49 protein-coding genes and 1 tRNA gene (2 of these 50 cut by a window edge) are annotated in these 57,671 nt (G+C 70.4%); 29 read left to right on the top strand and 21 right to left on the bottom strand.

Going from position 1 to position 57,671, the window contains the following annotated elements; translation table 11 throughout:
* Positions 1 to 532, bottom strand: partial view of an alpha/beta hydrolase gene (locus AB0D34_RS31875; protein WP_362667761.1) — the 5' portion only. The gene continues 56 nt to the left of window position 1, outside the view; only the first 532 of its 588 coding nucleotides appear in the window; its start codon is at positions 530 to 532; the stop codon falls past the left edge of the window.
* A gap of 51 nt (positions 533 to 583) precedes the next feature.
* Between AB0D34_RS31875 and AB0D34_RS31870 the strand changes: the two genes are divergently transcribed.
* Positions 584 to 1,540 (top strand): LysR substrate-binding domain-containing protein, encoded by a 957-nt coding sequence (locus tag AB0D34_RS31870; protein ID WP_362667759.1) that lies wholly within the window; start codon positions 584 to 586, stop codon positions 1,538 to 1,540.
* 245 nt (positions 1,541 to 1,785) lie between these two features.
* Here the strand turns inward: AB0D34_RS31870 and AB0D34_RS31865 are convergent, their stop codons facing one another.
* The 3 genes from AB0D34_RS31865 to AB0D34_RS31855 form a co-directional block, all read right to left on the bottom strand.
* Positions 1,786 to 2,418, bottom strand: a complete 633-nt coding sequence (locus AB0D34_RS31865; RefSeq protein WP_362667758.1) for a GNAT family protein — start codon at positions 2,416 to 2,418, stop codon at positions 1,786 to 1,788.
* Between the two features lie 7 nt (positions 2,419 to 2,425).
* Positions 2,426 to 3,685, bottom strand: a complete 1,260-nt coding sequence (aroA, locus tag AB0D34_RS31860; RefSeq protein ID WP_362667755.1) for a 3-phosphoshikimate 1-carboxyvinyltransferase — start codon at positions 3,683 to 3,685, stop codon at positions 2,426 to 2,428.
* 580 nt (positions 3,686 to 4,265) lie between these two features.
* Positions 4,266 to 4,523: a hypothetical protein gene (locus AB0D34_RS31855; protein WP_362667753.1), complete on the bottom strand. Its 258-nt coding sequence runs from the start codon at positions 4,521 to 4,523 to the stop codon at positions 4,266 to 4,268.
* Between the two features lie 356 nt (positions 4,524 to 4,879).
* Between AB0D34_RS31855 and AB0D34_RS31850 the strand changes: the two genes are divergently transcribed.
* Entirely contained in the window at positions 4,880 to 6,664 is a 1,785-nt protein-coding gene (locus AB0D34_RS31850) for a glycoside hydrolase family 3 protein (protein ID WP_362667751.1), read from the top strand.
* A gap of 133 nt (positions 6,665 to 6,797) precedes the next feature.
* The gene (locus tag AB0D34_RS31845) at positions 6,798 to 7,445 is read left to right on the top strand and encodes a hypothetical protein (protein ID WP_362667748.1); all 648 of its coding nucleotides are present in this window, start codon (positions 6,798 to 6,800) and stop codon (positions 7,443 to 7,445) included.
* Between the two features lie 25 nt (positions 7,446 to 7,470).
* Here AB0D34_RS31845 and AB0D34_RS31840 read toward each other — a convergent pair whose 3' ends face one another.
* The 6 genes from AB0D34_RS31840 to AB0D34_RS31815 form a co-directional block, all read right to left on the bottom strand.
* Entirely contained in the window at positions 7,471 to 8,892 is a 1,422-nt protein-coding gene (locus AB0D34_RS31840; RefSeq protein WP_362667746.1) for a S28 family serine protease, read from the bottom strand.
* 110 nt (positions 8,893 to 9,002) lie between these two features.
* Complete coding sequence (locus tag AB0D34_RS31835; protein WP_362667744.1) at positions 9,003 to 9,392, bottom strand: hypothetical protein; 390 nt, start codon at positions 9,390 to 9,392, stop codon at positions 9,003 to 9,005.
* A gap of 287 nt (positions 9,393 to 9,679) precedes the next feature.
* Positions 9,680 to 13,393: an ABC transporter ATP-binding protein gene (locus AB0D34_RS31830; protein ID WP_362667741.1), complete on the bottom strand. Its 3,714-nt coding sequence runs from the start codon at positions 13,391 to 13,393 to the stop codon at positions 9,680 to 9,682.
* A 124-nt stretch (positions 13,394 to 13,517) separates the two neighbouring features.
* Positions 13,518 to 14,126 (bottom strand): hypothetical protein, encoded by a 609-nt coding sequence (locus tag AB0D34_RS31825; protein ID WP_362667739.1) that lies wholly within the window; start codon positions 14,124 to 14,126, stop codon positions 13,518 to 13,520.
* A 66-nt stretch (positions 14,127 to 14,192) separates the two neighbouring features.
* A complete protein-coding gene (locus AB0D34_RS31820; protein WP_362667738.1) occupies positions 14,193 to 15,218 on the bottom strand; it encodes an esterase-like activity of phytase family protein in 1,026 nt (341 codons plus the stop codon).
* Between the two features lie 167 nt (positions 15,219 to 15,385).
* Positions 15,386 to 16,228, bottom strand: coding sequence for a serine hydrolase (locus AB0D34_RS31815; protein WP_362667736.1), 843 nt, complete (start codon positions 16,226 to 16,228; stop codon positions 15,386 to 15,388).
* A 143-nt stretch (positions 16,229 to 16,371) separates the two neighbouring features.
* Between AB0D34_RS31815 and AB0D34_RS31810 the strand changes: the two genes are divergently transcribed.
* The 4 genes from AB0D34_RS31810 to AB0D34_RS31795 all read left to right on the top strand — a co-directional run bounded on the left by AB0D34_RS31810 (position 16,372) and on the right by AB0D34_RS31795 (position 23,321).
* On the top strand, positions 16,372 to 18,621 hold the full coding sequence (locus AB0D34_RS31810; RefSeq protein WP_362667734.1) for a glycosyltransferase family 39 protein: 2,250 nt from the start codon (positions 16,372 to 16,374) through the stop codon (positions 18,619 to 18,621).
* A 189-nt stretch (positions 18,622 to 18,810) separates the two neighbouring features.
* Positions 18,811 to 19,617 (top strand): endonuclease, encoded by an 807-nt coding sequence (locus AB0D34_RS31805; protein WP_362667732.1) that lies wholly within the window; start codon positions 18,811 to 18,813, stop codon positions 19,615 to 19,617.
* Between the two features lie 200 nt (positions 19,618 to 19,817).
* Entirely contained in the window at positions 19,818 to 22,646 is a 2,829-nt protein-coding gene (locus AB0D34_RS31800) for a CHAT domain-containing tetratricopeptide repeat protein (protein WP_362667730.1), read from the top strand.
* A gap of 3 nt (positions 22,647 to 22,649) precedes the next feature.
* Positions 22,650 to 23,321 carry a hypothetical protein gene (locus AB0D34_RS31795; protein ID WP_362667728.1) on the top strand — a complete coding sequence of 224 codons (672 nt, stop codon included), beginning with the start codon at positions 22,650 to 22,652 and terminating at the stop codon, positions 23,319 to 23,321.
* A 13-nt stretch (positions 23,322 to 23,334) separates the two neighbouring features.
* On the opposite strand, the gene AB0D34_RS31790 is transcribed toward AB0D34_RS31795, so the two are convergent.
* On the bottom strand, positions 23,335 to 23,451 hold the full coding sequence (locus AB0D34_RS31790) for a hypothetical protein (protein ID WP_362667726.1): 117 nt from the start codon (positions 23,449 to 23,451) through the stop codon (positions 23,335 to 23,337).
* An 88-nt stretch (positions 23,452 to 23,539) separates the two neighbouring features.
* Between AB0D34_RS31790 and AB0D34_RS31785 the strand changes: the two genes are divergently transcribed.
* The 3 genes from AB0D34_RS31785 to AB0D34_RS31775 are packed head-to-tail and all read left to right on the top strand — an operon-like array spanning position 23,540 to position 24,620.
* The gene (locus tag AB0D34_RS31785; RefSeq protein ID WP_362667723.1) at positions 23,540 to 23,800 is read left to right on the top strand and encodes an ATP-binding protein; all 261 of its coding nucleotides are present in this window, start codon (positions 23,540 to 23,542) and stop codon (positions 23,798 to 23,800) included.
* On the top strand, positions 23,797 to 24,171 hold the full coding sequence (locus AB0D34_RS31780; RefSeq protein ID WP_362667721.1) for a hypothetical protein: 375 nt from the start codon (positions 23,797 to 23,799) through the stop codon (positions 24,169 to 24,171). The genes AB0D34_RS31785 and AB0D34_RS31780 overlap by 4 nt, the downstream gene beginning before the upstream one ends.
* Positions 24,168 to 24,620 carry a PIN domain-containing protein gene (locus tag AB0D34_RS31775; RefSeq protein WP_362667718.1) on the top strand — a complete coding sequence of 151 codons (453 nt, stop codon included), beginning with the start codon at positions 24,168 to 24,170 and terminating at the stop codon, positions 24,618 to 24,620. The genes AB0D34_RS31780 and AB0D34_RS31775 overlap by 4 nt, the downstream gene beginning before the upstream one ends.
* Before the next feature lie 6 nt (positions 24,621 to 24,626).
* Here AB0D34_RS31775 and AB0D34_RS31770 read toward each other — a convergent pair whose 3' ends face one another.
* The 3 genes from AB0D34_RS31770 to AB0D34_RS31760 are packed head-to-tail and all read right to left on the bottom strand — an operon-like array spanning position 24,627 to position 28,770.
* Entirely contained in the window at positions 24,627 to 26,312 is a 1,686-nt protein-coding gene (locus tag AB0D34_RS31770) for a thiamine pyrophosphate-binding protein (RefSeq protein ID WP_362667716.1), read from the bottom strand.
* On the bottom strand, positions 26,309 to 27,277 hold the full coding sequence (gene speB / locus AB0D34_RS31765) for an agmatinase (protein WP_362667713.1): 969 nt from the start codon (positions 27,275 to 27,277) through the stop codon (positions 26,309 to 26,311). The genes AB0D34_RS31770 and speB overlap by 4 nt, the downstream gene beginning before the upstream one ends.
* A gap of 44 nt (positions 27,278 to 27,321) precedes the next feature.
* Entirely contained in the window at positions 27,322 to 28,770 is a 1,449-nt protein-coding gene (locus AB0D34_RS31760) for a sodium:solute symporter (protein WP_362667711.1), read from the bottom strand.
* Between the two features lie 120 nt (positions 28,771 to 28,890).
* On the opposite strand from AB0D34_RS31760, the gene AB0D34_RS31755 reads away from it, so the two are divergent.
* Together AB0D34_RS31755 and AB0D34_RS31750 are read left to right on the top strand one after the other, a co-directional pair.
* Positions 28,891 to 30,813, top strand: a complete 1,923-nt coding sequence (locus AB0D34_RS31755) for a helix-turn-helix domain-containing protein (protein WP_362667708.1) — start codon at positions 28,891 to 28,893, stop codon at positions 30,811 to 30,813.
* A 70-nt stretch (positions 30,814 to 30,883) separates the two neighbouring features.
* Positions 30,884 to 31,672, top strand: a complete 789-nt coding sequence (locus tag AB0D34_RS31750) for a phosphatase (RefSeq protein WP_362667705.1) — start codon at positions 30,884 to 30,886, stop codon at positions 31,670 to 31,672.
* A gap of 234 nt (positions 31,673 to 31,906) precedes the next feature.
* On the opposite strand, the gene AB0D34_RS31745 is transcribed toward AB0D34_RS31750, so the two are convergent.
* The 4 genes from AB0D34_RS31745 to AB0D34_RS31730 all read right to left on the bottom strand — a co-directional run bounded on the left by AB0D34_RS31745 (position 31,907) and on the right by AB0D34_RS31730 (position 35,452).
* Positions 31,907 to 32,779 (bottom strand): acyl-CoA thioesterase II, encoded by an 873-nt coding sequence (locus tag AB0D34_RS31745; protein ID WP_362667702.1) that lies wholly within the window; start codon positions 32,777 to 32,779, stop codon positions 31,907 to 31,909.
* 34 nt (positions 32,780 to 32,813) lie between these two features.
* Positions 32,814 to 33,971, bottom strand: coding sequence for an acyl-CoA dehydrogenase family protein (locus AB0D34_RS31740; protein ID WP_362667700.1), 1,158 nt, complete (start codon positions 33,969 to 33,971; stop codon positions 32,814 to 32,816).
* A gap of 43 nt (positions 33,972 to 34,014) precedes the next feature.
* Complete coding sequence (locus tag AB0D34_RS31735; protein WP_362667697.1) at positions 34,015 to 34,740, bottom strand: hypothetical protein; 726 nt, start codon at positions 34,738 to 34,740, stop codon at positions 34,015 to 34,017.
* Positions 34,741 to 34,855: 115 nt separating this feature from the next.
* On the bottom strand, positions 34,856 to 35,452 hold the full coding sequence (locus AB0D34_RS31730; RefSeq protein ID WP_362667694.1) for a TetR/AcrR family transcriptional regulator: 597 nt from the start codon (positions 35,450 to 35,452) through the stop codon (positions 34,856 to 34,858).
* Between the two features lie 97 nt (positions 35,453 to 35,549).
* Between AB0D34_RS31730 and AB0D34_RS31725 the strand changes: the two genes are divergently transcribed.
* The 11 genes from AB0D34_RS31725 to AB0D34_RS31675 all read left to right on the top strand — a co-directional run bounded on the left by AB0D34_RS31725 (position 35,550) and on the right by AB0D34_RS31675 (position 49,399).
* The gene (locus tag AB0D34_RS31725; protein WP_362667691.1) at positions 35,550 to 37,166 is read left to right on the top strand and encodes a carboxyl transferase domain-containing protein; all 1,617 of its coding nucleotides are present in this window, start codon (positions 35,550 to 35,552) and stop codon (positions 37,164 to 37,166) included.
* Between the two features lie 6 nt (positions 37,167 to 37,172).
* A complete protein-coding gene (locus tag AB0D34_RS31720; protein WP_362667689.1) occupies positions 37,173 to 39,089 on the top strand; it encodes a biotin carboxylase N-terminal domain-containing protein in 1,917 nt (638 codons plus the stop codon).
* Positions 39,086 to 40,006, top strand: coding sequence for a hydroxymethylglutaryl-CoA lyase (locus AB0D34_RS31715; RefSeq protein WP_362667686.1), 921 nt, complete (start codon positions 39,086 to 39,088; stop codon positions 40,004 to 40,006). Before AB0D34_RS31720 ends, AB0D34_RS31715 begins: the two co-directional genes overlap by 4 nt.
* 7 nt (positions 40,007 to 40,013) lie before the next feature.
* Positions 40,014 to 41,174, top strand: a complete 1,161-nt coding sequence (locus AB0D34_RS31710) for an acyl-CoA dehydrogenase family protein (RefSeq protein WP_362667683.1) — start codon at positions 40,014 to 40,016, stop codon at positions 41,172 to 41,174.
* 131 nt (positions 41,175 to 41,305) lie between these two features.
* Entirely contained in the window at positions 41,306 to 42,352 is a 1,047-nt protein-coding gene (locus AB0D34_RS31705; RefSeq protein ID WP_362667680.1) for an ABC transporter substrate-binding protein, read from the top strand.
* A gap of 102 nt (positions 42,353 to 42,454) precedes the next feature.
* Positions 42,455 to 43,264, top strand: a complete 810-nt coding sequence (locus tag AB0D34_RS31700; RefSeq protein ID WP_362667678.1) for a siderophore-interacting protein — start codon at positions 42,455 to 42,457, stop codon at positions 43,262 to 43,264.
* Positions 43,265 to 43,405: 141 nt separating this feature from the next.
* Positions 43,406 to 44,848, top strand: a complete 1,443-nt coding sequence (desA, locus tag AB0D34_RS31695) for a lysine decarboxylase DesA (RefSeq protein WP_362667675.1) — start codon at positions 43,406 to 43,408, stop codon at positions 44,846 to 44,848.
* On the top strand, positions 44,832 to 46,109 hold the full coding sequence (locus tag AB0D34_RS31690) for a lysine N(6)-hydroxylase/L-ornithine N(5)-oxygenase family protein (RefSeq protein ID WP_362667673.1): 1,278 nt from the start codon (positions 44,832 to 44,834) through the stop codon (positions 46,107 to 46,109). Before desA ends, AB0D34_RS31690 begins: the two co-directional genes overlap by 17 nt.
* Positions 46,106 to 46,642: a GNAT family N-acetyltransferase gene (locus AB0D34_RS31685; protein ID WP_362667671.1), complete on the top strand. Its 537-nt coding sequence runs from the start codon at positions 46,106 to 46,108 to the stop codon at positions 46,640 to 46,642. The genes AB0D34_RS31690 and AB0D34_RS31685 overlap by 4 nt, the downstream gene beginning before the upstream one ends.
* Complete coding sequence (locus AB0D34_RS31680; protein ID WP_362667670.1) at positions 46,639 to 48,411, top strand: IucA/IucC family siderophore biosynthesis protein; 1,773 nt, start codon at positions 46,639 to 46,641, stop codon at positions 48,409 to 48,411. The genes AB0D34_RS31685 and AB0D34_RS31680 overlap by 4 nt, the downstream gene beginning before the upstream one ends.
* 76 nt (positions 48,412 to 48,487) lie before the next feature.
* Complete coding sequence (locus tag AB0D34_RS31675) at positions 48,488 to 49,399, top strand: DUF4429 domain-containing protein (protein WP_362667668.1); 912 nt, start codon at positions 48,488 to 48,490, stop codon at positions 49,397 to 49,399.
* 26 nt (positions 49,400 to 49,425) lie between these two features.
* Here the strand turns inward: AB0D34_RS31675 and AB0D34_RS31670 are convergent, their stop codons facing one another.
* Positions 49,426 to 50,988 carry a metallophosphoesterase family protein gene (locus tag AB0D34_RS31670; RefSeq protein ID WP_362667666.1) on the bottom strand — a complete coding sequence of 521 codons (1,563 nt, stop codon included), beginning with the start codon at positions 50,986 to 50,988 and terminating at the stop codon, positions 49,426 to 49,428.
* A 186-nt stretch (positions 50,989 to 51,174) separates the two neighbouring features.
* Between AB0D34_RS31670 and AB0D34_RS31665 the strand changes: the two genes are divergently transcribed.
* Positions 51,175 to 51,432, top strand: a complete 258-nt coding sequence (locus AB0D34_RS31665) for a hypothetical protein (RefSeq protein WP_362667664.1) — start codon at positions 51,175 to 51,177, stop codon at positions 51,430 to 51,432.
* Positions 51,433 to 51,446: 14 nt separating this feature from the next.
* Positions 51,447 to 53,264: a glutamine--fructose-6-phosphate transaminase (isomerizing) gene (gene glmS, locus AB0D34_RS31660; protein ID WP_362667662.1), complete on the top strand. Its 1,818-nt coding sequence runs from the start codon at positions 51,447 to 51,449 to the stop codon at positions 53,262 to 53,264.
* 219 nt (positions 53,265 to 53,483) lie between these two features.
* On the opposite strand, the gene AB0D34_RS31655 is transcribed toward glmS, so the two are convergent.
* Positions 53,484 to 54,011 (bottom strand): universal stress protein, encoded by a 528-nt coding sequence (locus AB0D34_RS31655; protein ID WP_362667660.1) that lies wholly within the window; start codon positions 54,009 to 54,011, stop codon positions 53,484 to 53,486.
* Positions 54,012 to 54,359: 348 nt separating this feature from the next.
* Between AB0D34_RS31655 and AB0D34_RS31650 the strand changes: the two genes are divergently transcribed.
* From AB0D34_RS31650 to AB0D34_RS31635, 4 genes are all read left to right on the top strand, one after another.
* The gene (locus tag AB0D34_RS31650; RefSeq protein WP_362667658.1) at positions 54,360 to 54,665 is read left to right on the top strand and encodes a hypothetical protein; all 306 of its coding nucleotides are present in this window, start codon (positions 54,360 to 54,362) and stop codon (positions 54,663 to 54,665) included.
* A 386-nt stretch (positions 54,666 to 55,051) separates the two neighbouring features.
* Positions 55,052 to 56,278: a helix-turn-helix domain-containing protein gene (locus tag AB0D34_RS31645; RefSeq protein WP_362667655.1), complete on the top strand. Its 1,227-nt coding sequence runs from the start codon at positions 55,052 to 55,054 to the stop codon at positions 56,276 to 56,278.
* A gap of 105 nt (positions 56,279 to 56,383) precedes the next feature.
* Complete coding sequence (gene orn / locus AB0D34_RS31640; protein WP_362667653.1) at positions 56,384 to 56,986, top strand: oligoribonuclease; 603 nt, start codon at positions 56,384 to 56,386, stop codon at positions 56,984 to 56,986.
* A gap of 76 nt (positions 56,987 to 57,062) precedes the next feature.
* A tRNA-His gene (locus AB0D34_RS31635) sits at positions 57,063 to 57,138 on the top strand.
* A 46-nt stretch (positions 57,139 to 57,184) separates the two neighbouring features.
* Here the strand turns inward: AB0D34_RS31635 and AB0D34_RS31630 are convergent.
* Positions 57,185 to 57,671, bottom strand: the 3' portion of a protein-coding gene (locus AB0D34_RS31630) for a LysR family transcriptional regulator (RefSeq protein WP_362667651.1). The gene runs 389 nt beyond the window's last position; 487 of the gene's 876 nt are visible here — the last part of the coding sequence; its start codon lies off the right edge, out of view; its stop codon occupies positions 57,185 to 57,187.

Here is a 57,671-nt window from a genome sequence, read left to right as displayed (position 1 = left end):
GTACGGCGGGCCAGGAGCCGTAGCCGGCGTCGAGGTCGAGATGGGCGGCGCCGGGGAGGAGGTCGGTGGGGATGCCGAGCGGTTCGCCGAAGGTCTCGCGGGCGCCTTCCGGGCAGTACGGGTCGTCGTCGCCGGCGACCAGGCGGGTGGGGGCGGGGAGGGTGAAGTCGAGGGCGGGCGCGGTGAATTCGGCGACCTCGGGAAAGCGGGCGAGCACCGCGGCGGACGGCGGTGAGACGAGCAGCACCCGGTCGGCCGAGCCGTGCTTGACGAGCCCGCGCGAAACAGCGTGCAGCCACAGCAGGGCGGAGGCGCTGTGGGCGAGGACGACCCGCTCCCCCGTCGCGGGCAGTTCATCGAGGTGCCGGGTGAGTTCGGCGAGCCAGGTGTCGAGGTCGGGGTCGTCCGGGTCGGGCAGCTGGGGGTAGGTGACGTGGTGACCGAGCTCGCCGAGGCGGTCGGCGAGCCAGTGCTGCCAGTGCTGCTCCGGGCGGTGGTTCTGCCAGCCGTGGAGGATGAGGTAGGCGGTCATGGCGTCGATGGTTTCCGATCACCGTCCCGCAGGTCCAGTTAATCTTTTACGGTGGAACAGGTAAGCGAACCCTTTACCGTCGACCTGCGTCGGCTGACCGTGCTGCGGGAGCTGCAGCGCCGGGGCAGTCTGGCGAGGACGGCCGAGGCCCTGCATCTCACCCCGTCCGCCGTCTCGCAGCAGATCGCGACACTGGCCCGCGAGACCGGCGTACCGCTGACGGAGAAGGACGGGCGAGGGGTACGGCTGACCGGTCAGGCCCGGGTGCTGCTGGCCCACGCCGACGCGATCGCGGCCCAACTGGAGCGGGCGCGGGCCGACTTGGCGGCGTACGGGGAGGGCGGGCGGGGGTCGGTGACGATCGGCTGTCTGTCGAGCGGGATCCTCGGTCTGCTGCCGGGGGTGCTGCGGGCGCTCGCCGGCCGCCTGCCGCGGGTCCGGGTGGACGTGGCCGAGTCCGAACCGCCGGATCTGTTCACGGCGTTGGACGGGGGTCAGGTGGATGTGGCGGTGGCGGTTCACTTCGCGGCGGCGCCCGCGCACACGGACGCCCGTTACCGCCGTACCGAGTTGTTCACCGACGTGATGGACATCGCCGTCCCGGCCGGTCACCGTTTCGCCGGGCGCGGAAGCGTCGATTTGCGCGAACTGGCCCGTGAGGCCTGGATCGTGGGTGACGCGCGCAGTTGTGTCGGTGCGGTGGCGCGGTCGGTGTGCGCGGCGGCGGGCTTCACCCCGGACATCCGGCACGCGGTGAACGACTGGGGCGCGTTGGCCGCGCTGGTCGAGGCGGGGCAGGGGGTGGCGCTGGTCCCCCGCATGGTCCGCCCGGCGTACGCCCACCGGGATCTGGCCCTGCTGACGACACGGGACGGGACACCCCCGTCCCGGCATGTCTTCGCGGCGGTGCGGTCGGGGGCGGAGGGGGATCCGGTGCTGGCGACGGTACTGGACCAACTGCGGCTCTCGGGAGCGGAGTTGGCAGGGACCGGCTCAAGTGGTCCATGAGCCTGGCGGTGGGGTGATCGTTGCCGTTGATCAGGTCGATCAGACCCTGAGCCGTGTTGCCCGTCGGGCTCGGGGTCTCGGTGAGCGCGGCCTCGATGTCGCCCGGGTGCGCGGCAGGGGCCTGACGTGCAGGACGCGGGCGAGGGGTCAGGTCACCGACGGGCCACCGACTGCCGCCCCACGGCCACCGGTATCCGGCCGACAGCCGACCTACAGCGGACCGACACCGCGGATCCGCCCACCGATCAACCCCGCCGCGCCACGAACCCCGCCACCCGCTCCTCCAGCCGCTCGCGGCGCTCCGGCCATTCCTCCGCCGTGATGGCGAAGATCGCCGAGTCCCGCAGGCGTCCGTCCTCCCCCGGCGCCCAGGAACGCGACCAGTTCCGCAGCACGCCCTCGAAGCGGGCGCCCACGCTCTCGATCGCTGCCCGGGAGCGGTCATTGCGCGCGTCCGTCTTCAGGTCGACCCGGGAGACGCCCCACCCCTCGAAGGCGTGGCGGAACAGCAGCAGCTTGGCCTCGGCGTTGACACCGGTGCCCTGGGCCGAGGCCCCCAGCCAGGTGAACCCGACCTCGACCGCGTCGAGTTGGTCCTCCGAACGCCAGCACCGGGGCTCCCAGTACGACGTCGCCCCGACCGCCCGCCCGGAGGCCCGCGACACCTGCGCGTACGGCGCGAGCCGTCCCGTCGCCGCCCGCGCGAGCTGCGCGTCGACGTAGTCACGGACCTCTCCGGCCCTGGGCACCCAGGTGAAGGCGTAGGTGCCGCGGTTCTCCTCCGCCGCTACGGCAAGGTCCGCCGTGTGTCTGTGGTCCAGGGGTTCCAGGCGTACCAACTCGCCCTCCAGGACCGGCCCTTCCAGCTGGAAACCCACCGTGCGATCAACCCCCGATGCCCCGTCGCAGCTCCGCGAACGCCTCATGGAAACCGGGGAAAGTCTTCCGTACGCATCCGGGGTCGTCGAACGAAATACCCGGTACCCGCAGGCCGGTGACCGCGAAGGACATCACGATGCGGTGGTCGCCGTACGTCGTCACCTGAGCCCCGGTGGGCGTTCCCGGGTGGATCTCGATCCAGTCCGGTCCCGTCGCCACCCGCACGCCCAGGCGCCGCAGGTTCTCCGCGCAGGCGTCCAGGCGGTCGCACTCCTTCACCCGTGTGTTCGCCACGTCCTCGATGCGGACCGGGCCGGACGCGAAGGGGGCGATCGCCGCCAGGGTCGGCATGGTGTCCGAGATGTCCCGCATGTTGACCGTCAGACCGTGGAGCGACCCCGTGCCCCGGACGGTGGTGGCGTCCGCGCCGAGGGTCACCTCCGCGCCCATCCGCCGCAGTACGTCCACGAAACCGAGGTCACCCTGGAGCGCGCCCCTGCCGAGCCCCGGGACCGTCACCCCGGCGCCCGGGGTGATCGCGGCCGCGGCGAAGAAGTAGCTCGCGGTGGACGCGTCGGGCTCGACCCGGTAGGTCGTGGCGCGATAGCCGCCCGGCGGGACCACGAAGACGTCGTCCTCCCTGGTCACCTCCACCCCGAACGCCCGCATCATCGCGATGGTGATCTCGACGTACGGCACCGAGACCAGGTCCGTGACACGGATGCGCAGGCCCCGGCGGGTGAGGGGGCCGAGCAGCAGGAGCGCGGTGAGGTACTGGGAGGACTGACCAGCGTCCAGCACGACCTCCCCTCCCTCGACGCCCGCCGCCCGCACGGTCAGCGGATGATGCCCCTCCGCCTCCTCGTGCCGCAGGTCCACGCCCAGGTCCCGCAGGGCACGCGAGAGCGGCAGCAGCGGACGTCTGCGCATCTGGGGCGAGGCGTCGAAGCGGTAGGTGCCGTGGCCGGCCGCGGCCAGCGTGGGCAGGAAGCGGGCCGTCGTCGCCCCGTCACGGCAGTACACGTCGGCCTCGGCGACCGCCGGTCCCTGCGGGCGGCCGTCCACCTGCCAGGTGTCCGGGGTACGGCCCACCCGGTAACCGAGCCGTACCAGCCCCTCGGCGAAACCCTCCGTGTCGTCCGAGCGGAGCGGCCGCACGAGGGTGGTCACCCCGTCCGCCGCGGCGGCCAGGAAGAGCGCGCGGGCGGTGATGGACTTCGAGCCGGGGAGCGAGAGGGTCCGCGGGGCGCGGATGTCGACGGGCATGCCCGTCATGATCGCCCGGCACCCCCCTCCGCCGCGAGACCGTCCACGAGATGGACCCGTTCAGCCCCGCCGCCAGGAGTGCGACCCTCCACCCCACCAGCCCCCCAGCGACCGCCACCGACCCGACGCCGTCCACGAAATGGACCCCCTTCAGCCCCGCCGCCCGGAGCGCGACCCCCACCCCACCAGCCACCCACCGACCGCCACCGACCCGACGCCGTCCACGAAATGGACCCCCTTCAGCCCCGCCGCCCGGAGCGCGACCCCCACCCCACCAGGGCCTGTGCGGCGGACCGTTCCGGGATCGCGGGACCGGCACTCTCCGGAGAGGAGCAGCCCCAGTCGCATCCTCGCCCCCTCGCCGACACCCCGTGTCACCCGCCGCGGGAGCGGCCCCGTCGTCCCCGCTCAACTGCCCGACCCGATCCACCGGACAGGTCCTAGCCGCCCGACGACCGCCACCGACCCGAGGCCGTGCACAAGATGGGCCCCCTTCAGCCCCGCCGCCCGGAGCGCGACCCCCACCCCACCAGCCACCCACCGACCGCCACCGACCCAAGGCCTCCCCGGAAGGACCCCTTCACGCCCGCCGCCCAGAACGAGGCCCCCGCCCCCACCGGTCATCCGGCAGCGGCGACTTCCGGTCCGTCTGTAGCTGGATCTCCTGGTACGAGTCCGCCGCCGTCCCGTGGAAGGCCTCGTCGTACGCCGCCAGGGCGCCGCGCAGACCGCCACCGGCCGTGCCCCGTCGGCGGATGCGACGGGCCAGGGCTGCGAAGAGGCCGAGGACGACGGCGAGAGCGCAGAGGACGATCAGGAGCGGCATCAGCTGACCCATGCAACGACCCTACGACGGACAACTGGTCGGCTCACCCGTCCCGTTGGTCCCGGACTCCCCAACTTCGGGAAATCCGGCCGCAGCCGGGAACCCCGCCCCGGTCCCGCTCGTCCAACCCGCAAGCTGCCGGAGAGTCACCGTGGTGCGGCGTCGGCCTCGCTGCTGGCTGCGAACGCTGACCAACCCTCTCCTCCGTACTGCGGCCGGCAGCACGCCGTCATCGGCGCGCCCCCCTCCAACTGCGCCGATGGCGGCCCCTTCCTGGTTACTGTGCACTCCCTTGACTGGCAGAAACTTCCCGGTTATTGGTGACTCCTCGGAAGTTTCCTTCAGCGGATCACCTCCAAGGAGCGCACGTGCCCTCCAGACGTACCGTCCTCGCCACCACAGCAGGTGTCGCCGCCTCACTCGCGATCGGCGGGACCGCATACGCCGACGACCGCCGGCTCCGCTCCCTCATCTCCCGTATGACGCTTGAGGAGAAAGTCGGCCAGCTCTTCGTGATGCGGGTCTACGGCCACTCCGCCACCGCCCCCGACCCGGCCGACGTCGACGCCAACCTCAAGGAGATCGGCGTCCGCAGCGCCGCCGAGATGATCGCCAGGTACCGGGTGGGCGGGATCATCTACTTCACCTGGGCGCACAACACCCGTGACCCGCACCAGATCGCCGACCTCTCCAACGGCATCCAGAAGGCGTCCCTGGAACAGCCCCGCGGGCTGCCCGTCGCCATCTCCACCGACCAGGAGCACGGGATCGTCTGCCGGGTCGGGGAGCCCGCCACCCTCTTCCCGGGCGCCATGGCGATCGGCGCCGGCGGGTCACGGAAAGACGCCCGGTCCCTCGGCCGTGTCGCCGGGCAGGAGCTCCGCGCCATCGGCATCCGGCAGAACTACTCCCCCGTCGCCGACGTCAACGTCAACCCGGCCAACCCGGTCATCGGCGTCCGCTCCTTCGGGGCCGACCCGCAGGCCGTCGCCGGACTCGTCGCCGCCGAGGTCTCCGGGTACCAGGGCGCCAGGGTGGCCGCGACCGCCAAGCACTTCCCGGGGCACGGGGACACCGCCGTCGACAGCCACTACGGCTTCCCGGTCATCACGCACAGCCGGGAACTGTGGGAGAAGCTGGACGCCGTGCCCTTCCGGGCCGCGATCCGCGCCGGCATCGACTCGATCATGACCGCGCACATCCAGTTCCCGGCCCTCGACGACTCCGGCGACCCGGCCACCCTCTCCCACCCGATCCTCACCGGCATCCTGCGCGGCGAACTCGGCTACGACGGGGTCGTGGTCACGGACTCCCTCGGCATGGAGGGCGTCCGCACCAAGTACGGCGACGACCGCGTCCCCGTCCTCGCCCTCAAGGCCGGTGTCGACCAGCTCCTCAACCCGCCCTCCCTGGACGTGGCGTGGAACGCGGTCCTGAAGGCCGTACAGGACGGAGAGCTCACCGAGGCACGGCTCGACGAATCGATCCTGCGGATTCTGCGGCTCAAGGCCCGGCTGGGGCTCTTCGAGCAGCCGTACGTCAGCCAGGGCGGCGTCGACCGGACCGTCGGCACCCCGGCCCACCTCGCCGCCGCCGACCGGATCGCCGAGCGGACGACCACCCTGCTGGTCAACGAGAAGCGGCTGCTGCCCCTGTCCCGGCGCACCCACCGCAAGCTGCTCGTCGTGGGTGCCGACCCGGCCTCCCCGTCCGGTACGACGGGCCCGCCCACCGGGGTCCTCGCGGCCGCCCTCACCGAACTCGGCTTCACCGCCACGGCCCTGTCGACCGGTACGGCACCCTCGACGACCACCATCGAGCAGGCCGTCACCGCCGCTCAGCAAGCGGACGCGGTGGTCGTGGGGACGTACAACATCACGGCCACGCAGAAGACCCTCGTCGAGCGGCTCGTGGCGACCGGGAGGCCGGTGGTGGCGATCGCGATCCGCAATCCGTACGACGTGGCCCAACTACCCACTGTCCCGGCCTACTTGGCGACCTACTCCTGGACCGACGTCGAACTGCGGGCGGCCGCACGGGTGATCGCCGGGCGGGTGTCGCCGCGCGGGAGGCTGCCGGTGCCGGTGCAGCGGGCCGACGATCCGGCGAAGGTGCTGTACCCGGTCGGGTACGGGCTGTCGTACGGCCGATAGCGCGCGGGGCGTAGTCGCCGTACGCCTCGCAACCCGCCCACCACCCCCAAAAGGCGCAAAGCACCCCACACGTCTGGCGTGGCCCCGCCGCGACGGTCACGCTGGACGGCGGGGGTAGTCCGGGGGGATTGCGATGCGCGAGAAGTGTTCCACGGGGGTGGTGTGCGTACTGCTGGCGCTGCTCGCCGCCCTGCTGACGGGGTGTACGCAGGCGGCCGGCAGTGACAGCGGTGACCAGCGGGGGAAGGCCGGCGCCACGGTCCCGGTCCCGCCGTCCGCGACCCGGGCCTCCGGTTTCGGCGCGGTGTTCCTCGCGGTCGACGAGTGCAGTTCCTTCGGCAAGGCGAGCTTCACCGAGGTGCCGTGCACCAGTGAGCGGGCGGCGGCGCGGGTCGTGGCCCGGCACGACGGCACCCCGTCCGGCGGTCCGCCGTGTCCGGCGACCACCGACTTCGTGCTGCACATCAGCGAGCAGAGCCAGATCTCCGACGAGGACGGCGACGGGGCGGTGCCCCAGGGGTACGCCTGCATGCGCAACCTGCAGCCGCCGCATCCCGGCGATCCCGGCGGCGGGGGCGGGCCGCGGACCATCGTCGGCGACTGTGTGTACAGCTCGGGCAGCGGGCAGGTCCGGGAGACCTCGTGCGACGGCACGGGTGGGAAGAAGCCGCAGTACAAGGTGGCGAAGGCCGTCGCGACGCGCACTCAGTGCCCACTGTCGACGGCCCTCTACGTCCAGCTCGGCGGCCCCCGCCCGGTGGGTTGCGCCCGGCCGCTGTGAGCGACGGCCGGGCGCGGTGAGCGGGTTACGGACGCAGGGTGGGCTCGCGCTCCACGTCCTGCACGTCCAGCTTCTTGTCGAACTTCGCGAGCGGCTTCGCCTCGGCGACGGCCGGGGCCGGGACATCCGCCCAGTCGAGGATCCGCGCGGTGGCGAAGGCCTTCTGGTCCTCGACCAGACCGGCCACGTTCGCCCCGTGGTTCATGCCGGGCGCGGTGAAGACGTAACTGTCCTTCGCCCCCTTGTCGACCCGGAACCGCTCCGAGCCCCACGGGTCGTTCTGGCCGTAGACGTAGAGCATGTGCCGGGCGTTGTGCCGCACCCAGTTGTCCACGTCCCGCATCGCGTACGGCTGGAACCTGGTCGGGATCTCCCTCGGGACGAAGTTCCGCGGCGGCTGGTAGCCGTAGCGGATGTACTTCTTCTCGATGTGCGGGAAGTGGATGTTCGGGGCGCCGAGCTGGGTGGCCGCCTGGTAGAAGTACGGCGTGTACGGCGTGAGGCCCTGGTCCGTGTAGAACGAGAACCCGGAGATCGTGTCGATCGAGTTCCAGATCTGGTCGTCGGTCGCGGTCTTGGCGTTCGGCGGGATCAGCTCGTCCTCGGCGCAGTCGGCGGCCTGGCCGTACTGCCAGAAGCCCCAGACGTAGTCGAGTACGACGGCCTCGTAGGCCTTGTCGAGGCTGCCGACGGTGTTGAAGGTGAAGCCCTCCGCCGCCGCGTACTCGGCGTACTTCTTCTCCAGCGGCTCCCGGCGGACCAGGGCCTCGCGCTGCACCGCGTTCAGCCGGTCCCGGCACTCCTTGGTGCCGACCTTCGCGAAGAAGCGGTCGTAGGCCGAGTCCTCGTTGTTGACCACGTCGTTGGGGGCGACGTAGGCGACGACGCCGTCCATGTCACGCGGGTAGAAGCGCTCGAAGTAGGTGGCGGTCATGCCGCCCTTGGAGCCGCCGGTGGCGATCCAGTTCCTGGTGTAGATCTTCTTCAGCGCCTTGAAGATGCGGTGCTGGTCGCTGGCGGCCTGCCAGATGTCCAGCTTGGTCCAGTCGGCCGGGTCGGGCCGGGAGGGCGTGAAGAAGCGGTACTCCATGGAGACCTGGTTGCCGTCCACGATCCGGGTCGGCTCGCTGCGGCCGGGTGTCGTGGAGACGTTGTAGCCGCCGGTGTAGAAGACCGTCGGGCGGCTGACGTCCTTGTGCAGCACGGTGATCCGCTGCTGGAACGTGCCCTTGGACGGGTGCCGGTGGTCGACCGGCTGGGTGTAGTTGAGGACGAAGTAGCGGTACCCGGTGTACGGCTTCTCCTGGACGAGGCTCATGCCCGGTATGGACAGCAGCTGGTCCTTGATGTCCGTCGGCTCCGGCTCGGCGGCGGTCGCCGCACCCGCCGTGCTGACGGTGCCTATGAGCACCACCAGCGTGAGGAGCCATCTGAGCGCCTTGCGCATGCACCCTCCCCTGTGAGTACAGATGTGCGCCGGACGCTAGCGGCGCAAGTCCGGTCAGCACCAGGGGAGATGGCGCCTCGATGGGGAAAACCCTGTGGGAAATCTGTATGTCAGAGCCGGATCCAGCCCTCGGAGTCGTACTTGCCCCGCCCCACGGCTCCCTTGACCCACACCTTGCGCTGCCCGGCGTGCACGGTGACGGGGCCGGCCCGGTACTTGTACTTCCCGGCGTCCTCGACCGGCCTGAGCCCGTACGCCCGCAGGCTCACCAGCATGTGCTGTCGCACCCCCGGACGCTTGGACAGGGTGACCGCGCACACGAAGCCGCGCCGCTTGTACACCTCCACGGTTCCGGTGGAGAACGGGAAGGACCTGACCTTCCGCCCCTCGCACGACGAGGCCGCCGCCTGGGCCTGACCCGGCACGGCGAGGCCCAGCACCCCGGACACGGTCACCACGGCCAGCCCCACCGCCAGCCGCCGTATCGCTCCACTCTTCACTGCCGTCCCTCCCGCAGCTCTTGGGCGTACAGGTGTACGGACGCACAACGTATGTCGGACGGTTGCACGACCGTCAGGGAGACACCTCGACCGGCTCCCCTACGAAGGTCCGCCACAGCCCGGCGTATCTGCCGTCCAGCGCGAGCAGTTCGTCGTGGGTGCCGTCCTCGACCACTCGGCCGTGGGCAGAACCTCCCGATGTCGCCCTCGCACCGCTCGGCCCTGGCGGGCCTCCCGGGCTTCGCACGTCTGGCCGGACTCCGTCCGGCGCCCGATATGGCCACCGGTCAGGCCGGGGCCGGCGCGTCCTCCCCGACGAACGTCCGCCACAGCCCGGCGTATCTGCCGTCCAGCGCGAGCAGTTCGTCGTGGGTGCCGTCCTCGACCACGCGGCCGTGATCCATGACCACGACACGGTCGGCGCGGGCTGCCGTGGTCAGGCGGTGGGCCACGACGAGCGTGGTGCGGCGGCCTGCGAGGCGGTCGGTGGCCTGGTTGACCTGAGCCTCGGTGGCGAGGTCGAGGGCTGCCGTGGCCTCGTCCAGGAGGAGGATGTCGGGGTCGACCAACTCCGCGCGGGCCAGGGCGATCAGCTGGCGCTGGCCCGCCGAGAGGTTGCGGCCGCGTTCGGCGACCTCGTGGAGGTAGCCGCCCTCCAGCGTGGCGATCATCTCGTGGGCGCCGACCGCGCGGGCCGCCGCCTCGACCTCGGCGTCGGTGGCGTCCGGGCGGCCGTAGGCGATGGCGTCCCGGATCGTGCCCTGGAAGAGGTACGCCTCCTGCGGGACCACGCCGAGACGGTGGCGGTAGGAGGTGAGGTCAAGGGAGCGCAGGTCCGTGCCGTCGACCGTGACCTGTCCGCCCGTCGGGTCGTAGAACCGGGCCACCAGCTTGACCAGGGTGGACTTGCCCGCGCCCGTCTCGCCGACGAACGCGACCGTCTGGCCCGCGGGAATGTGCAAGTCGATGCCGCCCAGGGCCTCTTCGTCGTCCGCGTACGCGAAGTGCACGTTCTCGAAGGCCACTTCGCCCCGCAGGGACAGGACCTCCAGCGGCTCCTCCGCCGCCTTCGTGGACGTCGGCTCCCGCAGCAGCTCCTGGATGCGGCCCAGGGAGACGGTCGCCTGCTGGTAACCGTCGAAGACCTGGGAGAGCTGCTGGACCGGAGCGAAGAACAGGTCGATGTAGAGCAGGTAGGCGACCAGCGCACCCGTCGTCAGGGTCGCCGCGTCCACCCGGCCCGCGCCCGCGATCAGTACGGCCGCCGCGGCCACCGACGACAGCAGCTGCACGAAGGGGAAGTAGACCGAGATCAGCCACTGGCCCCGGATACGGGCCCTGCGGTAGTCGTCACTGCGCTCCGCGAACCGCCGGCCACCGTCGCCCTCGCGCCGGAACGCCTGCACGATCCTGAGCCCGGACACCGACTCCTGGAGGTCCGCGTTGACCAACGCGACCCGCTCACGGGCGAGTTCGTACGCCTTCACACTCGCCTTGCGGAAGAAGTACGTGGCGACGATCAGCGGCGGCAGCGTCGCGAAGACGACCAGCGCCAGCTGTACGTCGATCACCAGCAGGGCGACCATGATGCCGAAGAAGGTGACGACCGAGACGAACGCGGTGACCAGACCGGTCTGGAGGAAGGTCGAGAGGGCGTCGACGTCCGTCGTCATCCTCGTCATGATCCGGCCCGTCAACTCCCGCTCGTAGTAGTCGAGTCCGAGCCGCTGGAGCTGGGCGAAGATCTTCAGCCGCAGGGAGTACAGGACCCGTTCGCCGGTGCGTCCGGTCATCCGGGTCTCGCCGATCTGCGCGGCCCACTGGACGAGCACCGAGAGCAGGGCGAGCAGCGTCGCCGTCCAGACCGCGGCCATGGCCATTTGGGAGACACCGTCGTCGATGCCGTGCCGGATCATCACGGGGAGGAGCAGGCCCATGCCGGCGTCCACCGCGACCAGGCCCAGGCTGATCAGCAGCGGGCGGCCGAAGCCTCGCAGCAGTCGTCGTAGGCCGTACGACTCCTCGGGCGTGACCGCGCGTGCCTCGTCGATGTCCGGGGTGTCCGTCGCCGGGGGCAACGCGTCCACCTCGGCGAGGAGTTCGGGGGTGGCCGGAGTGCCCGCGAGAGCTGTGTCCTTGGCGTTCTTGGCCTCCCGGTCACCGGTCCACAGCCGGGGCGTCACCCCGCGCTCGGCGTCGAACTCGGCGTCCAGCTCGTCGCGTACGGAGGTGTCGTCCTGTACGGCGACGGGCCGGGCGTGGCCCGGGGAGACGCCGCCGAGGCCGTCGGGGTCGGTGAGCAGGCGGCGGTAGAGGGGGGAGCTGCGCTGGAGTTCCTCGTGGGTGCCGAGGTCGGCGAGGCGGCCGTTCTCCAGGACCGCGATGCGGTCGGCGAGGTTCAGGGTGGAGCGGCGGTGGGCGATGAGGAGGGTGGTGCGGCCCTCCATGACCTGCTTCAGGGCCTCGTGGATCTCGTGCTCGACCTGCGCGTCCACGGCGGAGGTGGCGTCGTCCAGCACGAGCAGGCGCGGGTCGGTGAGGATCGCCCGGGCGAGCGCGACACGCTGGCGCTGGCCGCCGGAGAGGGTGAGGCCGTGCTCGCCGACCGTGGTGTCGTAGCCCTCGGGGAGCTCGGCGATGAAACGGTCCGCCTGGGCGGCGCGGGCGGCCTTCTCGACCTCCTCCTGGGTCGCGTCGGGACGCCCGTACGCGATGTTGTTCCGGACCGTGTCCGAGAAGAGGAACGAGTCCTCGGGGACCAGGCCGATCGCGGCCCGCAGCGAGTCCAGGGTGAGCTCGCGGACGTCGTGGCCGCCGATGAGGACGGCGCCGTGGGTGACGTCGTAGAAGCGCGGGAGCAGGAGCGAGACCGTGGACTTGCCCGAGCCGGAGGAGCCGACGACCGCGAGGGTCTCGCCGGGGCGGATCTCGAAGGAGAGACCGTCGAGGACCTTCCGGCCGTCCTCGTAGCCGAAGGACACGTCGTCGAACTCGACCGTCGCGGGGGCGTCGGCGGGGAGCTCCTTGGTGCCGTCCTTCAGATACGGCTCGGTGTCGATCAGCTCCAGGACGCGCTCGGTGCCGGCGCGGGCCTGCTGGCCGACCGTGAGGACCAGGGCGAGCATGCGGACCGGGCCGACGAGCTGGGCGAGGTAGGTGGAGAAGGCGACGAAGGTGCCGAGGGTGATGTCGCCGCGGACCGCGAGCCAGCCGCCGAGCGCGAGCATCGCGACCTGGCCGAGGGCGGGGACGGCCTGGAGGGCCGGGGTGTACTTCGAGTTGAAGCGGATCGTGCGCAGGCGCCCCGCGAAGAGGCGGCGGCCGACCTCCCGGAGCTTCCCGGTCTCCTGGTCCTCCTGGCCGAAGCCCTTCACCACGCGTACGCCGCTGACGGCGCCGTCGACCACGCCCGCGACGGCTGCGGCCTGAGCCTGGGCGTACCAGGTGGCGGGGTGCAGCTTGGAGCGGGAGCGCTTCGCGATCCACCACAGGGCCGGGGCGACCGCGAGGGCTACCAGGGTCAGGGGGATCGACAGCCAGGCCATCACGACCAGGGAGATCAGGAAGAGCGCGAAGTTGCCGATCGTCATCGGCAGCATGAAGAGCAGGCCCTGGATCAGCTGGAGGTCGCTGGTGGCGCGGCCGACGACCTGGCCGGTGGACAGCTCGTCCTGGCGGCGGCCGTCGAGGCGGGTGATCGTGCCGAACATCTCGGTCCGCAGGTCGTGCTGGACGTCGAGGGCGAGCCGGCCGCCGTAGTAGCGGCGGATGTAGGTGAAGGCGTAGACCAGGACCGCCGCGGCGATCAGGGCCCCGGCCCAGGGCGCCATGTCCCGGCTGCGGTCGCCGATGACGTCGTCGATGATCACCTTGGTGATCAGGGGGACGATCGCCATGACGGCCATGCCGCCGAGGGAGGAGCCGAGGGCGAGTACGACGTCCTTGGGGTAACGCCAGGCGTACCCGGCAAGTCGTCGTGCCCATCCCCGTTGCGGTGTCACGCGGGTGCCCTCCGGTTCTTACGGCTTCTTACGGCCTGATCGTCCGGAAGGCACCAACGCGTCGGCGGGGTGATTTCATCCCGCCGCAACAATTCGAGAGATCCTTCACGTCACCGGTGGGGCGTCACCGGTGGGGCGGGACCGCCCTCCTGGCGTTCGCCTCGGCACGCGCGAGACTTCTGCGGGCGTTGGACGCCTGAGGGCTGTCCGCCCCGAAGACCCGCACGATGCCGTTCAGGGAGGACCGGCAGACATGGACGTCGTTCTCGGGGTCCAGCTCCGGTACCACCCTGGGCCTCGCCCGTTCGGCCTCCCGTTCGGCCTCCCGGAGCCGCGCCCGCAGCGCGGCCTGTTCCCGCCGCCGCAGGGCCGCCTCTGCCTGCCGGTACTCCCGCAGCTCCCGGCGCTCCGCACGGATCGCCATCAACTCCCGCTCGGACTCCTCCCGCTCCGCACGCCGCGCCCGCAGGCGCTCCCGTCGCTCCGCCTCCCGGTCGTAGAGCGGCTGTGCGGCCTCCGGGGGCGGCGCGGCGGGCGTCCCGCCGGGCCGGTCCGTGGTCGCGATCTTCTCCGCGAGCCACGGACCGGGATGGTCCAGTGCGGCGTACACGTCCAGGGCCCCCCGTGACCGCGGCCATGCCTGCTGGACGGCGAACCGCGCCACCTCGGTGCCGTCGCCGTGCAGCGCCCTGGCCGCCAGAAGAGCACCGCTGATGACCTTCGTGATCCTCACGACGTCCACCCCCGTCGAATCGCCGCCCCGACAGGTCGATACCCGCCTGCGCGGTCCGGGAATGTCTCAGACGCGCACCCGCAGGTAGTAGAACCGCGTCGTCTGGACCGCGTTCTGGTTGTCGTCGCTGACCAGGAGGACCTTCAGGCGGCCCTTCTCGTGGCCCGTGATCACCATGCCCTCGATGTTGTCCAGGAGCGGGTTCGGCTGGGGCTGCTTCGCCGTGGCGCCCAGGGTCGGGCAGCTCGCGATGTCCGTGAGCAGGGTCTTCTTGATCAGACGTACGTCCGGCTGGCCCGTCAGGTTCTCGACGCCGCTGGTGTCCGTGGCGTGGCGGGGGTCGGCCAGGTAGAGGCGGACCGTGTTGCCGACGCCGGCGGTGAAGCCGCGCTCCAGGACGAGGAGGCGGCCGTCGGGGAGGGCCTGCACCTCGGGGACGCCGAGGAAGACGGCGTCGGTGCGGTAGGCGTACTGGGCGGCGAGCTCGAAGTGGCCCTTGTGCCGCGTCCAGGTCTGGAAGCGGACGATGCCGGCCGTGTCGCCGGAGAGCGCGTACTCCATGGAGGCGAGCAGGGTGCGGCCGCCGTTCAGGAGGGTCAGGCCCTCGAAGGTCTGGTTGGAGGTGGCACGGCCCGCCGGGGCGACGAGGAGTGAGGCCGGCACCGGAAGACGGTCGAGGATCTTGCCGCCCTTGGAGTACCGGCGGATCGACGGCTCGGTCTCCGAGGTGATCAGACGGGTGCCGTCCCGGTCTATCGCCAGGCCCTCGGAGTCCAGCGCGGCGCCGTTCTCGTCGGCGAGCGGGACGACCGACTTCGGCGCGAGGGTCCTCGCGTCCAGGTCGAAGAGGGAGGAGCGGTCGGAGAGGGCGGCCAGCGAGCCGTCCCGGTCCACCGCGAGCGCGGAGAGGTTGCCGACGAAGGTGCCGTCGTACGTCGTCTTGTCGAGCGCGTCGGAGAAGCGGTCGAGGGAGACGGAGGGGGAACAGGCGTGGCTCACCGGGGCGGCGGCCCGCGCCGGCCCGGCGAGGGCCAGGCAGGTCGCCGCCGCCAGGGCCGCGGTGGTGGTCGCGAGTACGGTTCTCAGCTGCATGGGCGTCACCGTAGGCCGGGTTCGTGACGTACGGGAGGCCGTGTCATGAAGGGCCCTGGTCGCTGCCCGCGAACGGAGCGGCGACACCTCCGAACCCGGAGATGCCGCCGCCCCTGCATGCGCCTCGCCGTGGGCGGGGCCGGTGACGTGCGGGAGTCCGGCAGGCGTCAGCTCGCCGCGAGATCCCGGTGGATGACCTTCGCGACGCCCTGGATCGTCGTGATGCCGTAGTTCATGGTGCTGTTGCCGTGGGTGAGCACCGTGATCATGTAGTCGTGGCCGCCGCCCTTGAAGGTGCCGACGCTGTGCACCCGCCAGCCGTGCGTCGAGCGCTGGAGCCAGCCGTTCTTGACATGCCAGGAGATGCCCGATCCGCGGCCGTACGGTGTGCCCCAGCGCTGCGACGAGATGACCTGGCCCATCAACTTCAGGATGTAGGCGCGGGAGTTGTCGCTCAGGACGGTGTTCTTCGCGGTGACCAGCTTGAGCAGTTTCTGCTCGTCGGTGACGGTGATCTGGGTCAGGCCCCAGTAGCCGTTCGCCCCCGGCTTGGTCTGGGTCATGCCGGCCGCGGAGAGGAAGCCCTTGATCTTGGTCAGCCCGAGCTGGCGCCACAGCTTGCTGGTGGCGTCGTTGTCCGACTTGGTGATCATGGCCTTGGTGAGGGTGACCTCGCGGTCGGTCAGATACCTGTTGTGCTTCTTCGCGTCCCACAACAGCGTGGCGAGCACGGTCACCTTGACCACGCTCGCGGAGTCGTAGGCGGTGGAGGAGCGCAGGGTGCAGGTGGTCTTGGTCGTACGGTCGTAGAGGCCGACGGCGATCGTGCCGGAGCGGTTGGAGACGGCGGACGTGATGTCCCGCTTGAGCTTGTCGGCGAGGCCCGCCTTGGCGGACGTGCAGCTGACGGTCGGTGTCGTGGCCGCCGCGGCCGGCGTGGCGGCGGCGACGCAGGCGGCCAGCGCACCGGCCGCGATCCATTTCGCGTGTCTTGCTATCCCCCGTGTCATGCCCTGTTGACTCTCGGGTCCGGGTGAATGGTTGTACGCATGGGGAATGGTTGTGCGAGTCGTTACCCGGCCCGTGGCGATTTCACAGGACAGCGCCAGGTACGTCACAGCTCCCGCCCAAGCCACCTCCGCACGATGCCGGGGTGACATCTGCCACCGATCCCCACCCCCACACCGAGACCGTGTCCGCCGACTGGCCGCCGCCGGCCCCGCCCTCGGCGCCACCGGACAAGGCCCCGCGCTGGTCGCTGCCCGTGCTGATCGCGATCCTCGTGCTCGCCGGGGTCCTGTACGGCTGGAACCTGAGCGGCAGCAGCCTCAACAGCTTCTACAGTTCCGCCGTCTACAGCGGTACGCAGAGCTGGAAGGCCTGGTTCTTCGGTTCGCTCGACGCGGGCAACTTCATCACCGTCGACAAGCCGCCCTTCGCGCTGATGGTCATGGGCCTGTCGTGCCGGATCCTCGGCTTCGGCACCTGGCAGATGATGGCGCCGGAGATCGCGGCCGCCCTCGGCACGATCTGGATCCTGCACACCTCCGTGAAGCGGGTGTTCGGGCACGCGGCGGCCGCGATCGCCGCGCTCGTCCTCGCGCTCACCCCGATCACGGTCGCGATCAACCGGGACAACAACCCCGACACCATTCTGGTGTTGCTGATGGTCGGCGGCGCGGCCCTCGCGCTGCGCGCGGTGCGCACCGACAGGCTGCTGCCGCTGATCGGTTCGGCGGTCCTCTTCGGTCTCGCCTTCAACACCAAGATGCTCCAGGGCTACATCGCCCTGCCGGCCGTCTTCGCGGTGTACGTGTACGCCTCGAAGCTCGGCTGGAAGAAGAAGGCCGTCAACCTGGCCCTCGCGGCGGTGGCGTTGGCGGTCTCCAGCTTCTGGTGGGCGACGGCGGTCTCACTGGTGCCCGCCGACGACCGGCCCTACATCGGTGGTTCGACCGACGGCTCCGCCTGGAACCTGATCATGGGCTACAACGGCCTCGGCCGGGTCCTCGGCGGCGAGGGCAACGGCGGGGGCGGCGGCGGAGGCGCGACCTTCGCCGGCAGCGCGGGGATCGGCCGGATGTTCAACGACGTCCTCGGCGGCCAGATCTCCTGGCTGATCCCCTTCGCCTTCCTCGCGCTCGTCGCCGGCCTGGCGCTGTGCGGGCGGGCCCCGCGCACCGACATGACCCGGGCCGCGCTCGTGCTGTGGGGCGGCTGGCTGGTGCTGCACTACCTGACCTTCGCGATGGCCGAGGGCACCATGCACCCGTACTACACGACCGCGCTCGCCCCAGGCGTCGCGGCGCTGTGCGGTGGCGGCGGGGTGCTGCTGTGGCGTGCCTTCCGCAGCGGTGACGCCCGCTGGTCCTGGGTCCTGCCCGCCGGTCTCGCGGTCACCGGCATCTGGGCGATCGTGCTGCTGCGCCGGGCCTCCGGCTGGAACACCTGGCTGTGGCCGGTCGTGGGCGTGGTCATGGCCCTCGCGATCGTGGGCCTGTTCGTCTTCCGCACCGCGGGCTCCGGCACCAGGGCGCGGCTGCTGGCCGTGTCCGTGGTCGCGGCGATCGTGGCGGCCCTCGCGGGTCCGACGGCGTACGCGGCCTCGCCGGCCTTCGGCACCTCCGGCGGCGGTGGCATGGGCGGCGGCACCAACCCGACGGCGGGTCCGTCGACCGGGAGCGGCATGGGCGGCCCCGGCGGCGGTGGCGGCCGGGGCGGCTTCGGCGGCGACGGTGGCGGGCCGGGCGGACGGCCGGACGGCACCCAGCAGGGCGGCCGGGCGGGCGGGGAACTCCCCGGCGGCAACGGTGGCAACAGCGGCGGCCAGATGCAGCCCGGTGGCGGTAACGGTGAGCTGGCGCAGGGTGGTGCACCGGGTGGCGCGAACGGGGAGTTCCCGGGCGGTGGCACGGCTCCCGGCGGCGGCACGGCCGATGGCCGGAACGGCGAGGCGGCCGGTACGGCTCCCGGCGGCAGCGCGAGCGGCGGCCCCGGCGGTGGCGGTATGGGCGGCAGCGTCGACAGCGCCCTGGTCTCGTACCTGGAGAAGCACCAGGACGGCGCCAAGTGGCTGCTCGCGGTGTCCAATTCACAGAGTGCGGGTCAGCTGATCCTCAGCACCCACAAGCCCGTCATCTCCATGTGGGGCTTCACCGGCTCGGACCAGGCGATGACCCTCGCCAAGCTCAAGGAGCTGGTGAAGAAGGGCGAGTTGCACTACATCCAGCTCGGCGGCGGTGGCATGGGCGGCAACAGCAGCCTGAACCAGGAGATCACCAGCTGGGTGCAGAAGAACGGCACGGCGGTGAAGGCGAGCGACTACAGCACGGGCGAGAGCAGCGGCTCGACCTCCGGCACCACTGCGACGGTCTACCGCCTGGACCCTTCGGACGTCGGCTGACCAAGTCCCGGTAAAGCGGCCCCCGATCACACCTCGGGGGCCGCTTTCGCGTGTCAACTCGCGTAGACAAGGGCCGATTTGCCGTTTCAGGTCACCGAATGGACACGCAGAGTCCATTTACACGGCCTCATGTCCATGTCACTCTCCATCTGCCGCCTCCATTCAACCCGCGTAGATGGGACCCCCTTTATGCTGGCGACACGCATCCGCAGCTGGAAGTCGGTGGCGCTCACCACCGCCGCCGTGCTGGTCGGGCTCGCCGCCCCGGTCGTGACCACGACCCCGGCCGCCGCCACGACGACCGCGTACGACTCGACGTACTACAAGAACGCGATCGGCAAGACGGGCACGAGCCTCAAGTCGTCCCTGCACACGATCATCAGCGCCAACGTCTCGAAGATCTCGTACTCCGCGGTCTGGGACGCGCTCAAGGTCACCGACCAGGACCCGAACAACACCAGCAACGTGCTCCTGCTGTACAGCGGCGCCTCCCGCAGCAAGTCCCTCAACGGCGGTGACGTCGGCGACTGGAACCGGGAGCACACCTGGGCCAAGTCGCACGGCGACTTCGGCGAGGCGATCGGCCCCGGCACCGACCTGCACCACCTGCGCGCCTGCGACGTGACGATCAACAGCACCCGGGGCAACCTGGACTTCGACAACGGCGGCAGCACCGTCACCAACGGCGGCGGCAGCACCGTCGACTCCGACTCCTTCGCGCCGCGCGCCGCGGACCGGGGCGACGTGGCCCGCATCATCCTCTACATGGCCGTGCGCTACGAGGGCGACGACGGCTGGCCCAACCTGGAGCCCAACGAGAAGGTCGGCAACGGCTCCAACCCCTACATGGGCAAGCTCTCCGTCCTCAAGGCCTGGAACGAGGCGGACCCGCCGAGCGCCTTCGAGGAGCGCCGCAACCAGGTCATCTACGACACCTACCAGCACAACCGCAACCCGTTCATCGACCACCCGGAGTGGATCGAGGCGATCTGGTAGTCGAGGCGCTCCGGTAGAAGGCGTCTGCTCCCCGGCGGCGACCCGCCGGGGAGCATTCCCGCACGGACTTGCCCGATCCTCTGACACACGGATGTCAGCCATGTGACACTTTCGGATTGCTGGTCCGGGAATGCGTCTAAACGGGGTAGGCGTCCATGGGGGCAAGACCAAGTGACTGTGCGACATGGTTACTGGCCGGGATGGGTCTGGGGCTGCTCTGGATCCTCGTCCTGCCACCCGGCTGGGTGATCCGGGCCTTCTCTCCAGGGGTCCATCCCGCTCTGGGAGTCGCGGTACTCCTCTGCGCCCTGATCGCCGCCGGGTCCGTTCAGTGGCAGCGCCTTCAGCAGTCGGGCATCTGGCGACTCTCCCCCTACCTGACCGCCGTACCGCTCGCGGTCCTGGTGTGGGCCTGCCGGGAGCCGCTGTCGGCATGGGCCGCCGACGACGGGACCGCAGCCCGGGTCACGATCGTCGTCGTCATGGCTTTGGCGGGGGTGCGCTGGCTGGCCGAGGTGCCGATCGCGACGGCTTTCGTCGGGGCGTTCCTCGCCCCCGATACGACCCTCATGTGGTGGTACGCCGTTCCGGCATCGGCCGGCACGGCAGTAGTGCTGCTGGTTGAAATGCTGCTCGTGCAGATGGTCACCCGCCGTGCCTACTCCGCACTCGTCGGCGGGCGGTTGCGACAGGCCCGGTGGCTCGCCTCCGTGCCCCTGCTACTCGCTCCGTTTCTGTGCGGCGCTCGGCGCGCGGCAGCCCTCGACCGTGTCGGGGCGCTCCACCAGCGGCTGGGCAGCTTTCGCACGGCGGTCGCCTGTAGAAAATGGATGGTGCGGAGTGCTCATCGGCGCGGCAATACACGCCTGGAGACAGCCGGGTTGCTCAATCTGGCGGTCAGCCACCATGTATCCGGACAACTGGAGGAGTCGCTGATGTGCGTCCATCGGGCGCAGCAGGTCCTTGCGCGGCACCCCGCACGGCTCACACCCGATGTCGTCGAGCACCTCACGCTCAACTTGGCAGCCCAGGAAGCCAAGGCCCATAAGGACATGGGTGATCTGCACACCTCCCTCGCGGTCACCGAGAACACACTAGAACTGGCGAAGGCACGCTACGACCAGGACTACGCCCCGGCGTGGCTGCGAGGCCTGTACGCGGATCTATTGGCGTTCAAGTCGGCTTTGGTCGGTGTCACTCGGCTCGACACCCAGCAGGCGCTCGCGCTACTGGAACAGGCGCACGAGGTGGCCGAATCGCTCGGCGACGAGTTCCGGCAGTTCCTGCGTCTGCAGGACCAGACAACCAATCTCGTGCGGCTGGGCCGGTTCGGTGAAGCACGCGCGCGGCTCGAACGCGCACTGCGGCTCCTGGAGAGCGGAACCGTGCGGACATACGACCACGACGGCAACTACACAGCGGCACTGAACGGTGCGACGGATCTGCACAGCGTCGGATTGTGGGCTCTCGCCAGGATCTCCTGGATGCAGGGGAACACAGCCGAGGCTGACCGGATAGCCGAGGAGGCTTTCAAAGACGCAAGGCCCGGCACCTTCCTCCACTTCACGAAACAGATGACCGAGGCGCAGGCACTGCTGAACCGGGACGACGTCGCGGCCGCGAGGGAGGCGTTCGACCATGCCGTACGACTGGCCGAGAACTCCGGTCAGGAGGCCACCCTGCGGATGATCCATACGGCTGCGGGCAGGGCGTACGAGCAGGAAGGGTCCCAGTCCGACCTGATGACCGCGCAAGGCCATTACGAACGGGTCATCGGCCTGATCGAGACGGCCCGTTCCAGTCTCGCCGACGAGGCCACCCGGCTCGAATTCCTCGGCGCCGACAGCCGTATCGAGGCGTACGCACGGATGGTGGTCACCAGTGTCGCGCTGGGCCGGCCGGCGGAGGCCTTCGGCTGGGCCGAGCGCGGCAAGGCCCGCGCCCTTCTCGATCACCTCGGCAGTCGCGATCACCTGGGCGGAGCGGGAGACGCCGCAGGGCGGCCGATCTCACATGACGAGGCCCAGGAGTTGCTGGTCCGGTCCGGCCAACCGGTCCTGCTCGTGGAGTACTTCACCACGGATGACCAGGTGATCGTCATCGGCCTGCGTGGCGACGGGCAGCCTTCCTCCGCGGTCACCATTCCGGTCACCGGGGATGCGCTGCGGCGTTTCGCGCTGAGCAACTTCGGCGCCTCCGGTCGTGTCCGCGAGATGGTGACCTCGGGACTGGAGGACATGTGGCACGCCTTCGATTCACTGGTCGCGCCCATCGGGGCATGGTCCCGGCCGGGCGACCTGGTGATCCTCGTACCGCACGGCGTTCTGCACCATCTACCGTTGCACGCCCTGCGCGTCGGCGACCAGTACCTGATCGAGCGGAACCCGGTGAGCTACGCACCGAGCACTTCAGCGTTGCGGGAGTGCCGCCGGGGGGCGACCGCAACGCGCGGTAACCGGAACACCGTGGTCCTGGGCGATCCCGCTGACGACCTACCGTACGCCCGAGCCGAAGCGGTGTCGGTGGCCGCCGAGTTCGACACAGATCCCGTGCTGGGGAGCGACGCCACCCGGGGCGCCTTCAGCCGGGCTCTGTCGACCGCCGGTCTGGTCCACTACGCGGGCCACGCCCGGTTCGTAGCGGACGATCCGATGAGCTCCGGGTTGCTCCTCGCGGACGGCGCCCTCTCTTCGCGTGACATCGCCGCGCTGCCCGCTGCCCGGCCCCGGCTCGTTGTTCTGAGCGGCTGCGAGACCGGGGTCAGCAAGGACCACCCAGGGGACGACACCGTCGGTCTGCTGCGCGGCTTCCTCTACTCCGGCGCACCGAGCGTGCTGGCCACGCTGTGGCGGGTGCCGGACGAATCGACCGCTCACCTGGTCACCCGCTTCTACCACCACCTCCGCGAAAATCCGGCGGCCACCACGGCGCACGCGCTCCGCAGCGCCACGCTGGACACCCTCAAGCGGCCCTGCTGGTCCTCGCTTTACCACTGGGCGCCATTCGCCCTCGTCGGAGACTGGGAGTAGGGCATGCGGACACTTCTGGAATCGGAACTGGAACTCGACGAACCCGGCTTGTCCCTTGAGCGAGGACCGGGCGAGGCCTCGGCCGTCATCGGCGACAAGGACATCAGACTCCTGCTGCGCGAGACCCGCATTGCCCTCGCCAAGGCGGCCACCACGCGGATATCCACGGACGACGACTCCACCGTCGGTTATGACATCCCGCTGACCTGTGTCATTCATGCCCACCCTCGCTGCCGGGTGCGCTATTCCCGGTTGGGCGTCGATTTCAGCCCGACCGCTGGGGCGGTCATCTCCGACATGGCGCCCCGCGAGGTCCTCAGCGAACACCCGGTGGAGATCACCACCACGGTGCGGGCCGGGCTCACGTTCGCCGTCGCCGCCGATGTCCTCGGCGGCGAACTGGGCTCCGAGCAATCACGTCTGCGTACCGTCTACCATCCGAAGATCGTCGCCTCCGGCATCGGGTTCACCAGGGGGTACTGGGACTTTCTGGCCGACGGCGACCGCTACCTGCACTCGAACCGAGAACTGCGTCTGCTGGTCACGGCTCCCCCGAACACGCCCTTGGTCGCACGCTTCCAACTACGAGCCCAGGTGAAACTGGACGGCCTCCCCGGTCTGCTGCCCCTCCTGGCTCGCAACGGAAGCATCGACGCAACCCACCGCCTCGACTGAGCCGCTGCACGGTTCAGGAGTCGAATTCGTACTCCAAGATGTACGCGGACGCATCCAGCACCATGTCGTTCACCTCGACCGCCGCACCGTCCGCATCGAAGGCCGTGCGGACAACGAGCACGACCGGCACACCGGCCGACAGGCCCAGCTGACCAGACTCCTCCGCGCTCGGGATCGACGGTGAAGTCGCCTACACCGCGGAGCTCCTGCTGTCGGAGTTGGTCGGCAATTCCATCCTGCATGCGCGGAAGCCGCCGGGGCGTGAGATCGGCGTACGCATCGCCCCGTACGACGGACGTCTGCGCGTGGAGGTCGCCGACGCGAACGACGGGCGGCCCGAGCCCCGACAGGCGGGTCCGGAAGACGAAGGCGGCCGTGGACTCACCCTCCTGCAATGCCTCGCCGAGCGCTGGGGCTGCTGCCCGCGCCTGCATGGCATCGGAAAGGTGAACTGGGCGGAGCTGGTGCTGCCACGATGAGTGTGACCAACGCGGCGGTACTGTCGGAACCGCCATACATCACACCGAATGTCCCTGATGAGGAGACCGCCGTGGCCGAGGCCCCCCCACCCCTACCGGACCACCCCGCGGCGCCCGACGACGCTGTCACGGTCACCCTCACCTACACGGGCAGTCAGGCCGAAGTGCTGCGCACGCTGGCCCTTCTGGAGGGGCGCACCCCAGAAGAAATTGCGCTGGATCACATCGCGCGCGGCGTGCCCCTGGCCTTCACCTCTTCCCTGGGAGAGGACTCGGAGGCGATGGCAACGCTGGCGCATGCGATGTTCGACGGCCCCTCGGACCTGGCCACCAGATCCGGCGAGAACCTCTTCCAGGAAGGCGACCGTTGAAGCGCCACCTGTTCGCCGTCGCGGATACGTCGGTCCTCCTCGCCATCTACAACCGCAAGGATTCCCACCATGAGTCCGCCGTGCAGGCCCTCTCCCTGGCCGATCGGCTCGTGGTGTCGCCGATGGTCCTGGCCGAACTGGACTATCACCTCACCACGAAGATCAGCGGCAAGGCCGCCGCGGACGCTCTGGCCAGCATGCGCGCATGGGCGAGCACTGATCGGCTCACGCTTGCCACCGTGAGTTGGCCGCTCCTGAGTGAAGCCGAGCACCTCATGCGTACGTACGCGGATCACGACGCCATCGGTATGACGGACGCAGTCAACGCCGTACTGGCCTGGTCGCTGCCGCAACCCGTCGTGCTCACCCTGGACCATCACTACCGAAACGTCATCGCACCCCGAACGTCCGCCGAAGCACCGCTACTTGCGCTGCCGGCAATCGAGTAATAGGCCTCAACCCAGGTGCGTCGGCGCGAACATCCGCAGCACCGCCGGAAGGACGACCACCGAGGGCCCCGGTGAACCGAGTGCCTTCGACAGGTCGTCCGACAGGGTCTCCGGGGTCGTACGGACCCCGGGGACCCCGAAGGACTCGGCCAGGGCCACGTAGTCGGGGCGGGTCAGCTCCGTCCCCGTAGCCTCGCCGAACGCGTCCGTCATGTACTCGCGCAGGATGCCGTAGCCGCCGTCGTCGACGATCAGCCAGGTGACGTTCAGGTCGTACTGGCGGGCGGTCGCCAACTCGGCGATGGAGTACGGGGCGCCGCCGTCGCCGGAGACCGCCAGGACCGGGACCGAAGGGTCGGCCACCGCCGCGCCCAGCGCCGCCGGGAAGGCGTAGCCCAGACCGCCGGCGCCCTGGGCCGAGTGCATGTGGTTGGGACCCTTGGCGTCGAAGGCCGACCAGGCCCAGTAGGCCAGGATCGTCATGTCCCAGAAGGAGGGGGCGGAGGCGGGCAGGGCCCGGCGGATCGACGCCAACAGCTCCTGTTCCAGGGTGAGTTCCTGAGCCGCGATACGGTCCGCAACGCGCGCCAGCACCTCCCGCACCCGCTCGGCGGCCTCCGCGTCCTCCCTCGGCGACACCGTCTCCAGCAGCGCCTGCAACGCCAGTCGCGCGTCCGCGTGGATACCGAGGGCCGGGTGGTTGGACTCCAGCTTGCCGAGGTCCGCCTCGATCTGGATCACCCGGCCGCGCGGCTTGAACGTGTGGTAGTTCGAGGAGAGTTCGCCGAGCCCCGAGCCGACCACCAGGAGGACATCCGCGTCCTCCAGGAAGTCCGTGGTGTACCGGTCCTCGATCCAGGACTGCAACGACAGCGGGTGCTGCCACGGGAACGCGCCCTTGCCGCCGGGGGTGGTGACCACCGGGGCCTTCAGGACCTCCGCCAGCTGCCGCAGCTTGCGGGACGCGTCCGCCCGTACGACTCCCCCGCCCGCGATGATCGCCGGGCGGGCGGCGCGGGACAGCAGGTCCGCCGCCACCGCCGTGAGTTCGGGACGCGGCGGCAGTTCCTCCGGGAACGCGTCGCCGCCCGTCACCACCGGGATCAGGGTCGGGGACAGCAGTACGTCCTGTGGGATCTCCACCCACACCGGCCCGTGCGGGGCGGTCAGCGCCGACTTCCAGGCCGCCTCGATCGCCGACGGGATCTGAGACTGGGTACGGACCGTGTGGACCGACTTGACCACGCCCCTGAACGAGGCGGACTGGTCCGGGAGTTCGTGCAGATAGCCGTGGCGGCCGCCGCCCAGGCCGGCGGTCGGGACCTGGCTGCTGATCGCCAGGACGGGGGCGGAAGCCGCGGCCGCCTCCTGGAGGGCGGCGAGGGAGGTCAGCGCCCCGGGCCCGGTGGACAGGAGCAGTGGGGCCGCCTCGCCCGTGATCCTGCCGTACGCGTCCGCCGCGAAGCCCGCGTTGTTCTCCACCCGCAGGCCGATGTAGCGCAGGTCGGAGCGCCGTAGCGCGTCGAACATGCCGAGCGCGTGCTGGCCGGGCAGCCCGAAGACGGTCGTCGCGCCGAGCCCGGCCAGGGTCTCCACGACCAGGTCTCCGCCGTTGCGGCCGGGAGGAGGGTTGAGAGCAGCGGAAATCTGCGCCTCCGTCGGGCGGAGCACCAGGTCGTGGTCGTGAGTCACTGCGCGCGGGCCTCTGCAATCTGGCGGGACATGATCGTGGTCAGTTCGTAGGCGGTGTGGGAGGCCGCCACCGACGTGATCTCCGCGTGGTCGTACGCGGGGGCCACCTCGACGACGTCCGCCGACACCAGCTTGCACGATGCCAGGCCCCGAAGGATCTCCAGCAGCTCGCGGGAGGTCATGCCGCCCGCCTCGGGGGTGCCCGTGCCGGGCGCGTGCGCCGGGTCCAGGCAGTCGATGTCGATGGAGATGTAGAGCGGGCGGTCCCCGATGCGCTGCCGGAGCTGGTCGGCGATCTCGTCCACGCCCCGCCGCATGACATCCGCGGACGTGACGATCCCGAAGCCCAGCTTCTCGTCGTCGGTCAGGTCCTGCTTGCCGTACAGCGGCCCGCGGGTGCCCACGTGGGAGAGCGCCGAGGTGTCCAGGATCCCCTCCTCGACCGCCCGCCGGAACGGTGTCCCGTGCGTGTACTCGGCACCGAAGTACGTGTCCCAGGTGTCCAGGTGCGCGTCGAAGTGCAGCAGCGCGACCGGGCCGTGCTTCTTCGCGACGGACCTCAGCAGCGGGAGGGCGATGGTGTGGTCGCCGCCGAGCGTCATCAGCCGCGCGCCCGTCCCCAGCAGCTCGTCCGCCGCCGCCTCGATCGTCTCGACGGCCTCGTTGATGTTGAAGGGGTTGACCGCGATGTCCCCGCCGTCCGCGACCTGGGCGAGGGCGAAGGGGGAGGCGTCCTGCGCCGGGTTGTACGGGCGCAGCAGCCGGGAGGCCTCACGGATCGCGTTGCCGCCGAAGCGGGCGCCGGGCCGGTAGGAGACACCCGAGTCGAACGGCACCCCGACCACGGCGACATCGGCCCGGCCGACCTCGTCGAGGCGCGGCAGCCGGGCGAAGGTCGCGGGTCCGGCGTAGCGCGGGATGCGGGAGGAGTCGACGGGGCCGCGGGGCGTCTCGAGGGAGCTCATGGTCGTATGCCTTCCTTCTGTCTTCTTCTTCGATGCCGTCCGGTCTACCGGGGTGCCGGGACCGGTTCGGGAGCACTGCCGCGCCCGGCGAGTCGCTCGCGCCACGCATCGAGTACGGCGGTGTCGGTCGCCGGGGTCGCCAGGGATACGGCGACGAAGGCGACCAGGGAGGCCGGCAGGCCGTAGTACACGGGCTCGTTGGCGAGGATGCCGTAACCCGCCATCAGGCCGATGACGGCGAGGCCGCCGACGATCACGGAGGCGAGCGCGCCCTGGGCCGTGCCCCGCCTCCACAGCAGTCCGCCGAGGATCGGGACGAGGAGGCCGCCGACCAGCAGGTTGTACGCCACCGTCAGTGCCTCGACGACGTTGTTGAGGGCGATCGCCGTGCAGATCACGGCCACGCCCATGACGAGGATGAAGGCGCGGTTGCCCCGCACCTCGTCGTGATCGCCGGCGGTCGTCCTCCCCCGCAGCCGCGACCAGATGTCGTTGTTGGCGACGGTCGCGCAGGCGATCAGGGCGCCGGAGGAGGTCGACATCACGGCGGCGAGTGCGGCGGCCAGCACCAGACCCCGTACGCCGACCGGGAGTTCGTCCTTGACGATGGTCGCGAAGGCGTCGTCGGCGTTGGCCAGGTTGGGGTAGAGGACCTTGGCGGCCGTGCCGATGACGGCGCCCGCGAGGGCGTACGCGAGACAGTAGGTACCCGCGACCGTGCCGCCCCACTTGGCGGTCGTGTCGCTGCGGGCGGTGAAGACGCGCTGCCAGATGTCCTGACCGATGAGCATGCCGAAGGTGTAGATCAGGACGTAGGTGAAGATCGTCTCGCCGCCGATGCCCAGCGGGTCGAAGTACTCGGTGGGAAGTTTCGCCTTCATCTCGCTGAAGCCGCCCGCCTTGACGACGGCGATGGGCAGGAGCAGGAGCAGAACGCCGATGGTCTTCACCACGAACTGGACCATGTCGGTGAGGGTGATGGACCACATGCCGCCGAGCGTCGAGTAGGCGACGACGATCGAGCCGCCGAGGACGATCGCGACGGTCCGGTTCATGTCGAAGAGGACGTCGAAGATCGTGGCGTAGGCGATGGTGGACGTCACCGCGAGCATGAGGGTGTACGCCCACATGACCACGCCGGAGATGACCCCGGCCCGGCCGCCGTACCGGAGGTCCAGCATCTCGGAGACGGTGTAGACCTTGAGGCGGGCGATGCGGGCGGAGAAGAAGACGGACAGGGCGAGCAGGCCGAGGCCGATGGTGAAGACCATCCAGGCGCCGGAGAGGCCGTACTGGTAGCCGAGGCCGACGCCGCCGATGGTGGACGCGCCGCCGAGGACGATCGCGGCCATGGTGCCGGAGTACATGGCGGGCCCGAGCCGGCGGCCTGCCACGAGGAACTCGCTCTTGGACCTGGCGCGGCGCATGCCCCACCAGCCCATGGCCAGCATGCCGGCCAGGTAGACGACGATGACGGTGTAGTCGACGGCCATGAGGCCCTCCTTCTGCCGGTCTGCGCCTGCCGGTCTGCGTCGACAGTAGGTGGCTTGAAAGCGGCTGCGAAGTGTACGTTTCATCCATTCGAGCGGTACTGGATGGAGGGAACGTCCACCATGCCGGACCCGGCTGTCCCACCCACCCCGCCGGTCCCGCTGGCCGCGCTGCTGGCCCGCGAGGACCTGGGCCTACGGCAGATCGCGGGACCCTCGGACCCCGCCACGGTGATCCACTGGGCGCACACCTCGGAGATGGCGGACCCGTATCCGTATCTGCTGGGCGGTGAGCTGCTGCTGACGGCGGGGGTGCACATCCCGGAGGCGGCGGGCTCCGGGACCTACTTCGACGACTACGTCTCACGGATCGTCGCGGCGGGCGGGGCGGCGCTCGGCTTCGGGCTGGCGCCGGTTCACGACACGGTCCCGCGCGCGCTGGTCGCGGCCTGCGACGCGTACGAGCTCCCGCTGCTGGAGGTGCCACCCCGGACCACGTTCTCCGGCGTGGCCCGCGCGGTCTGGCAGCTCATGGCCCAGGCCCGCCACGCAGAGCTCCGCCGGGTGACGGAGGCCCAGCAGAGCCTGGCGGCGGCCGCGTCCCGCCCGGACCCGGTGCCGTCGGTGCTGCGCCAGCTGGCGCAGCGGGTCGGGGGGCGGGCGGTGCTGTTCGGGCCGGACGGGGCGGAGGTCGCGGCGGCGGGGCGGGGGCTCGACGAAACGGAGGGTGCGGGGGCCGGAGGGAGGGCTGAGGGGGCTCCCGGCGCGGGGGCTCGCGGCGCGGGGGCTCCCGGCGCGGGGGCTCCCGGCGCGGGGGCTCCCGGCGCGGGGGCGAAAGCGCGGAACGCGCCCGCCGGACGGCCGCCCGCGGAGACCCTGGCCGCCGCCGGGCACGGGGAGCGGGGCGAGGGACAGGGTGTTCGGGAGGCGCTGGCGAGGCTGGCGCTGGTGGTCCGGCCGACGGCACCGCTGGTGCCCGGTGGCACGGCGCCGACGGGAGCGGGCTCCCGCACCACACGCCCGGCGACCCCGGCCATACCCAGCGGCAGCGCCCCGACGACGACGCCGGGCTCCCGCACCACACCCCCGGCCCTACCCGGCGCCACCGCCCCAACGACGGCGCCGGGCTCCCGCACCGCGCCCGGCGCTTCCGCGTCGGCTTCTCGCACGTCCCACGCCCCCGCCGACGTCCGCACAGCCCCGGCCACCCCGCCCCTCACCTCCCCCCGCGCCACCCCCACCCCCACCTCCGCCACCGACACCGTCTCCGGCCTCCACCTGGCCGCCTACGCCCTCGGTGCCGGACACGGCTTCGTGCTCGGGGTCGTCGCGCCCCACCGCCAACCGGGTGACCACACCATCGCCTCCGTCGCCGCCGTACTGCTGTCGTTGCTCACCGGTGAGCATCAGAGCGGGTCGGGCGCGGCGCGGTCGTCGGCGCTGGTGCGGATGCTGCTCGGGGCGACGGTGCAGGACGTGGCTCCGCTGCTCGGCGGGGACCGGTGGCTGGTCGTGCACGCGCGGCCCGACGCCCCGGCCGCCCTCGACCCCGTCGCCGCCTCCGCGCTGGGCGCGGCGCTCGGGTCGCCGTTGGTCGACGTGGCGCGGGATGTCGTACGGGTGCTGCTGCCCGCCGACCGGGAACCGGGCCCGCAGCCCGGGTGGACGCTCGGGGTCAGTGCCCTCGCCGGACCGGCGGAGTGGGCCGTCGCCGACGCCCAGGCAGGGCGGGCGCTGGCCCGCGCCCGGGCCGTCCGTGCCGAGCTGGTCCGGTACGGGGCCCGCCCGGCGCTCGCGGACCTGGTGCCGGAGGCGGACGCCGAGGCGCATGCCCGGGCGCTCCTGGCACCGCTGAGCCCCGCCCTCGCCGAGACCCTGCGGACCTGGCTGTCCCTGCACGGCAGTTGGGACCGTACGGCGGTCGCACTGGGGGTGCACCGCAACACCGTCCGGCAGCGGATCGCGAAGTGCGCGGCGCTGCTGGAGGCGGACCTGGACGACCCCGACGTACGGATGGAGCTGTGGTTCGCGCTGCGGCGACCATGATCACGTGACCCGCGTCCCAGCGTGCGGGATGCGCGGCGGTCCCGTGAAGGAGTGCATCAGAATGGGAGGCATGCCGATACCCGGGACACCCAGCCGCGCCGAGCTCGTCGACCACCTTGTGAAGACCCGTATCGCGGGTGAGGTCGCCACCCCGCGTGAGAACAACCTCTCGCACTACCGCCAGCTGGCGAACGGCAACCGCCACTACTGGCTCGGCCTGGAGCTCGGGGACCGCTGGAGCGACGAGCAGGACGTGCTCGCGGTGATGGCGGAGCGGGTGGGGGTCAACGACGACCCGGAGTACCGGTACGGCCAGGACACCATCGACCCCGAGCTGACCGTGAGCGCGCTGGAGCGGATGGCGGCGCGGCTGCGCAAGGCGGCGGACGGGCAGCAGCGGGTGCTGTTCGCGACCGGTCACCCCGGCGGCATGCTCGACGTCCACCACGCCACCGCCGCCGCGCTGCGCACGGCCGGCTGCGAGATCGTGGTCATCCCGGACGGGCTGCAGACGGACGAGGGGTACGTCATGCAGTTCGCGGACGTGGCGGTCCTGGAGCACGGGGCCACGCTCTGGCACACCCACTCCGGCGAGCCGATGAAGGCCATCCTCACGGCCCTGGAGCGCGAGGGCCGCCCGCTGCCCGACCTGGTCGTCGCCGACCACGGCTGGGCGGGCTACGCCGGACAGCACGGCGTGGACTCGGTGGGCTACGCCGACTCCAACGACCCGGCGCTCTTCGTCGGCGAGTCGGAGGGCACGGTCCAGGTGACGGTCCCGCTCGACGACCACGTGTTGAGCCCGCGCTACTACGACCCGATGACGGCGTATCTGCTCGGCGAGGCGGGCCTGCGCTAGGCCTGTCCGGCGGATCGGGCCGGCCGCGGGGAGCGGTGCCGATCGGTGTGGGTGCACGCGGCACGGCAGCACGTCGAGCCGCACGGCAGAGCCGGGCGAAGCTCGGTGGGGCAACAGCTCCGTAGGGCGACAAACGGCAAGGACACGGCAGCTCGGCCACCCGGGCGCCCCGCACCTGGGCGCGGTGGCGCGACGTCGGCATGATCCGCCTGGTCGGCCCAGTCGCCGGCCCGCTCAGGGGCGCCGCGGGGCGCGGACCACGCCCTCCTGGATCACCGAGATGGCCAGTCGCCCGTCCTGCGTGTAGATCCGGGCCTGGCCGAGGCCGCGGCCGCCGGAGGCCGACGGGGACTCCTGGTCGTACAGGAGCCATTCGTCGGCGCGGAAGGGGCGGTGGAACCACATCGCGTGGTCCAGGGACGCTCCCACGACGTCACCGACCGCCCAGCCGCCGCGGCCGTGCGCGAGGAGGATCGAGTCGAGGAGCGTCATGTCGGAGACGTACGTGGCGAGGACGACGTGCAGCAGTGGGTCGTCAGCGAGCTTGCCGTTGGTGCGGAACCAGACCTGCGAGTGGGGTTCGCGGGGCTCGCCGAACTTTCCGTACGGCGGCTCCTCGACATAGCGCAGGTCGATCGCCTCGCGGGTCTCCAGGAACCGCTCCACGACCTCCGGGGGCAGGTGGTCGTAGCCGCGCAGCCGGTCCGCGGAGGTGGGCAGCGTGGCCGGGTCGGGGGCGGCCGGCATGGCGGCCTGGTGGTCGAAGCCCTCCTCGTGCCGCTGGAAGGACGCGGAGAGGGCGAAGATCGGCTGGCCGTGCTGGACCGCGACCACGCGGCGCGCGGTGAAGGAGCGGCCGTCGTTCATGCGGTCGACCGTGTAGACGATCGGGGCGCCCGGGTCACCGGGGCGCAGGAAGTACGCGTGCAGGGAGTGGGCGAGCCGGTCCTCGGAAACCGTCCGCCCGGCGGCGACCAGCGCCTGCGCCGCGACCTGCCCGCCGAAGACGCGGGGGACGACAGCGGGGCGGGACGCGCCGCGGAAGATGCCCTCCTCGATCTGCTCGAGGTCGAGCAGATCGAGGAGGTCCTGGAGTGCCTGGCTCATGAAGCAGTTGTACCGGCCGGTGATATCGCGCGGCTTACAGGCCCATGTCCTTCGCGATGATCGACTTCATGATCTCGCTGGTGCCGCCGTAGATGCGGTTGACGCGGTTGTCCGCGTACAGGCGGGCGATCGGGTACTCGTTCATGAAGCCGTAGCCGCCGTGCAGCTGGAGGCAGCGGTCGATGACGCGGTGCGCGACCTCGGTGGTGAACAGCTTGGCGCTGGCGGCCTCGGCGGGGGTGAGCTCGCCGGCGTCGAGGGCTTCGAGGGCGCGGTCGACGACGGCCTCGGCCGCGTCCACCTCGGCCTGGCAGGCGGCCAGCTCGAACTTGGTGTTCTGGAAGGACGCGACCGGCTTGCCGAAGACGGTGCGCTCCTGGACGTACTCCTTGGCGAACCGCACCGCGGCCTTGGCCTGGGCGTAGGCGCCGTAGGCGATACCCCAGCGCTCGGAGGCGAGGTTGTGGCCGAGGTAGTAGAAGCCCTTGTTCTCCTCGCCGAGGAGGTCCTCGACGGGAACCTTGACGTCGACGAACGCGAGCTCGGCGGTGTCGGAGGTCTTCAGGCCCAGCTTGTCGAGCTTGCGGCCGATGGAGTAGCCCTCGGACTTGGTGTCCACGGCGAACAGGGAGATGCCGAAGCGGCGGTCCTCGGCGGTGGGCGCGGAGGTGCGGGCGCAGACGATCACGCGGTCGGCGTGGACGCCGCCGGTGATGAAGGTCTTGGAGCCGTTGAGGACGTAGTGCGTGCCGTCCTCGGAGAGCTTGGCGGTGGTCTTCATGCCCGCGAGGTCGGAGCCGGTGCCCGGCTCGGTCATCGCGAGGGCCCACATCTCCTCGGCGGAGACGAACTTCGGCAGGAAGCGCTTCTTCTGCTCGTCGGTGGCGAGCATCTTGATGTACGGCAGGCCGAGCAGGACGTGCACACCGGAGCCGCCGAACTGCACACCCGCGCGGGCCGTCTCCTCGTACATCACGGCCTCGAACTTGTACGAGTCGATGCCGGCGCCGCCGTACTCCTCGTCCACGCGGATGCCGAAGATGCCGAGCTCGGCGAGCTTGTAGTAGAAGTCGCGCGGCGCCTGGCCGGCCGCGAACCACTCGTCGTAGACGGGGACGACCTCGGCCTCGATGAAGGCGCGCAGGGTCTCCCGGAACGCCTCGTGGTCCTCGTTGAACACAGTACGGCGCACCGCCGCCACCTCCAGGTACGTGTCTAAGCGCTTGCTCAGAACATCAAGGTACCGGCGGGTAGGGAGAGGCGTCCAGAGGTGATCCCGTAACGCTCGTCACGCTCAGACCGGGCCGGAACCTCCGCCGAGGCCGACGAGCGCTTCCGCCAGCGTCCCCCAGCCGGCGACCGGGAAGACGACCCGGATCCAGGAGCCGTCGTCGAAGCCGGGTGCCGTGGCCGACGTCGTTCCGCTTCCTGAACCACGCCACGCGTTCTCGGGGCACACCCCATGCGCGGTGAAGTCCGGCCTCGACCTTGCGCCCGTCCGGGGACTTCTGCACATGGACCACGTGCAGGCCCCGGTCCCCGAGGAGGAGGACCGACACGGCGGCGCGGTCGTCACGGGGCTGGAGTACGCGAGCCAGCTGCCCCGCCACACTCTCCCAGCCGCCGGAGAGCGCCTGCGCCGCTTTCCCGGCCCTGTCGTCGAGCGCGTCCACCGCGGCGTTCACGAGGTTGAGCCGGTCCATGACGCGCTCGGTTCCGGCCGCCCGGTCCAGCAGACGGTCGGTGGTCGACCTCGCCGCGGGGAACGCCTCGGGCCGCAGGCGGTTCGGCGGGACCGGCACCCCCTCGCCGACCGCCACGACATGGGAGTCCACCAGCCGCTCCCCGGCGGGCAGGGCGGACCCTGCCCGCCCGCGGGCCTCGCGAGCGACGGCGTGCGGGTCGGGGCCCGAGACCCAGGACTTCAGGCCCGACCAGGAGAGCACCTCCGAGAACTTCACCCGAACACTTCCCTCACTGACTTCCCGGAGAAACAGCCGCCGCACCATCGCTGTGAAAACGACGGCGACGGCATCGGATGCGACTCCGGCCGACCGGAACTCCGGCCCGCCCCGCTCAGTCGGTGGCCGCCGCCGCGAACGCCCCCCGAGCCATCCGGTGCAGCAGCTCCGCCGTGGCCCCCCGCCCAGGGAGCGATCCCGGCCGGCCCAGGTGCGGGGTCGAGTTCAGGAGTCCGAAGACCGAGTGGACCGCGGAGCGGGCCGTGGGTTCGGTCAGGGGTGGGTAGACCTCGCGTACGACCCCCACCCACAGCTCGACGTACTGCCGCTGGAGCTGCCGGACCAGCTTGCGGTCGCTGTCGCGGAGGCGGTCCAGCTCGCGGTCGTGGAGGGTGATGAGGGGGCGGTCGTCGAGGGCGAAGTCGATGTGCCCCTCGATCAGGGAGTCGAGGAGGGCCTCCGCATCGCCGCCGTCCGACTCCGCCACCCTGCGCTTCCCACCCGTCAGCAGCTGCCCGCTGATCCCCACCAGCAGCTCCGCGAGCATCGCGTCCTTGCCCGCGAAGTGGCGGTAGAGACCGGGGCCGCTGATCCCGACCGCCGCGCCTATCTCGTCCACGCCCACGCCGTGGAACCCGCGCTCGGCGAACAGCCGCGCGGCTTCCTTGAGGATCTGCTCGCGGCGGGTGGGGGCGTCGGTTCTGGTGGCCATGAGAGCAATTCTAGACAGGGAGGTTAGCGGTCGTTAACCTGAGAGAGATGGTTAACGCTCATTAACAGGCGATCACTGGGTGAGGGGACCGCGGGACATGGATCAGGCACCCGAGCTGACGAGCGGGGCGGACCCCGCGTCGGAGGCCTGGAAGGCCAACGAGGAGGCCCACCGGGCCCTCGTGGACGAGCTGCGGGACAAGCTCGCCGCGGCCCGGCTGGGCGGCGGGGAAAAGGCGCGCGAGCGGCACACCGCGCGCGGGAAGCTGCTGCCCCGGGACCGGGTCGACACGCTCCTCGACCCCGGCTCGCCCTTCCTGGAGCTGGCCCCGCTCGCCGCCGACGGGATGTACGACGGACAGGCCCCGGCCGCCGGCGTCATCGCCGGGATCGGCAGGGTGAGCGGGCGCGAGTGTGTGGTCGTCGCCAATGACGCCACTGTCAAGGGCGGCACGTACTACCCGATGACGGTGAAGAAGCACCTGCGCGCGCAGGAGGTCGCCCTCGACAACCGGCTCCCCTGCGTCTACCTCGTGGACTCCGGCGGCGCCTTCCTGCCCATGCAGGACGAGGTCTTCCCGGACCGCGAGCACTTCGGGCGGATCTTCTACAACCAGGCCCGGATGTCCGCCCGGGGGATTCCGCAGATCGCCGCCGTGCTCGGCTCGTGCACCGCGGGCGGCGCCTACGTCCCCGCCATGAGCGACGAGGCCGTGATCGTCCGCAACCAGGGCACGATCTTCCTCGGCGGCCCCCCGCTCGTGAAGGCCGCCACCGGCGAGGTCGTCACCGCGGAGGAGCTCGGCGGCGGCGAGGTGCACTCCCGGGTCTCCGGCGTCACCGACCACCTCGCCGAGGACGACGCCCATGCGCTGAGGATCGTGCGGAACATCGCCGCGACGCTCCCCGCGCGCGGGCCGCTGCCCTGGTCCGTCGAGGCCACCGTGGAGCCCAAGGTCGACCCCTACGGCCTCTACGGCGCCGTCCCCACCGACTCCCGCACCCCCTACGACGTCCGCGAGATCATCGCGCGCATCACCGACGGCTCCCGTTTCGCCGAGTTCAAGGCCGAGTTCGGGCAGACCCTGGTCACCGGCTTCGCCCGGATCCACGGCCACCCGGTCGGGATCATCGGCAACAACGGCATCCTGTTCTCCGAATCCGCCCAGAAGGGCGCCCACTTCATCGAGCTGTGCGACCAGCGCGGCATCCCGCTGCTGTTCCTCCAGAACATCTCCGGCTTCATGGTCGGCAGGGATTACGAGGCGGGCGGCATCGCCAAGCACGGCGCCAAGATGGTCACCGCGGTCGCCTGCACGCGCGTGCCCAAGCTGACGGTCGTCGTGGGCGGTTCGTACGGCGCCGGGAACTACTCCATGTGCGGCCGGGCCTACTCCCCCCGCTTCCTGTGGATGTGGCCCAACGCCAAGATCTCCGTCATGGGCGGCGAGCAGGCCGCGTCGGTCCTCGCGACCGTGAAGCGGGACCAGCTGGAGGCGCGGGGCGAGGACTGGCCCACGGACGAGGAAGAGGCCTTCAAGGACCCGGTCCGCGCCCAGTACGAGCGCCAGGGCAACGCCTACTACGCCACCGCCCGCCTCTGGGACGACGGGGTCATCGACCCGCTGGACACCCGTCAGGTGCTCGGCCTGGCCCTGACCGCATGCGCCAACGCGCCGCTGGGCGACCCCCAGTTCGGCGTCTTCCGGATGTGAGGACCCATGTTTGACACAGTGCTTGTCGCCAACCGGGGCGAGATCGCGGTCCGCGTCATCCGCACGCTCAAGGTTCTGGGCGTACGCTCCGTCGCCGTCTTCTCCGACGCGGACGCCGACGCCCGGCACGTCCGCGAGGCCGACACCGCCGTACGCCTTGGACCGGCGCCGGCCGCCGAGAGCTATCTGTCCGTCGAGCGCCTCCTGCAGGCGGCCGCCCGCACCGGCGCCCAGGCCGTCCACCCCGGCTACGGCTTCCTCGCGGAGAACGCGGCCTTCGCGCGCGCGTGCGCCGACGCGGGGCTGGTCTTCATCGGCCCGCCCGCCGAAGCCATCTCCCTCATGGGCGACAAGATCCGCGCCAAGGAGACCGTGGAGGCGGCCGGGGTTCCGGTCGTACCCGGTGGCCGCGACCCCGAACTCGCCGAGGCCGCACAGGTGTTGGGCGCACCCGTGCTGCTGAAGCCCAGCGCGGGCGGTGGCGGCAAGGGCATGCGCCTGGTTCGCGACCTCACGGTCCTGGAGGACGAGATCGCCGCCGCCCGCCGCGAGGCCCGCGCCTCCTTCGGCGACGACACGCTGCTCGTGGAGCGGTGGGTGGACCGGCCCCGGCACATCGAGATCCAGGTCCTGGCGGACGGCCACGGCAACGTGATCCACCTCGGCGAGCGCGAGTGCTCGCTCCAGCGGCGGCACCAGAAGATCATCGAGGAGGCGCCCAGCGTCCTGCTCGACGAGGCCACGCGCGCGTCGATGGGCGAGGCCGCCGTCGAGGCGGCCCGCTCCTGCGGCTACCGGGGCGCGGGCACGGTGGAGTTCATCGTGCCGGGCGACGATCCGTCCTCGTACTACTTCATGGAGATGAACACCCGCCTCCAGGTGGAGCACCCGGTCACCGAGCTGGTCACCGGCCTGGACCTGGTGGAGTGGCAGCTGCGGGTGGCGGCGGGCGAGCGGCTGCCGTACGGGCAGGAGGACGTCCGGCTGACCGGGCACGCCGTCGAGGCCCGCGTCTGCGCGGAGGACCCGGCTCGCGGGTTCCTGCCTTCCGGCGGCACCGTGCTCCGGCTCCGCGAGCCTCAGGGCGACGGCGTCCGCACCGACTCCGGGCTCAGCGAGGGCACAGAGGTCGGCAGCCTGTACGACCCGATGCTGTCCAAGGTCATCGCGTACGGCCCGGACCGCGAGACCGCGCTCAGGAGGCTCAGGGCGGCGCTCGCGGAGACGGTCACGCTGGGCGTGCAGACCAACGCGGGGTTCCTGCGGCGGCTCCTTGCCCATCCGGACGTGGTGAAGGGCGAGTTGGACACCGGGCTCGTCGAGCGCGTGGTGGACGACCTGGTCTCCACCGACGTACCGGAGGAGGTGTACGAGGCGGCGGCGGCCGTACGCCTCGATGGGCTGCGGCCCCGGGGAGACGGCTGGACCGACCCGTTCTCGGTGCCGAGCGGTTGGCGGATGGGGGGCACGCCGAAGCCCCTCGGCTTCCACCTGCGGGTGCAGGACCCTGTCGAGTACGTCCCGCGCGGCGCCCACACCGTCACCGACGACCAGGTCTCGGTCGCCCTCGACGGCGTCCGCCACACCTTCCACCGCGCCGGTGACTGGGTGGGCCGTGACGGTGACGCCTGGCACGTGCGCGACCACGACCCGGTGGCCGCGTCCCTCACCCGTTCCGCGCACGCCGGCGCCGACTCGCTCACCGCGCCCATGCCCGGCACGGTGACCGTCGTGAAGGTCGCCGTCGGGGACGAGGTGGCCGCCGGCCAGAGCCTGCTCGTCGTCGAGGCCATGAAGATGGAGCACGTCATCTCCGCCCCGCACGCCGGCACCGTCGCCGAGCTGGACGTCACGCCGGGCACGACGGTCGCCATGGACCAGGTGCTGGCCGTGATCGCACCGCACGAGGAGGTGGCGCAGTGAGCCTGCCCATGACGATCCCCGAAGCGGGCCTGCCCGCCCGCGTCCGCATCCACGAGGTCGGCGCCCGAGACGGCCTGCAGAACGAGAAGTCGACCGTGCCGACGGAGGTCAAGGCGGAGTTCGTCCGCCGCCTCGCCGAGGCCGGGCTGACGACCATCGAGGCGACGAGCTTCGTCCACCCGAAGTGGGTGCCCCAACTCGCCGACGCGGAGCAGCTGTTCCCGCAGATCAGCGATCTCTCGGTGGACCTCCCGGTGCTCGTGCCGAACGAACGCGGCCTGGACCGGGCCCTGGCGCTGGGCGCGACCCGCGTGGCCGTGTTCGCCAGCGCCACCGAGTCCTTCGCCAAGGCCAACCTCAACCGCACGGTGGACGAGGCCCTCAAGATGTTCGAGCCGGTGGTGGCACGGGCGAAGGCCGAGGGCGTGCACGTCCGCGGCTACCTGTCGATGTGCTTCGGCGACCCGTGGGAGGGCGCGGTCCCGGTGCCCCAGGTCGTCAAGGTGTGCCGTGCCCTGCTCGACATGGGCTGCGACGAGCTGAGCCTCGGCGACACGATCGGGGTGGCGACCCCGGGCCACGTACGCGCACTGCTCACCGAACTCGACGTACCGGTCGAGAAGGTGGGCGTGCACTTCCACGACACGTACGGCCAGGCGCTCGCCAACACCCACGCCGCCCTCCAGCACGGCGTCACCACCGTGGACGCCTCCGCGGGCGGCCTCGGCGGCTGTCCCTACGCCAAGTCCGCCACCGGCAACCTCGCCACCGAGGACCTGGTGTGGATGCTTCAGGGCCTCGGCATCGACACCGGCGTCGACCTCGGCCGCCTCGTCGCCACCAGCGCCTGGATGGCCGAACACCTGGGCCGACCCAGCCCGTCCCGCACCGTCCGCGCCCTCTCCCACCAGGAGTGAACCCCCGATGGACCACCGTCTCTCCCCCGAACTGGAAGAACTCCGCCGTACGGTCGAGCAGTTCGCCCATGACGTAGTGGCGCCGAAGATCGGCGAGTACTACGAGCACCACGAGTTCCCTTACGAGATCGTCCGCGAGATGGGCCGCATGGGCCTGTTCGGGCTGCCGTTCCCCGAGGAGTACGGCGGGATGGGCGGCGACTACCTGGCGCTGGGCCTCGTCCTCGAGGAACTCGCGCGCGTGGACTCGTCGGTGGCGATCACCCTGGAGGCCGGTGTCTCCCTGGGCGCCATGCCCCTGCACCTGTTCGGCACCGAGGAGCAGAAGCGCGAGTGGCTGCCCCGGCTGTGCTCGGGCGAGATCCTGGGCGCCTTCGGACTGACCGAGCCGGACGGCGGCAGCGACGCGGGGGCCACGCGTACGACGGCCCGCCTCGACCCGGACACCGACGAGTGGGTCATCAACGGCACCAAGTGCTTCATCACCAACTCCGGCACCGACATCACGGGCCTGGTCACCGTCACCGCAGTCACCGGGCGCAAGCCCGACGGCAAGCCGCTGATCTCCTCGATCATCGTCCCCTCGGGCACACCGGGCTTCACGGTCGCGGCGCCGTACTCGAAGGTCGGCTGGAACGCCTCCGACACCCGTGAGCTGTCCTTCTCCGACGTCCGGGTCCCGGCGGCGAACCTGCTGGGCGAACAGGGCCGTGGCTACGCCCAGTTCCTGCGGATCCTCGACGAGGGCCGGATCGCCATCGCGGCCCTCGCGACCGGGCTCGCGCAGGGCTGTGTGGACGAGTCGGTGAAGTACGCGAAGGAGCGGCAGGCCTTCGGGAAGCCCATCGGCGCCAACCAGGCGATCCAGTTCAAGATCGCCGACATGGAGATGAAGGCCCACACGGCCCGCCTCGCCTGGCGGGACGCGGCCTCGCGCCTGGTCTTGGGCGAACCCTTCAAGAAGGAGGCGGCCCTCGCCAAGCTGTACTCCTCCACGATCGCCGTGGACAACGCCCGCGACGCGACGCAGATCCACGGCGGCTACGGCTTCATGAACGAGTACCCGGTGGCCCGAATGTGGCGCGACTCCAAGATCCTGGAGATCGGCGAGGGCACGAGCGAGGTCCAACGGATGCTGATCGCCCGGGAGTTGGGGCTGGCGGGTTAAACCACAGCTCACAGGGCACGCACAGTCTCGACGGGGCGGCGCCCCCGCCCGCTGGACATTCGGTGAGGTTAGGCTAACCTACCTTCGAACTTGTCCGGCGGGCGCTTCGCCCCGTTCGAAAGCAGCCACACATGTCCCACGCAAGAGTCGCCCACCTCACCCGCCGCGGCATCCTCGCCGCGGGTGGCGCCCTCGGCCTCGGTGCCGTGCTCGCAGCCTGCGGAGACGACGACTCCAGCAGCGAGGGCTCTGGCAAGGAGACCACGGCCGCGAAGTCCGGGGCGTGGACCTTCAAGGACGACCGCGGCACGACCGTCAAGCTCGACAAGGTCCCCACGAAGATCGTCGCCTTCACCGGTGTCGCCGCCGCGCTGTACGACTACGGCATCGAGGTCAAGGGCGTCTTCGGCCCCACCAAGACCAAGGACGGCAAGGCCGACGTCCAGGCCGGCGACATGGACGTCAGCAAGCTGACGGTCTTCGGCAACGTCTGGGACCAGTTCAACGTCGAGGAGTACGCGGCCTTCGCGCCCGAGGTCCTCATCACCACGATGTTCGACAGCGCCGGCACGCTCTGGTACGTCCCGGCGGCCTCCGCGTCCAAGATCGCCAAGCTGGCGCCGAGCGTCGGCATTTCCGTGTACGACCGTCAGATCACCGCGCCCCTCCAGCGGGTGTGGGAGCTGGCCGAGTCCCTCGGCGCGGACATGACGGCGACGAAGGTCACCGACGCGAAGAAGCGGTTCGAGTCGGCGTCGGAGCGGTTGCGTGCCGCGACCAAGGCCCACCCCGACATCAAGGTGCTCGCCGGGTCCGCCGCGCAGGACGTCTTCTACGTCTCCGGGTCCAACCTCTCCATCGACCTCGAGTACTTCAAGGCGCTCGGTGTGAACTTCGTGGAGCCGTCGGCGTCCGTACTGAAGGCTTCCGGCGGTTGGTACGAGTCGCTGAGCTGGGAGAACGTCGACAAGTACAAGGCCGACATCATCATGATGGACGACCGTTCGGCGACGATCCAGCCGGCCGACATCACCGAGGCGACGTGGAAGAAACTGCCTGCGGTGGCGGCGGGGCAGGTCATCTCGCGGTCGCCCGAGCCGATTCTGTCGTACGACAAGTGCGTGGCGATGGTGGAGAACCTCGCGAAGGCTATTGAGACCGCGAAGAAGGTCAGTTAGCCGGTCGGGGGTGCGTGGTCGGCCGCGGGTACGTCGTGGCTGGTCGCGCAGTTCCCCGCGCCCCCAGGTAAGTGAACCTGACGTCGATTCAGGAGTTACCCCGTGACTACGGCCGTAGCCGCCCCGTTCCGTTTCTTCTCACTCCAGGTCGTGCGGACGAGGCGGCTTGGTCCGTCTCTCGTTCGGGTCACCTTCACCGGGGAGGACTTGGCGTACTTCTTCTCCGACGGACACGACCAGTCCCTCTCCCTCTTCCTCCCCGCCGAAGGGCGGACCGAGCCCGGGGTTCCCGTCGAGCTCGGGGACGGGTGGTGGCAGGCCTGGCGGGAGCAGCCGGATGATGTGCGGGCCGTGATGCGGTCGTACACGCTGCGGAGCCTGCGCCGGAACCCCGACGAGGTCGACATCGACTTCGTGCTGCACGAGCCGGCCGGACCCGCCTCCCGGTGGGCCGCGCGCGCCTGCGCGGGCGACCGGGTCCAGCTGCTCGGGCCCGCGATCGCCGACAACCGGGCCATCCGGTTCCGGCCGCCCGCCGACACCGATCTGGTGCTGCTGTGGGGTGACGAGACCGCGCTTCCCGCCGTCTCCGCGATCCTCGAAGCCCTGCCCGCCGGGCAGCGCGCCCGGGTCTGGCTGGAGGTGCACGACGCCGGGGACATCCAGGACCTGGCGACCGACGCGGACGCCGAGATCACCTGGCTCGTCGGGGAGAAGGCATCCGACAGCCTCCGGGAGGCCCAACTCCCGCCTGCCGAGCGGCCGTACGTCTGGATCGCCGGCGAGTCCGGGTGTGTGAAGGAGCTGCGCCGGCATTTCGTGCGGGAGCGCGGGATCGACCGGCGGCTGGTCACCTTCGTGGGCTACTGGCGTCTCGGCATGACCGAGGAGCAGCTGAGGGCTGCCGAATAACTCCCCCCGACGTGACGGCAGTCACGAGTGAGGTGCGTTTCCCTCCAGTTAACTTAGGTTAGGCTTACCTAAGTTGAAGCCGGGGTTCCGCCCCGCTCCTACCTCGTCCCGCACGGACTGTCCCCACCGGAGGACCCCAGCATGCGCTCGCACCTGCTCAATGACACGACCGCGGAGACGTACCGACGCTCCGTGACCGAGGGAATCGAGCGGGTGGCGGCCAAACTCGCCACCACCTCCCGTCCGTTCACCGGCGTCACCGTCGACGCCCTCTCCCCCCGCATCGACGAGATCGACCTCGACAAGCCCCTGCTGGACACCACGGCGGTGCTCGACGAGCTGGAGGACGTCTACCTCCGGGACGCGATCTACTTCCACCACCCCCGCTACCTCGCCCACCTCAACTGCCCGGTCGTCATCCCGGCCGTGCTCGGCGAGGCGATCCTCTCCGCCGTCAACTCCTCCCTGGACACCTGGGACCAGTCGGCCGGCGGCACCCTCATCGAGCGCAAACTGATCGACTGGACGACCGCGCGCATCGGGCTGGGTCCGGGCGCCGACGGCGTGTTCACCTCGGGCGGGACGCAGTCCAACCTCCAGGCACTGCTGCTGGCCCGTGAGGAGGCCAAGACCGACAGCCTGTCCGAACTGCGTATCTTCGCCTCCGAGGTCAGCCACTTCAGCGTGAAGAAGTCCGCCAAACTCCTCGGCCTGGGCGCCGATTCGGTCGTCTCCATCCCCGTGGGCACCGACAAGCGGATGCAGACCGTCGCCCTCGCCCGGGAGCTGGAGCGCTGCAAGCAGGACGGCCTGGTCCCCATGGCCGTCGTCGCCACCGCCGGCACCACCGACTTCGGCTCCATCGACCCGCTGCCCGAGATCGCCGAGCTGTGCGAGCAGTACGGCACCTGGATGCACGTCGACGCGGCCTACGGCTGCGGCCTGCTCGCCTCCCTGAAGTACCGGGACCGCATCGACGGCATCGAGCGCGCCGACTCGGTCACCGTGGACTACCACAAGTCCTTCTTCCAGCCGGTGAGTTCGTCCGCCGTGCTGGTCCGCGACGCGGCCACGCTGCGGCACGCCACCTACCACGCGGAGTACCTGAACCCGCGCCGCATGGTGCAGGAACGTATTCCCAACCAGGTGGACAAGTCCCTGCAGACCACCCGCCGCTTCGACGCACTCAAGCTGTGGATGACCCTGCGTGTGATGGGCGCCGACGGCATCGGGCAGCTCTTCGACGAGGTCGTCGACCTGACCGCCGAGGGCTGGAAGCTGCTCGCCGCCGACCCGCGCTTCGACGTGGTCGTCGAGCCCTCGCTCTCCACGCTCGTCTTCCGCTACATCCCGGCCTCCGTCACCGACCCGGCCGAGATCGACCGCGCCAACCTGTACGCCCGCAAGGCGCTGTTCGCCTCCGGCGACGCGGTGGTCGCGGGCACCAAGGTGGGCGGCCGCCACTACCTGAAGTTCACCCTGCTCAACCCCGAGACGACGGTCGAGGACATGTCCGTCGTCCTCGACCTGATCGCCGGCCACGCCGAGCAGTACCTGGGAGAGTCCCTTGACCGCGCGTCCTGAAGTCCCGAACAAGACCTACGATTTCGTGGGGATCGGGCTCGGCCCGTTCAACCTCGGCCTCGCCTGCCTCACCGAGCCCGTCGACGAACTCGACGGCGTCTTCCTGGACTCGAAGCCCGACTTCGAGTGGCACGCCGGCATGTTCCTGGACGGCGCCCACCTCCAGACCCCGTTCATGTCGGACCTGGTCACCCTGGCCGATCCGACCTCGCCGTACTCCTTCCTCAACTACCTGAAGGAGAAGGGCCGGCTGTACTCGTTCTACATCCGCGAGAACTTCTATCCGCTGCGGGTGGAGTACGACGACTACTGCCGCTGGGCCGCGAACAAGCTGAGCAACGTCCGCTTCAGCACGACGGTCACCGAGGTGACGTACGAGGACGAGCTGTACGTCGTGAAGACCGAGGCCGGCGAGGTCTTCCGCGCCCGCCGCCTGGTCCTCGGCACCGGCACCTCCCCGCACTACCCGCAGGCCGTGCGCGGCCTGGGCGGCGACTTCTTCCACAACTCCCGCTACGTGCAGCACAAGGCGGAGCTCCAGAAGAAGGAGTCGATCACGATCGTCGGCTCAGGTCAGTCCGCCGCCGAGATCTACTACGACCTCCTCAGCGAGATCGACGTCCACGGCTACCGGCTGAACTGGGTGACCCGCTCCCCGCGCTTCTTCCCGCTCGAATACACCAAGCTCACGCTGGAGATGACCTCCCCGGAGTACATCGACTACTACCGCGAGCTCCCCGAGGCCACCCGCTACCGGCTCACCGCCGAGCAGAAGGGCCTGTTCAAGGGGATCGACGGCGACCTGATCAACGAGATCTTCGACCTGCTCTACCAGAAGAACCTCGGCGGCCCGGTCCCCACCCGGCTGCTCACCAACTCCTCGCTGAACAGCGCGCGGTACGAGAACGGCACGTACACGCTCGGCTTCCGCCAGGAGGAGCAGGGGAAGGACTTCGAGCTGGAGACCCAGGGCCTGGTCCTCGCAACCGGCTACAAGTACGCCGAGCCGGAGTTCCTCACCCCGGTCAGGGACCGCCTGGTCTACGACTCCCACGGCAACTTCGACGTGTCCCGCACCTACGCGATCGACGTGACGGGCAGAGGCGTCTTCCTGCAGAACGCCGGTGTCCACACCCACAGCATCACCAGCCCCGACCTGGGCATGGGTGCCTACCGCAACAGCTGCATCATCCGAGAGCTGCTCGGCACCGAGTACTACCCGGTCGAGAAGACGATCGCGTTCCAGGAGTTTTCCGTATGACCCCCTTCACCTTCCGCCCCCTCGACCCCCTGAGGGACGCCGAGTTGCTGCACGGGTGGGTCACCCACCCGAAGGCCGCGTTCTGGATGATGCAGGACGCCACGCTGGTCGACGTCGAGCGCGCCTACATGGACATCGCGGCCGACGAGTACCACCACGCGCTGCTCGGCCTCGACGAGGACGGCGTCCCGGCCTTCCTGATGGAGAAGTACGACCCCGCGTACCGGGAGCTGGTCGGCCTGTACGACCCGCAGCCCGGCGATGTCGGCATGCACTTCCTCACCCCGGCGACCGACACGCCCGTCCACGGCTTCACCCGGTCCGTGATCACCGCCGTGATGGCCCACCTCTTCGAGGACCCGGCCGTCCGGCGCGTGGTCGTGGAGCCGGACGTCTCCAACAAGGCCGTCCACGCCCTGAACGAAGCGGTCGGGTTCGTGCCCGAGCGCGAGATCCAGAAGCCGGAGAAGAAGGCCCTGCTGAGCTTCTGCACACGGGAGCAGTTCCTGGCAGCAATGGGGGTGGCCGCATGAGCCTCGCCGACGCCGTGGCCCACCTCTCCCCCGAGCGCTGGGAGACGGCCAACCGCCTGCTGATCCGCAAGGGCCTCGCCGAGTTCGCGCACGAGCGGCTGATCGAGCCCGAGGAGAGCGACAAGGACCAGTACGTCGTCCGCAGCGACGACGGCAAGACCCGCTACGACTTCACGGCCGTACGCCGCGCCCTCGACCACTGGCAGGTCGACGCCGACTCCATCACCCGGCACCGCGACGGCGCCGAACTCCCGCTCGCCGCCCTGGACTTCTTCATCGAGCTGAAGAACACCCTCGGCCTGAGCGAGGAGATCCTGCCGGTCTACCTGGAGGAGATCTCCTCCACCCTCTCCGGCACCTGCTACAAGCTCACCAAGCCCCAGGTCACGGTCGCCGAGCTCGCGAAAAGCGGCTTCCAGGACATCGAGACCGGAATGACCGAGGGCCACCCCTGCTTCGTCGCCAACAACGGCCGGCTCGGCTTCGGGATCCACGAGTACCTCTCGTACGCCCCCGAGACCGCGAGCCCGGTCCGCCTGGTCTGGCTCGCCGCCCACCGCTCACGCGCCGCGTTCACGGCCGGGGTCGGCATCGAGTACGAGTCGTTCGTACGGCAGGAGCTGGGCGAGGAGACCGTCGAGCGCTTCCACGGCGTCCTGCGCGCCAAGGGTCTCGACCCGGCCGACTACCTCCTCATCCCCGTCCACCCCTGGCAGTGGTGGAACAAGCTCAGCGTCACCTTCGCCGCCGAGGTCGCCCGAGGGCTGCTGGTCTGCCTGGGTGAGGGCGACGACGAGTACCTGGCCCAGCAGTCCATCCGGACCTTCTTCAACACGTCCCACCCCGAGAAGCACTACGTGAAGACGGCCCTGTCCGTCCTCAACATGGGCTTCATGCGCGGGCTTTCGGCCGCGTACATGGAGGCGACCCCGGCCATCAACGACTGGCTCGCCGGACTCATCGACGGCGACCCGGTGCTCAAGTCCACCGGCCTGTCGATCATCCGCGAGCGGGCCGCCGTGGGCTACCGGCACCTGGAGTACGAGGCCGCCACCGACCGCTACTCGCCGTACCGCAAGATGCTGGCCGCACTGTGGCGCGAGAGCCCGGTCCCCTCCCTCCAGGACGGCGAGTCCCTCGCCACCATGGCCGCCCTTGTCCATGTCGACCACGAGGGCCGGTCCTTCGCGGGCGCGCTCATCGAGCAGTCGGGCCTCACCCCGACGGACTGGCTGCGCCGCTACCTGAAGGCGTACTACACCCCGCTCCTGCACAGCTTCTACGCCTATGACCTGGTGTTCATGCCGCACGGCGAGAACGTCATCCTGGTCCTGAAGGACGGCGTGGTCGAGCGGGCGGTCTACAAGGACATCGCCGAGGAGATCGCCGTCATGGACCCGGACGCGGTGCTGCCGCCGACGGTCGAGCGGCTGCGCGTGGAGGTCCCCGAGGACACGAAGCTGCTGTCGATCTTCACGGATGTCTTCGACTGCTTCTTCCGCTTCCTCGCCGCGAACCTCGCCACCGAGGGAATCCTGGAGGAGGACGACTTCTGGCGCACGGTCGCGGAGGTCACCCGCGACTACCAGCACTCGGTGCCCGAACTCGCCGACAAGTTCAAGCAGTACGACATGTTCGCGCCCGAGTTCGCGCTGTCCTGCCTCAACCGGCTCCAGCTGCGCAACAACAGGCAGATGGTGGACCTGTCCGACCCGTCGGGCGCACTCCAGCTGGTCGGCACCCTGAACAACCCCATCGCGGGCCTGTAGGCACGGCCCCAAGTACCAGGCGGGTCCCGGGAGTACGGTCCTCCCGGGACCCGCCTCTCTGCGCCAGAATTTCCCCATGGCGGAAATCCTCCAGAAGGACGGCACATGGGTCTTCGACGGCGACGCTCTGCGGCTGACACCCGGAAGAGACAAGAACGTCGGCCTGCTCCGCAAGACGCTCGGTGAACTCGTCGTCCCACTCGGCGCGTTGGCGGGCATCTCCTTCGAACAGGGCAAGAAGAGCGGCCGGTTGAGGCTACGGCTGCGCGACGGCGCCGACCCCCTGCTGCACGCGACCGGCGGCCGGCTGTCCGAACCGCACGACCCCTACCAGCTGACCGTGGAGTCGGACCGCTACGGCGTCGCCGAGTACTTCGTGGACGAGGTCAGGAACGCCCTGCTCCTGGACCAGGTCCCCACCGACCCCGTGGACGGATACCTGCTCCCGGGTCCCGCCGTCCCCCTCGCGGTGTCGGCCGGCGACGGCACCGCCGCCTTCGACGGTGAGCACATCCGGCTGGAGTGGAACTGGAAGACCGAGGACGCCAAGGCCTCCGCCGGCGCCCGCACCCTCGCCGTCGCCGACGTCGTCGCCGTGGAGTGGCAGCCCGCGGCCGGCCTGGAGAACGGCCACCTGCGCTTCACCGTGCGGCACGCCCCGACCAAGGCCCCGCCGAAGTACGACCCCAACGCGGTGGAGCTGTGGGGCTTCAAGAAGGACCCGCTGATGGCGTTGGTCGCGGCGGCGGTCCAGGCGAGGCTTCCGCACCCGGCCCGGGCCGCCGCCGTCGACGTACCCACGAAGAAGGACCTGCGACCGGAAACGCCTTCTCCTCCGGTCGCTCCCGCCGAGGACGGCCACGACGCCCTCCTGCGCCGGCTGCGCGAGCTCGGTGAGCTGCACCGCACGGGTGTCCTGACGGACGAGGAGTTCACGATGGCCAAGCAGGCGATCCTCAAGCGGATGCTGCATCATCCCGGGGGATAACCCCCGGACCCCCAGCAGAAGACCGGTTACTTCGCCTTGCGCGCCACCGTGAAGTGGTCGATGCGGTCACCGGTCTCGGCGATGCCCGACACCTTCAGCCTGGCGTAGTGGCCGCGCGGCGCGGGCTCCACGTCCACGCGCAGGAAGGAGTAGTTGAGGTAGCGCACCCGGGACCAGGCGACGGTCTCGTTGACCTTGCCGTCCTTGGTGTTGACGAAGGAGGCCACGGAGTCGACCTCGTTCAGGTGCCCCTCGTAGGAGTCCGGGGCGGAGAACGCGTACAGGCTGCGGCCCGCGGCGCCCGCCGTGACGTAGACGACGCCCTCGGTCTCGGGGTAGGCCGTCTCGCCGATCGGGAGCTTCTTGACGACCTTGTCGCCCTTGATGACGTCGGTGCGCTCGTACTGGTGGTTGTGGCCGTTGATGACCAGGTCCACCGTGTACTTCTCGAACAGCGGCACCCACTCCTGTCGCACGCCCCCCTCCGAGGCGTGCGCCGTGGAGGTGCAGTACGCGCAGTGGTGGAAGAACACCACGATGAAGTCGATGTCCTTCGAGGCGCGGTACTTCTTCAGCTGCCCCTCGAACCATGTGGTCTGGGTGCCGCCGGAGATGCCGAGGTTGGCCGGGATCTCGAAGGAGACGTCGTTCGGGTCCAGCGAGATGATCGCCGTGTTGCCGTGGACGAAGGAGTACACGCCCGGCAGGTGCGCCTTGTCCGGCCCGTTGTCGGGGAGCGTGAAGCGGGCCTCCTCGCCGCCGTAGCCGTTGGGCGAGTACCAGGCCTCCATGTCGTGGTTGCCGAAACTCACCATCCACGGCACGGACTTGGCGACCGACTCGGTCTGGGCGAGGAACTGGTCCCAGGTGCGCGAGTCGAAGACCGTGTCGGAGGTCTTGCCCTGGCCGGCCGGGTCCGCGTAGGCGATGTCGCCCGCGTGCAGGTGGAAGGACGGGTTCTGGCCGAGGATCAGGCTGTCGTTGGCGAGCGCGTGGTAGCTGACACCCTGGTCACCGAAGGCCGTGAAGGTGAAGGGCTCCTTGCGGGAGGGCGCGGTGGTGAAGGTTCCGAGGGTGCCAAGCAGATGCGCCTCGGCCGGGTCGAAGCCCTGGTGGCCGACGCCGTAGTAGTACGTCCGGCCCGGCCGCAGGTGGGTCAGCTTGGCGTGGACGTAGTACTGGGTGTGGTCGCCGCTCGCGCCGACACCGGCCGGCGTGTACAGGCTGCGTACCTCGGCCTCGATCTTGTGCGAGAGGTCCCAGGGGTGGGCGCCGATGCGGACGAAGGGGTTCTTGACCGCGACCGGGACCTGCCACGAGATGGTCATCTCGGTGCTGGCGTCGGTGCCGAAGGCGAGGTGGCGCCCGAAGGGGGCGACCAGGGAGCCGTCGACGGTGGTGGCGGAGGCGAAGGTCTGGGTGGGGGTGGCGGCCTGGGCGACGGCGCCCGGGACGAACGCGCCCCCTGCGACGGCGCCCAGCGTGACGGCGCCGCCCCTGATCATGTTGCGCCGCGAGAATCTGGCGCGCAGGTACTCGTGCTGCTCGGCCATGCTCATGCGCTCGGCGAGCTGGTCCGGTACTCCCATGCGAGGAATGTCCATGGCGTCTGAAACTCGTCCCCTTGGGCGACGTCCCGCAGGACGCCGTATGGACAGTCCGCGAACAGGGACTCATGAGAGATTCAATGTTCGCCCAAGGCTTTCTAACAGGCCTCTGCCCGATATCGGGCAGATTTCTTGCGAAACCCGCCGACATCCCTCAGGATCTACCGGGTGCACGACGAACTCGTTGATCATCTGACGCGGTCCACGCCCCTGAGCCGGGGCGAGGCGCTGCGGGTGATCCAGGACGTGCTCGCCTACTTCGACGAGACGACCGTGGAGTTCGTCCGTCGCCGCCACCGCGAACTGCAGGCGCAGGGCCTGGTCAACGCGGAGATCTTCGGACGGATCGAGGCGGACCTGAAATACCGGGCGGTGGCACCGCCGGAGCTTACGCTCAGGCAGTTGCGCCGCATTGTCTATGGCTGAGGGAAATCACCTGTATGTGCGGAATTGTCGGATACATCGGGAAGCGTGACGTCGCCCCGCTGCTCCTGGAGGGCTTGCAGCGCCTGGAGTACCGCGGCTACGACTCGGCCGGCCTCGTCGTCACCTCACCGAAGACGGCGGGCCTGAAGATGGTCAAGGCCAAGGGCCGGGTACGCGACCTGGAGGCCAAGGTCCCGGCCCGCTTCAAGGGCACGACCGGCATCGCCCACACCCGCTGGGCCACCCACGGCGCCCCCTCCGACGTCAACGCCCACCCGCACATGTCGGCCGACCTCAAGGTCGCCGTCGTCCACAACGGCATCATCGACAACGCCTCCGACCTGCGGCGCAAGCTGGAGGCGGACGGCGTCGAGTTCCTCTCCGAGACCGACACCGAGGTCCTCGTCCACCTCATCGCGCGCTCCCAGGCGGAGAAGCTGGAGGACAAGGTCCGCGACACCCTGCGGGTGATCGAGGGCACCTACGGCATCGCCGTGATGCACGCCGACTTCAGCGACCGCATCGTGGTGGCCCGCAACGGCTCCCCGGTGGTCCTCGGCATCGGCGAGAAGGAGATGTTCGTCGCCTCGGACATCGCCGCGCTGGTCGCCCACACGCGGCAGATAGTGACGCTGGACGACGGCGAGATGGCCACCCTCAAAGCCGACGACTTCCGCACCTACACGACAGAGGGCACCCGTACGACGGCCGAGCCCACCACCGTCGAGTGGGAGGCCGCCTCCTACGACATGGGCGGCCACGACACCTACATGCACAAGGAGATCCACGAGCAGGCCGACGCCGTGGACCGCGTGCTGCGCGGCCGCATCGACGACCGCTTCTCGACGGTGCATCTGGGCGGACTGAACCTGGACGCCCGGGAGGCCCGCCAGATCCGCCGGGTGAAGATCCTCGGCTGCGGCACCTCGTACCACGCGGGCATGATCGGCGCCCAGATGATCGAGGAGCTGGCCCGCATCCCCGCGGACGCCGAGCCCGCCTCCGAGTTCCGCTACCGCAACGCGGTGGTCGACCCCGACACCCTGTACGTGGCGGTCTCCCAGTCGGGCGAGACGTACGACGTCCTCGCCGCCGTCCAGGAGCTGAAGCGCAAGGGCGCGCGGGTCTTCGGTGTGGTGAACGTGGTCGGCTCGGCGATCGCCCGCGAGGCGGACGCCGGCATCTACGTCCACGCCGGCCCGGAGGTCTGCGTGGTCTCCACGAAGTGCTTCACCAACACCACGGTGGCCTTCGCGCTGCTGGCCCTGCACCTGGGCCGCACCCGGGACCTCTCGGTCCGCGACGGCAAGCGGATCATCGAGGGTCTGCGCAGGCTCCCGGCCCAGATCACCGAGATCCTGGACCAGGAGGAGGAGATCAAGAAGCTGGCCGAGCAGTTCGCCGAGGCCCGCTCAATGCTCTTCATCGGCCGCGTCCGGGGTTACCCGGTGGCCCGCGAGGCCTCCCTGAAGCTCAAGGAGGTCTCCTACATCCACGCCGAGGCCTACCCCGCCTCCGAGCTCAAGCACGGCCCCCTGGCTCTGATCGAACCCGCCCTCCCCACGGTCGCGATCGTCCCCGACGACGACCTCCTGGAGAAGAACCGCGCCGCCCTGGAGGAGATCAAGGCCCGCAGCGGCAGGATCCTCGCGGTCGCCCACCAGCACCAGGAAAAGGCCGACGAGACGATCGTGGTCCCCAAGAACGAGGACGAACTCGACCCCATCCTGATGGGCATCCCCCTCCAACTCCTCGCCTACCACACGGCTTTGGCCCTGGGCAGGGACATCGACAAGCCGCGGAACCTGGCGAAGTCGGTCACCGTCGAGTAGCGGGTCCTCGCAGGACGGACCCCCATGTGACGCCACCGCTCACAGGGGGTCCGTTCGATGCGCCGGGGCCGCCCAATACCCCAGCGCGGGCTGCCACTTGGCCGGTGACCGTCACGCCCCGGCAGGCAGCCTGTCGGTGACCGCTATATGCCCTTCACAAGGGCATAAACACCTCTACGCGCGGGTAGGTTCGCTCATTCCGCCAGCGCGGAAGGGGAGTTACGGGATGACGATGACGGGCCGCTTCGCCCGCTTGGCGAGCCGCCCCGCGACGGAGCCGAAGATGCGCCCCACGATGCCGTGGGTGGAGCCGACGACGATCGCGTCCGCCTCGTACTCCCGCCCGACCTCTTCGAGTTCGTGGCAGATGTCCCCGCCGCGCTCGACGAGGATCCAGGGCACCTCGGCCAGATAGTCCGCACAGGCGAGCTCCATGCCGAGCACCTCGGTGCGGTGGTCCGGCACGTCGACGAAGACCGGTGGCTCACAGCCGGCCCACACGGTGGTGGGCAGCCGGTTGGCGACGTGGACGATGATCAGGCCCGAGCCGGAGCGATGGGCCATGCCGATCGCGTACGCGAGGGCGCGCTCGCTGGATGTGGAGCCGTCGAACCCGACGACGACGCCGTGCTTGAAGGCGGGGTCGCAGGAGTGGCGTGGCTCTTCCGCCGCCAGGGGCTCGGCCGCCGTGGGGTCGGCGACGGGCCGCTTGCGGTCCGCTGGTTCGAAGAATTCGTGACCGGCCATGGCTGTCTCGGCGTCGTGATCCTTATACGGGAGGGATGACAGTGTGCGGCGGAGCTGTGTCCGGGAATGGTCTTCCCACGCCCATACCCCCAAGGGTACGGCGGCACGCCTCCTTAGCCCAGATCCCGCCCACGTCCTGTGGGGGTTCCAGGGAGCATGCACGAGGGGGCGCCCGTAACGCAATGGTTGCTGCGCTGTACAGGCGGTTTGCACAGGATTCACGCGCCCGGTCTTGCACCCGCCGACGCCCGCACCCACCGGACGGCCCCTCGGCACAGTGACCGACGGGTCGAACAGGCGTTGAACCCCGCGAGCCACGCCACGGGGAGACGCCACAGGGAGCACACGATGACCGGACACCGACCGCCCTCCGGGGACTCCGCCACGGACGTGGTCCGCTGGGCGGCCTTCAGCTGCGTCCTCGTCCCCGTGGTCCTCGTCGTGTACGGCACCTCGCTGGCCGGCGCCACGGGCACCGCCCTCGGTCTCGCCGCCGTCACGGCCGTCTGCCGTATCCTCCTGCGCCAGTCGGAGCGCGGCGCGGCCGGCCTGCGCGCGGAGGAACGGGCGCCCCGTCACGGCCGCCGCCACAGGACCGGAACCGGGGGCCGTCGAGGCGGTCGTCACACCGGGGGAAACACACCGGTCGGCTGACCGGTTTCCATGCACCCGGCCGATTCTTTTCAGCCAACTTCCGCCTTGGGCGTGTCCCTTGACCCGACCACCCCCCAACCCCCGTTCCACCTGCACGGACAGGGTCTACGAGGCCCTGCGCACCCTACGTGGATTAGCCACTGCCACAAGGCGCACTTCCCTGCACGGCCCACGAGTGCAACGCTTCGTGATCGAATGCTTTACGCCAAGTTGCCAAGTCGACAATGTGCCGGATGACGAACTGGTCACGCCGACACCACGGGACACAGTAGATTCGATCTTGACGTCTTACGGCGGGGGACTCGTGCAGGACCGAGGGGAAACGTGCTGGAGCGACATGCCCGACAAGTTAGGGGCGCCGCGACCACCGAGGGGGGCTTAGCAGTATGAGCCACGACTCCACTGCCGCGCCGGAAGCCGCGGCCCGGAAGCTTTCCGGGCGACGCCGCAAGGAGATCGTCGCGGTGCTGCTGTTCAGCGGCGGCCCCATCTTCGAAAGTTCCATACCGCTGTCGGTGTTCGGGATTGACCGCCAGGACGCCGGCGTGCCGCGCTACCGATTGCTGGTGTGCGGCGGCGAAGAAGGCCCACTGCGGACCACAGGGGGCCTGGAACTCACCGCGCCGCATGGCCTGGAAGCGATCTCACGCGCGGGCACGGTCGTCGTGCCGGCCTGGCGCTCGATCACTTCTCCGCCACCGGAGGAGGCGCTGGACGCACTGCGCCGGGCGCATGAGGAGGGTGCCCGCATCGTGGGCCTGTGCACCGGCGCCTTCGTGCTGGCCGCCGCGGGCCTGCTGGACGGCCGCCCCGCGACGACCCACTGGATGTACGCGCCGACGCTGGCCAAGCGCTATCCGTCGGTTCACGTGGATCCACGTGAACTCTTCGTGGACGACGGCGACGTACTGACCTCGGCCGGTACCGCGGCCGGAATCGACCTCTGCCTCCACATCGTGCGGACGGACCACGGCAACGAGGCGGCCGGCGCGCTGGCCCGCCGTCTGGTGGTCCCGCCGCGCCGCTCGGGCGGTCAGGAGCGCTACCTCGACAGGTCTTTACCAGAGGAGATCGGCGCCGACCCGCTCGCCGAGGTCGTCGCCTGGGCGCTGGAGCACCTCCACGAACAGTTCGACGTGGAGACGCTGGCGGCGCGGGCGTACATGAGCCGTCGTACGTTCGACCGCCGGTTCCGCTCGCTGACGGGCTCGGCCCCGCTGCAGTGGCTGATCACCCAGCGGGTGCTGCAGGCGCAGCGGCTCCTGGAGACGTCGGACTACTCGGTGGACGAGGTCGCGGGGCGTTGCGGCTTCCGTTCGCCGGTGGCGCTGCGCGGGCACTTCCGGCGGCAGCTGGGCTCGTCCCCGGCCGCCTACCGGGCCGCGTACCGGGCCCGGCGCCCGCAGAGCGAGAAGCCGGTGGACAGCGACGGTCCGCTGGGGGGTCCTTCGGGTCCCGCGCCCAGCGCGCCCGTACCGCTGCACCCGGAGAGCGGTCCGGTGCCGCTGCAGACCCGGCGCACCCCGGCCCCGGTGGGTCCGCCCTCGGACAACGGCCGCGAGCTGTACGCCACCGGGCGGGCGAGTGTGCCGGGGCAGCGCAGCGGAGCATGACGTCCTGACGCCGGGCGGGCGCACGACGTGGCCCGCCCGGTGTTCCGGGTGCCCGGCGCCGACGCGGGGCACCCCAAAAACGGACGTCACCCGTAGGGTGTTCGCATGAACGATCGCATGGTGTGGATCGACTGCGAGATGACCGGCCTCTCGCTGTCCGACGACGCGCTCATCGAGGTTGCCGCCCTCGTCACCGACTCCGAGCTCAACGTGCTCGGCGACGGTGTGGACATCGTCATCCGCCCGCCGGACCGGGCGTTGGAGACGATGCCGGAGGTGGTGCGTCAGATGCACACCGCGTCCGGACTGCTCGACGAGCTGTCCGCCGGCACGACCCTCGCCGACGCCGAGGCGCAGGTCCTCGCCTACGTCCGCGAGCACGTCAAGGAACCGGGCAAGGCCCCTCTGTGCGGCAACTCCGTGGGCACCGACCGCGGCTTCCTGCTCCGGGACATGCCCACCCTGGAGGACTACCTCCACTACCGGATCGTGGACGTCAGCTCCGTCAAGGAGCTCGCCCGGCGCTGGTACCCGCGGGCCTACTTCAACAGCCCGGAGAAGAACGGCAACCACCGCGCCCTGGCCGACATCCGCGAGTCCATCGCGGAACTCCGCTACTACCGCGAGGCGATCTTCGTCCCGCAGCCCGGGCCCGACTCCGACACCGCGAAGTCGATCGCCGCGAAGCACGTCCTGCCCGCGGGATAAAGCCGGGCGCGAGCACCCCTTCAGACCCTGTACACTTTTTCTCGGCCGGTCGGGGAAATCCGAACAGCCGAACATGGTGGGTGTAGCTCAGCTGGTAGAGCACCTGGTTGTGGTCCAGGATGCCGCGGGTTCGAGTCCCGTCACTCACCCCAGTCACTTCAGCCGGTGGCCTCATCGAGGTCACCGGCTGAAGTCGTTTCAGAAGCCGGTCGCCCTGAGCCGGTTTCGGGCCGCCCGGTGCAAGGCCGTGAGCAGTCGGCTCCGGTCGTCGGCGCGGGTCGCCAGGACGACGTGGGCCGGGTCGACGCCCTCCAGCGCAACCGTGGTGAGGTCGGGGCGGAGGGCGCCCGGGCGGGGTGCGGCCATGATGGCCAGGGCCTGTCCGGAGGCCACGAGTTCGAACTTGTCCTCCAGGGCGGTGACCAGGGGACCGTCGGGTGCCGGACGGCCGTCGGGGCGCGGGTCGATGCGCCAGTACGCGTTCCAGTCCGGGTCGGTCACCCTGATCATCGGCTCGTCCGCGATGTCGTCGAGCGTGACGGACTCCCGGCCCGCCAGACGGTGGTCGAGCGGGAGCAGCAGCACCCGGGGCTCGTCGTAGAGGACCGTCACCTGGGCGCCGTCCGTCGGGAAGGGCAGCCGGGTCACCAGCGCATCCACCTTCCGTTCCGCCAGAGCCGTCCTG

The sequence above is a fragment of the Streptomyces sp. NPDC048420 genome, assembly GCF_040651535.1.
Taxonomy (GTDB): domain Bacteria; phylum Actinomycetota; class Actinomycetes; order Streptomycetales; family Streptomycetaceae; genus Streptomyces.
Note: the sequence above shows the minus strand (reverse complement) of the source record. Positions and strands in the feature narration are given on the sequence as shown.

Bases quoted from the DNA above. Each gene is read 5' to 3' on its own strand.
- AB0D34_RS31705 (WP_362667680.1), top strand. From the start codon at position 41,306: ATGTCCCACGCAAGAGTCGCCCACCTCACCCGCCGCGGCATCCTCGCC.
- AB0D34_RS31680 (WP_362667670.1), top strand. From the start codon at position 46,639: ATGAGCCTCGCCGACGCCGTGGCCCACCTCTCCCCCGAGCGCTGGGAG.
- AB0D34_RS31780 (WP_362667721.1), top strand. From the start codon at position 23,797: ATGAGTGTGACCAACGCGGCGGTACTGTCGGAACCGCCATACATCACA.
- AB0D34_RS31855 (WP_362667753.1), bottom strand. From the start codon at position 4,523: ATGGGTCAGCTGATGCCGCTCCTGATCGTCCTCTGCGCTCTCGCCGTC.
- AB0D34_RS31675 (WP_362667668.1), top strand. From the start codon at position 48,488: ATGGCGGAAATCCTCCAGAAGGACGGCACATGGGTCTTCGACGGCGAC.
- AB0D34_RS31710 (WP_362667683.1), top strand. From the start codon at position 40,014: ATGGACCACCGTCTCTCCCCCGAACTGGAAGAACTCCGCCGTACGGTC.
- AB0D34_RS31725 (WP_362667691.1), top strand. From the start codon at position 35,550: ATGGATCAGGCACCCGAGCTGACGAGCGGGGCGGACCCCGCGTCGGAG.
- AB0D34_RS31730 (WP_362667694.1), bottom strand. From the start codon at position 35,452: ATGGCCACCAGAACCGACGCCCCCACCCGCCGCGAGCAGATCCTCAAG.
- AB0D34_RS31795 (WP_362667728.1), top strand. From the start codon at position 22,650: ATGCGGACACTTCTGGAATCGGAACTGGAACTCGACGAACCCGGCTTG.
- desA (WP_362667675.1), top strand. From the start codon at position 43,406: ATGCGCTCGCACCTGCTCAATGACACGACCGCGGAGACGTACCGACGC.
- AB0D34_RS31805 (WP_362667732.1), top strand. From the start codon at position 18,811: ATGCTGGCGACACGCATCCGCAGCTGGAAGTCGGTGGCGCTCACCACC.
- AB0D34_RS31845 (WP_362667748.1), top strand. From the start codon at position 6,798: ATGCGCGAGAAGTGTTCCACGGGGGTGGTGTGCGTACTGCTGGCGCTG.
- AB0D34_RS31745 (WP_362667702.1), bottom strand. From the start codon at position 32,779: ATGAGCCAGGCACTCCAGGACCTCCTCGATCTGCTCGACCTCGAGCAG.
- aroA (WP_362667755.1), bottom strand. From the start codon at position 3,685: ATGCCCGTCGACATCCGCGCCCCGCGGACCCTCTCGCTCCCCGGCTCG.
- AB0D34_RS31815 (WP_362667736.1), bottom strand. From the start codon at position 16,228: ATGACACGGGGGATAGCAAGACACGCGAAATGGATCGCGGCCGGTGCG.
- AB0D34_RS31655 (WP_362667660.1), bottom strand. From the start codon at position 54,011: ATGGCCGGTCACGAATTCTTCGAACCAGCGGACCGCAAGCGGCCCGTC.
- AB0D34_RS31750 (WP_362667705.1), top strand. From the start codon at position 30,884: ATGCCGATACCCGGGACACCCAGCCGCGCCGAGCTCGTCGACCACCTT.
- AB0D34_RS31820 (WP_362667738.1), bottom strand. From the start codon at position 15,218: ATGCAGCTGAGAACCGTACTCGCGACCACCACCGCGGCCCTGGCGGCG.
- AB0D34_RS31840 (WP_362667746.1), bottom strand. From the start codon at position 8,892: ATGCGCAAGGCGCTCAGATGGCTCCTCACGCTGGTGGTGCTCATAGGC.
- AB0D34_RS31645 (WP_362667655.1), top strand. From the start codon at position 55,052: ATGAGCCACGACTCCACTGCCGCGCCGGAAGCCGCGGCCCGGAAGCTT.
- speB (WP_362667713.1), bottom strand. From the start codon at position 27,277: ATGAGCTCCCTCGAGACGCCCCGCGGCCCCGTCGACTCCTCCCGCATC.
- AB0D34_RS31650 (WP_362667658.1), top strand. From the start codon at position 54,360: ATGACCGGACACCGACCGCCCTCCGGGGACTCCGCCACGGACGTGGTC.
- AB0D34_RS31685 (WP_362667671.1), top strand. From the start codon at position 46,106: ATGACCCCCTTCACCTTCCGCCCCCTCGACCCCCTGAGGGACGCCGAG.
- orn (WP_362667653.1), top strand. From the start codon at position 56,384: ATGAACGATCGCATGGTGTGGATCGACTGCGAGATGACCGGCCTCTCG.
- AB0D34_RS31800 (WP_362667730.1), top strand. From the start codon at position 19,818: ATGGGTCTGGGGCTGCTCTGGATCCTCGTCCTGCCACCCGGCTGGGTG.
- glmS (WP_362667662.1), top strand. From the start codon at position 51,447: ATGTGCGGAATTGTCGGATACATCGGGAAGCGTGACGTCGCCCCGCTG.
- AB0D34_RS31670 (WP_362667666.1), bottom strand. From the start codon at position 50,988: ATGGGAGTACCGGACCAGCTCGCCGAGCGCATGAGCATGGCCGAGCAG.
- AB0D34_RS31755 (WP_362667708.1), top strand. From the start codon at position 28,891: ATGCCGGACCCGGCTGTCCCACCCACCCCGCCGGTCCCGCTGGCCGCG.
- AB0D34_RS31760 (WP_362667711.1), bottom strand. From the start codon at position 28,770: ATGGCCGTCGACTACACCGTCATCGTCGTCTACCTGGCCGGCATGCTG.
- AB0D34_RS31720 (WP_362667689.1), top strand. From the start codon at position 37,173: ATGTTTGACACAGTGCTTGTCGCCAACCGGGGCGAGATCGCGGTCCGC.